This window comes from Vicinamibacterales bacterium, from assembly GCA_035699745.1.
GTDB lineage: Bacteria > Acidobacteriota > Vicinamibacteria > Vicinamibacterales > 2-12-FULL-66-21 > JAICSD01.
Genome location: DASSPH010000013.1, coordinates 1 through 57,671, shown reverse-complemented (window position 1 = coordinate 57,671; position 57,671 = coordinate 1). Strand labels below are relative to the sequence as shown.

The window sequence follows — 57,671 nt, the reverse complement described above, 5'->3', positions numbered from 1 at the left end:
CGTCGAAGGGGAGTCGCTGGTCGCGGTGCTGGCGCTCTACCGCACGCAGCGCCTCGGTTTCTCGGACGACGAGCTGCGCCTGGTGGAGCTGCTCGGGCCGCGGCTCGCCACCGCGCTGGCGACGGCCGCTCTCGCCGAACAGAACGCCGAACAGCCGTCGAAGGCGCCGGCGCTGATGCTGGTCAGGAGCCCGGCGCCGGCGGTTCGATAGCGGCTACGCCCGGAGCGCTATGACCGGGTCGACACGCAGGGCACGTCGCGCCGGAATCCAGCTGGCGAGCAGCGCGACGCCGAGCAGCGTTCCTGCCGACGCGATCCAGGCGAGCGGATCCCACGGGCTGATCTCGTAGAGCACCGACTGCAGGCCCCGCGCCGCCGCGATCGCGGCCGCCAGACCGATGGCCACCCCGCTGAACGCCAGCACCGCTCCCTGGCGGAGCACCAGCCGCAGCACGTCCTCGGGCGACGCGCCGAGCGCCATTCGCACGCCGAACTCGTTGGCGCGCTGCGCGACGCCGTGCGAGAGCAGACCGTAGATGCCGATCGCCGCCAGGGTCAGCGCCACGACCGCGAAGAACGCGAGCAGCAGCGTGCGGAAGCGCGGCTGCGCGACCGACGTCGAGATGACGTCGGACAGCGTGCGGATGTTGGCCACCGGCTGATCGGGATCCGCCTCGCGGACGATCTCGCGGATCGACGGCCCGAGCCGCGACGGCTCGCCGTCGGCGCGCACGACCACGGTGACGTTGCTGAACATCCGCCGCAACAACGGATCCGGATACTGCGCGTACGGCACGAACATCTCCGACTTCGCTTCCACGTCGGGCTGCTGCAGGACGTCGCCGACCACGCCGACCACTTCCATGTAGGGATTGGCCGGATCGGGGTCGGGCTCGGTCCCGAGCTGGATGCGCTGGCCGAGCGGGCTGCCGCGCAAGTGGGTCCGCGCCATCGTCTCGTTCACCACGATCACGCGCGCCGATCCCTGGCGATCCCGATCGTCGAGCAGCCGTCCCTGCCGCAGCGGAATCCCCATCGTCTGGAAGTAGCCGGCGCTGACCGCGCGGTAGCCCGCCATCGTGTACTGCTCGGGACCGGACGGTGGGAATCCCTTGACGTTGAAATGGATCGTCGGTCCGCCGCCGCTCATCGGCAGCGTCGTCGTCACCGCGGCGCCGCGCACACCGGCGACGCCGCTGAGCCGCTCGAGGAGCCGCTGCACGACCCCGGTGCGCAGCTCGTCGTTCGCGTATTTCGCCGAGGCCAGCGGAACGTCGGCCGCGAGCGTGTGCTCCGCGTCGAATCCCGGCGGAACGTTCTGCAGCCGCGCGAAGCTGCGAATCAGCAGCGCGGCGCCAATCGTCAGCACCACGGTGACGGCGATTTCGACGACGACGAGCGTCGCGCGGGCGCGCCGCTGCCAGACGCCGCCGCCCATCCCGGAGCGTCCCGCCTCGTTGAGCGCGTCCCTGACGTCCACGCGCGTCGACTGCAGCGCCGGAATCAGGCCGAAGACGATCCCGGTCAGCAGCGCCAGGCCGAACGTGAAGGCGACGACGCGCTCGTCGACGGCGATGGTGTCGGCGCGGGGGAGCGTGGGGCCGACGAGCGCGAGCAGGACCGGTACTGAAAACGACGCCAGCAGCAGCCCGGCGGCCCCGCCCGCGAGCGACATCAGCACGCTCTCGGCGAGCAGGTGCACGACGATGCGGCGGCGGCTGGCGCCGAGCGCGATCCGCACCGCGATGTCGCGCCGCCGCGTCAGTCCGCGCGCGAGCAGCAGGCCGGCGACGTTGATGCACGCGATCAGCAGCACGCCGGCGACGGCGCCGAGCAGGACCAGGAGCGCCGTGCGCACCCCCTGCACCATCAGGTCGCGCGCCGGTGTGACGAGCATCGCGACCCTGGTGTTGGTCTCGGGGTAGGCCCGCTCGAGCCGCGCCGCGATGCCGGCGATCTCCGTCCGCGCCTGATCCAGCGACACGCCGGTCTTCAACCGCGCGACCGGGAGAATGCCGGGATGCCAGCCGCGATCGGCCGGCTGCGCGGCGATGAAGGGCGCAATCGGAAGGTAGACCTCCGCCTTCTGAAACAGGCGGAAAGCCGGCGGCAGCACGCCGACGATCGAATACGGCGTCCCGTCCAGCAGGATCCGCTCGTCGAGCACGGTGCCGCGTCCGCCGAACCGCGACATCCACAAGCCGTGGCTGAGCATCGCCACCGGCGGGCCGCCCGGCCGATCCTCGTCGGCGGAGAAGCCGCGCCCGAGAATCGGCGATACCCCGAGGAGTTCGAGCATGTGGCCGGAGAGCATCTTCGCCGGCACGCGCTCCGGCTCGCCGCCGCCGCTCAGGTTCGCGGTGAAGTTGCGAAACGCGCCGCACGCCTGCAGGGTGGCCGCCTCGCGGCACACGTCCCGATAGTTCTCGGCAGAGAGGGACAGCGTGGGGAATTGCGGCGTGCGCTCGTTGATCACGACGACCCGCCCGGCGTCGTGAAACGGCAGCGGCCGCAGCAGCACCGCGTCGACGACGGTGAAGATGGCGGAATTGGCCCCGACGCCGAGGGCGATCGTGAGCACCGCGATGGTGGTGAACCCGGGTTGCTTGCGCAGGGCGCGGAAGGCGAAGCGGAACTCTCGCAGCATTGGAACGAGTCTAATCCGTAGAACCAGCGTCCCAAAATAGATCAATGCAGATAAAGCCTTTATTTTGTTTGTATTAGTTGCAGTTTATGGTCTTTTGACGTCCTGAACTGTTCCATTATGCGAATTGGAACACTCGTCATGGCATGACGGGCAAGGGATGTTGCAGATAGTTAAACAACACGTTTGTAGCAATTTACGAGAGCTCGCGAGTTTCCCCTGCAGCTGGTCCGTGCCTTGCCTATGGATGTGCAGCGTGACTGATAACTGCACAATCTCCCGCGGGCCCTTACGGAGTGGACCTACGAGTGCAACGGTCACGGCGGGAATCCCCTCGCCGGCCGTATCGCCCGCGGTTTCTCTTTCTGTCGAGAGGCTGTCGTGAAGACCAATGACGTGATGCTGGACGACGGGCTGCTGGCGGTCAGCAGCCTTTCCCGCGCGCTCGACGGCACGGCCAGGCTCTCGGATGTGGGAGCGCTGATCTGGGTGCTGCTGCGGCAGATCGTCCCGTGCGACGCGCTGGCGATCTTTCTCCTGGACGACAGCCACGATCACGTCGTCGTGCGCTATGCGGCAGGGGCCCATGCGCACGCGCTTCGCGGCGTGACGCGGCCGACGTCGAGCGGGGTGGCCGGCTGGGTGGCGGTCAATCGCACCCCCGTGGTCAACGCGGAGCCGGTTCTCGACCTCGGGTTCAGGGCCGGTTCGGTGCCGGCGCTGCGGTCCTCGGTGGTGGTGCCGCTCGTCGAGAGCGATGCCGTGATTGCCGTGCTCTCCCTGTATTCGAAGGAGCTGCTCGCGTTCACGGACGATCACGTCCGCGTGCTCGAGCTGCTCGCGCCGCGGCTCGCGGCGTCGCTCGTGGACGCGGTGATCGCGGAGGAAGACGCCTCGGCCGCGCCGATGCCGAAGGCGCCGGGGCTGCGTCTCGTGAAGTCGTCCGCGGTCACGGCTTGATGACCGCTTTCGCCATCATCGGCACGCGGCTTCCCACCGCCGGACCGGAAATGCCGAATTCGCCCGTTGGACGCGACCAGCGTGATCACGACTGTTCCGGATCGCGCACGTTGTCGACGGTGGACGGGGCGTGCACGGTGACGGTCGCGCGCGGCCGTCCCTGAGTGTCGACGATCGCCAGCGCGCGGCCGCGCAGCACCGGCGCGGCATTCTGCGCGGTCACCCGGCCGCCGCGGCGCGAGCAGCGCCAGTCTCATGATTCACCTCACGAGAAGAACGCCGCGCGGCCTTCGGCGTTGCCGTCCCGGCAGGGGTTATTGTGTGCCATGGCAATCCGAGTGGTGCGGCTGGGTTCGCCGCGCCAGGAGGGCGAGGGGATCCGGATCGGCACGGTGCGGCGCCCCCCGCGCGGCGTGCGCAAGGACCGCTACGCCGCCGAGAACTGGTACGACGTCTGGCTGCCGAACCTCGCGCCCAGCGCCGCGCTGGTGACCACCGGACGCGCCGCCGACGACGACCGCGCGTGGAAGGGGTTCGTCCGCGCCTACGAGCGCGAAATGGCGCGCCCCGAGAACGCGCGTGTCCTCGACACCCTCGCGGCGCTCTCCCACCGCACGAATTTCTCCGTCGGCTGTTACTGCGAGAACGAATCGCGCTGCCATCGCAGCGTCCTGCGGCGGCTGCTCGCAATCCACGGCGCCGACCTCGCTCCGCCCGTGTCGCCCGCGGAGGACAAAAGGGGTCAGACCCGGGTCTGACCCCTTTCGGCCTCTCGCGTAGCCCGGGAAGGCTGTAGCCCGGGGAGGACAAAAGGGGTCAGACCCGGGTCTGACCCCTTTCGCCTTCTCGCGTAGCCCGGGAAGGCTGTAGCCCGAGGAGGACAGAAGGGGTCAGACCCGGGTCTGACCCCTTTTTACAGGCCGGCGGAGCGGAGGGCGGCGGTCCACCATCGTCTGAAAGCCGCCAGGACACCTGCATCGGGTGCGGACGGGGGCGCGGACGGCGTGTCGGTGACGGTGTAGACCCGTCCGCCGCGCAGGAACAGCCGCTCCGACTCGGCGCGCGTGAACGGCCGGGCGCCGCGACGGCCGAACACGGCGATCTGATTGCCCGACTCGTCCACCGCGCGGTCCCGATCGATCCCCTCGGAGACCGTCCGCGCATCGTGCATCGGGTACTGCGCGATGCGCACCGGCGTGGGCCTGGGGCTGAACCCCAGGTAGTTCGGGTTGTCCGACGGCGAGAAGAGCTGGACCACCTGCAGCCCGTTGTGCCCGTCGGCGACGTAGGCGAACTGGCTGGCATTGGTCATCCCGACCTTCACGTCGTAGGCGTCGTCGATCCTGCCGCCGTCGGTGAACGTCTGCTCGAGCACCGGCGCTTCCGCCTTTTCGATGTTCACGAACGCCAGGCCGTCCCGCCCCGCCGCGACCAGCGCGTAGGTGCGCGCGAGGTAGAGATTCCGCGCATCCGCGAACGGAACCACCGGCGCCCCCGTCACGATCCGCGGCGCGCCGAGCGCGGTGACGTCGAGCACCTTCAAGCCCTGGCGATCGACCACGAACGCGTAGCGGAACTGGATCTGAATGCCCCGCGGATCGACGATCCCCTCCGTTTCGCCGAGCGTCGCCACGACCGTGGGGCGGGTGGGCGTCTCGAGCGACACCACCGCGAGATGCTTCGGCGTGAGGATGTACGCGTAGGTGCCCGCGATGGTGATGCGCCGCGCTCCGGTGAGGACGCCATCGGGGTTGAACGTCGCGGCGCGCTCCAGGAAGTTGTTCGCCGGATTGCCGTCGAGCAGCGTCGCCGCGCCGATGACGACGAGCCCCTCGTCGCGATCGGCAACATAGAGGTATCCGTACATCGCGTGGATCGGCTGCTCCTCGTTTTCCGGATGCCGCTTGCGCACCGGGTCGACGGCGAGGGTGGACGGGCTCGCGATGGCGGTGGCGAACGACGTCTTCACGTACAGCCTCTGTCCGAGCGGCGAGACCGGCGCCGTGACGATGCGCTCGCTGAAGTCCTTGTTGTCGATGCTGCTGATGTCGTAGGCGCGGAAGCCGCCGGCGCCGAGCGCGGCATACAGATACTCGCCGCGCTGCTGCACGTCGAGCACCTCCTCGCCGCGGCCGGCGGGATGATGGTGCGCGTGCGCGAGCGTCAGGCCGCGCCTGCGGTGCGCCGCGTACTCGTCCGGATAGGCGAGCTTGTGGAGATAGCTGCCGATGATCGCCGGCGGCTCGTCGCGTTCGGCGACCGCGACTCCCTCGAAGCCCCCCTTGCCATCGGCCACCCACACGTTGTGCCCCATGAAGTTCATGAAGTTCGTGCCCTGCAGCAGCACGTTCGCCATCCAGGCGTTGTTCCGCCCGCCGGCGGCGACGTGGCAGTCGGTGCACTGCTTGGTCTCCGTGGCGCGGACCGTGTGCGGCACGAAGGTGCTGAACGCCTGGCCGCTGAAGCCTTCCGCCGAAATCGTCTGCTGCATGTAATAGAGCCACGCGCGCGACTGGCTCTGCGAGCTGACGAGGACGGCACACGCCGATCGCACCGGCGCGACGCGGTTTCCCGTCACCGTTCCGTCACGCCCGAGGAAGAACGCATCGTCGCGGAGCACCTGGAAGTTGTAGCTGGTCCAGTTCCGCGTCGTCAGCCCTTCGTTGTGCAGCATCGGCATCCTGCGGTTGGCCGTCATCGAGAGATGGCAGCCGAAGCAGGTCGGCGCCCACGAGGTGTGGCACGTGTAGCAGGTCATCGCGCTGTTGTCGTGCGCCAGGGACGTTGCCGCGCCGCTGCCCCAGGTGCCGTCCCTGCGGACCGTCTTCGCGTAGCGCGACTGCTCGCTGTAGTGCGGCGCGCCGGGGGTGACCGTATCGACGGTCTGCACCACCTCCCACTTCAGATCCGGATCCATCATCGACCGCTGAAAGAGCCGATCGCCTTCCCAGGCGAACCGGCGTTCGCGCCAGGGGGTGCGCAGCGCGGTCAGCGCGGTGCCGCCGGCCGGCGCCGCGGGGCCGCTGGTCACCAGCGTGGCGCGGCGATCGATCGTGCCGTGGCAGTCGACGCAGTCGATCTCGACCGCGTTGCGCGTCTCGCCATACAGCCGTCCGTTGCCGTGGTTGTCCTGCCCGAAGTGGCAGTCGATGCACTGCATCCCCTTCTCGAGATGGATGTCCTTCAGGTGCACCGCCTTGCCGAACCGCTCCGGATCGTCGTGCGGGACCACGGCGCCGGCGCGATCGAGCAGGTTGCCGCTGCGATCGCGCTTGTAGACGGCGCGATACACCCAGCCGTGGCCGTGAAAGTCCGCGAAGCGCGTGTGTTTCAGGTTGCGGTTGAACTCCGGCGTGCCGATCTCGCCGAGGAACTTCCGATCCCCCCAGTTGCCCTTGAGCGCCGATTGTTCCGGGTTGCGCTGCCGGATCTCCTGCTTCTCGCCGTCGGACCGGTTCAGCGGCCCGGCCGGATACATGACGTCGCCGTCGGTCTCGTTGTCCCACCAGGTGTAGCCGTAGTAGGTCGTCACCATGTTGGTGCCGGGGTGCATGTGGCAGGTCATGCACTGGCTCGACGGAATCGATCGCGTGAAGGTGTGCTTGATCGGATGCCCGGGTTCGACGCGCGCCGGATCGATCGCCGGATCGGCGGTCGCGGTGCGGCCGTCGTTGCCGAACGCCGCGTAGGCGCCGGCGTGCGCCGGATCGCGATCGTTGGCATAGATCACGTGGCAGCCGGTGCAGCCGCTGCCGCGATAATCGCCCGGTTGATCGTTGGTGCCGGGGAACGACAACAGCGGGTCGAGCAGCCGCGTCTTCTGCAGGCCGAGGAATACCGGGTCGGTGCGGAGCCCGGTACCGAAGCCGCGGTCGCTCAGCTTCGCATCCGGCCGGCCGGGCTCCTCGGAGCGCGTCGGATTGCCGATCTCGGCCCTCTTCGCGCCGCCGCGCTCGAACACGCGCAGGACGTTGCCCGGCTGCGAGAGCTCCCATCGCGGCAGCGGTTCCAGGAAGGGGAGCCATCCCCTGGTCCGCGTCTCCTCCGCTGTCGGCGCCGGGAACGCCTGCAGCCGCTGCGGCTGGCCGTCCACGCCGTAGCTCTCGCCGTAGCGCGCGTTCTTGTACGGCGCGGCGCCGTTGTTGTAGAGCGCGGCCTGCCACAGCATCGCGCCGGTCGTCATCATGCTGGTGCGCACGTTGCGCACTTCGGCGGCGTGGCACGGGCCGCAGGTCTTGTCGGCGACGCGCAGATCGCCGGGGTTGACGAACTGGATGTACTCGGGGGACTCCTGCAGCCACGCGGTGTAGGCGCGCTCGGGGTTGGCGGCGCTCTTCCAGAGATCGGACACGCGCGGCTGCGGGTGGGCCTTGCGCTTGGCGTCGCGGTACGCCTTCGACTGCGCGTCCAGCGATGCCGCGACCTTCACCGCCGGGTCGCCTCCATGACACGTCGCGCAGCCCAGCGTCACCGTCCCCGACGGGTGCATCGTCGCTTCGTCCGTCCTGGTGTGGCAGGTGATGCAGCCGGCGCTGGCGGCGTCCGCGTCGGATGCGGTCGCCTGGGGCGCGCCGGCCGTGGAGGCCGGGCTCACTGGCGTGTTCGAGAGCGCAACGGCAGTGATCCAGGCGACCAGCGCGAGTACGATCGCTCTCAAAACTGCAGCCTCGCGTTGACGAAGATCGAGAAGAGATAGCGGCGCTCGTAGATGTCCCGCAGCCCCTGGCCCGTCTTCATCGCCTGCACGCCGCCGACGAGCACGACGTTGTCGCTGAGCGGCGGACGATAGGTCGCGCCGCCGCCCACCTCGATGCCGATCGCCGGCCGTACCTTTTCCTGGAACAACAGCGCCTCCAGCGCAGCGGTCTGCATGAAACGAAGATAGCTGGTCGTGACGAACCCGCGGAGCTTTGGCGTGAGCTCGACGTCCACCGCCCCGTTCACGAGGAAGATGCCGGGATTGACGAAGTTCGGCAGGCCTTCGTCCTTGTTCGTCCGCAGCGTCGGCAGCAGGCTGACCGGCGACTTCAGTCCGGTGCCGGTCTGCGCCAGCCGCAGCCCCTGCCGGTTCCACAGGCTGAAGGGCCCGCCGGCAAAGCTCGGGATGTCGACGATCGCATCGAAGCCGCGGGCGCGATCGTCGAACGGATCGCCGTCGCCCGAGGCGACGAACGCCGCGCCGCGGATCCGCATCCAGTCCTTGTCGACCGACAGCTCCAGCGCGCCCATCTGCGCGTTGACGCCGACGCGCTGCGCCGCGATCGGGTTGGCGGTTTCGTGGCCGAGCGCCTGGTAGAAGGCATGGCTGATGTTGAGCCGCCCGACGTGGCCGTTGCCCGCCATCCCGAGATAGTACGAGCGGACGCGGTTGCGCCCGATCAACCCGATCGGCGAGGGGCGGACGAGAAAGCCGTTGGTGTCGTAGTGCAGCTCGCCGGCGTCCCGGTTCACGTGCACGCTGAATGCCTGCGTGTAGCCGGGATGCACGAAGTCCTGGATGTAGACGTTGCCGACGTACACCTGCGCCCGGCGCCGGTGCAGCTCGTTGAGGCCGCTGTTGGTGTCCTTCTCGAGCAGGTCGAAGGCCGCGGCGTTGAATTCGATCCGGCTGGACTTCAGCGTGCCGAACACGCGCACGCCCGGCGCTTCGAGCACCGACAGGAAGCCGCGGAAGTCGGACGTGAACTCCTGGATGCCGGCGCGCACCGACACGAAGTCGTAGTGCGTGCTGGTGTCGAACAGCTTCTTCTCGGCGAACGCCTCCTGGATGCCGAGGTGCTCGTTCAGCCGCGTGTCCCTGCGGCGCACGTCCGCGTTGACGCCGCCGAATTCGGAGAGATTGACGAAGTTGACCGAGAAGGCCGGCGCGACGCGCACCCGCCAGTCGATCGGGCGGAAGGCGGTGTCGCCGTGGAACAGATCGAACGACGTGCGGATGGACGTCAGCGGGACGTAGATCCCGCCACGCCCGAAGAAGCGTTCGCTGCCGGGGCGGGCGGTGCTGACGCCGCTCGGCACCGGAAGGTTGCGCCCTTCGAGCAGCGACTCGCTGATCCCGGTGAAGGTGAAGAACGTCCGCTCGCCGAGAACGGGGAAGTCACCCTTCAGGCGGTTCTGGTTGTAGGGATCCCACCAGTGTCCGCTGACGTACGGGTAATCGCCTCGCGCGCCATAGCGCTCCCACTCCGGCAGGTTCAGGTTCCAGCGATCGGGCACCGGCACGAACACCTTGTCCCCCGGCGGCAGCGGGAGCGACGCCGCCTCCGGATCGGGCCCGGGCCGCACCACCGTCCCGTACGGCGTTGGCGGTCCCGGATCGATCGGCCTGGCTGCGGGCTGCGCGGCGGTCGCCGTCAGCGTGAGGTCGGCGCTGACGAGCTCCGAGGCAGACACGCGCAGTCCCCCGCGCGTCACCGGCGCATACCCCTCGCGGGTGAGCGCGATGGCGTACTCGCCGGGGCTGACGTCCAGGAACCGGAACACACCGTCGCCGCTGGTCACCGTCCGCGCAACCTCGCGGGTGCCCTGCCGCAGAACGACGTCGACCGCGGGAACGGGACGGCCGCTCTGGTCCGTGACCATCCCCTGGATCGACGCGCGGCCCGCCTGCCGCTGTGGAGGCTGGTTCGACCCGGCGGGGCCGCCAGCGGCGGCGTCGCCCGTTGCGGCGGGATGGTTGACCGCGCCGTGTGCGAGAACCGGCGCTTCAACGCCCCGGCTCTCTCTGTGCGTCTCTGTGAACTCTGTGCCTCTATGGTGAAGCAGACCTGGCGATAACCCGAGGGCAACTGAAAGCAGCAGGCCGGTCACGCGCTCAGCGTCTCCACTCGTCGATCAGGTTGGCGACGAGGCCCGTCCATCCGGTCTGGTGGTTGGCGCCGAGGCCGGCGCCGTTGTCGCCGTGGAAGTACTCGTTGAACAGCAGCAGGTCGCGCCAGTGCGGGTCCTGCTGGAACTTCGCGGTGCCGCCGTAGATCGGACGCCGCCCGTCGGCGTTTCGCGTGAAGATGCCGATCATCCGGTTCGCCACCTCGCGCGCCATCGCGTCGGGGGTGATCGCGGCGCCGCCGGTCGCCGGCGTGCGGACCTTGAACTCGGGTCCGAATGCGTGCGTGAACTTGGTGAAGGCTTCGATCAGCAGGTACGAGGTCGGAAACCAGACCGGGCCGCGCCAGTTCGAGTTGCCTCCCTTGATCTTCACGTCCGCCTCCGCGGGCTCGTAGCGGACGGTGCCGCTGCCGAAGCTGAAGGGATGCGCCTCGTGGTACTTCGACAAGCTGCGCAGCCCCGCGGGCGAGAGGAACTCGCTCTCGTCCCACACCCGCTGCAGCAGGCGCTCGAGCTGGTGGCGATCGACGATCGACAGCACGTCGCGCCGCCGCCCGTCGCGCGCCTCACCGTAGCACGCCTGCCCGACGAGATCCGGGCGATTGCGGATGAACCAGTGCACGTCCCTGATGAACATCGGCATGTCGCCCAGTTCCGACTCGTCGAGGACGTCGACCGCATACAACGGGATGAGCCCGACGAGCGATCGCACGCGGAACTTGTGGAACTCGCCGTCGGGATAGCGCAGCACGTCGTAGAAGAACCCGTCCACCTCGTCCCACAGCTGATAGCCGCGGCCGCCCATCCGCTTCATCGCGCCGCCGATGTAGATGAAATGCTCGAAGAACTTCGTCGCCATCGCCTCGTAGACCGGGTTGGTCCTGGCGAGCTCGATCGCGATCCGCATCATGTGCAGGCAGAAGAACCCCATCCACCCGGTCGCGTCCGACTGCTCGAGGATGGCGCCGTTCGGCAGCTTCTCGCTGCGATCGACGACCGTGATGTTGTCGAGGCCGAGGAACCCTCCCTCGAACACGTTCATGCCCTGGCTGTCGACCTTGTTGACCCACCAGGCGAAGTTGATCAGCAGCTTCTGGAAGCACTTCTCGAGGAACGGCGTGTCACCGGCGCCGGTGCGGGTCTTCTCCAGGTTGTAGACCCGCCAGCACGCCCACGCGTGCACCGGCGGATTGAGGTCCGAGAACTCCCACTCGTAGGCCGGGATCTGCCCGTTGGGGTGCTGGAACTGCTCGAACAGGAGCAGCCACAGGTTTTCCTTGGCGAACGCGGCGTCGACCAGCGTGATCGCCACGCAGTGAAAGGCGAGGTCCCACGCCGCGAACCACGGGTACTCCCACTTGTCCGGCATCGACAGGATCCGCATCGAGTTCAGATGCTTCCAGTGATGGTTCCGGATGCGGAGGCGCGAGGCCGGCGGCGGCGCCTCGGGATTGTCCCCCTGCAGCCACTGATGGACGTCGAACAGATAGATCTGCTTCGTCCACAGCATCCCGGCGAGCGCCTGCCGCTGGACGAGCTTCTCGTCGGCCGTCGCCTTCGGCGGGTGAACCGCCTCGTAGAACTCGTCCGCCTCCTGACGACGCTGGCGGACGATCGCGTCGACGCCGCCGAGCGGATCGCGGAGCACCGCGGGCGTCAGCCGCAGATGCCAGACCTGCGATCCGCCGGCGGGAACGTCCGCGGTCAGGTGAAACGCCGCCTTGGTCCCGCGCCCCTCCGGGTTGACGCACTCCTCCCCCTGGACGACGTGCCGGTGGAAGGCGTCCTTGACGAAGCGGCTCGCGCTGCGGGATCCGTAGAGCCGCTCCGCGTTCGTCTCGTTGTCGGTGAACAGCGCGCGCGCGCCGGCCGGCGCGTAGAGATGCCGCGGGCCGAGCCGGTACTCGAACATCAGGTTCGGCAGCGGATCGGCCGCGGAGTCGTCCGCCGTCAGCGACGCGAAGCCGTCCCCCGACGGCCCGCCGGTGATTGCCGGCTCCTGCCGCCGCTCCGATCCCCACCCCCACGTGTTCCTGAACCACAGATGCGGCAGCAGGTGCAGCGCATGCCGCTCGGGACCGCGGTTGAACGCTTCCACGCGAATGCAGATGTCGTCGGGATCCGCCTTCGCGTACTCGATGACGACGTCGAAATAGCGATCGGCATCGAAGATGCCGGTGTCGAGCAGCTCGAACTCCAGCCCGCCGCCGCCGCGGCGGCGGTTCTCGTCGAGCAGCCGCGCGTAGGGGTACGCGGCCTGCGGGTACTTGTAGAGCATCTTCATGTACGCGCCGGAGGGGAGCGCGTCGAGGTAGAAGTAGTACTCCTTGACGTCTTCGCCGCGGTTGCCTTCGCTCGACGTCAGCCCGAAGAACCGCTCCTTCAGGATCGGATCGTGGCCGTTCCACAGCGCGATCGCGAACGTGAGCAGCTGGTAGCGATCGCACAGGCCGGCGATGCCGTCCTCACCCCAGCGGTAGGCCTTGCTGCGCGCCTGATCGTGCGGCAGGAAGCTCCACGCATCGCCGCTGGCGCTGTAGTCCTCCCGCACCGTGCCCCAGGCCCGGTCGCTGACGTAGCAGCCCCAGCGCCGCCACGGCGGCACGATCGCGGTGGCCGGCTGGGCGAGACGATCGTGCTCCGCGGTCGGGCGTGTGTGGCTGGGCATGTGCGTGCGGTATTATCCGCAGGCCGCTGATGCGCCGCAATCTTCCGGCTTATGCCTGCGAATTCGCGGGCACCGCGCTCATGCTGTTCATCGGCATCAGCGCCGTCGCGTTCATGTGGGGCCCGGGCTCGCCGGTGCCGGCCGTGGACAACCCCATGCTGCGCCGGCTGCTGACCGGAATCATGTTCGCCGGCGGCGCCACGGCCGTCGTCTACTCGCCGCTCGGCCAGGTGAGCGGCGGCCACATCAACCCGGCGATGACGCTCGCGTTCTGGTGGCTCGGCAAGGTGCCGGCGCGCGACGCGCTCGCCTACGCCGCCGCCCAGTTTGCCGGCGCGTTCGCCGGCGCGTACGCGGCAGGGCTCGCGTGGGGCCGGCTGACCAGCGGCATTCAATATGCCGCGACCGTCCCCGGCGCCGGCTACACGCAGGCGGGCGCCTTCGCGGCGGAGACGTTCATCACCTTCCTCCTGGTGTTCACCATCTTCGTCTGCGTCAACAAGCCGCGCCTGGCGGCCCGGACCGGACTGATCGCGGGTGCGCTCGTCGCGGTGCTGGTCATGATCGAAGGCCCGGTGACCGGCACGAGCCTGAACCCGGCGCGCTCGCTCGCCCCCGCGGTGTTGTCGTCCACCTACGACGGTCTATGGGTGTATTTCGCCGGGCCGATCGCGGGGGGGCTGCTCGCGGCGGCCGCGTATCGCGGCCAGTGGGGGCAGCAGACGGTCTGCGCCAAGCTCTATCACACCGAGAAGTACCCCTGTCCGTTCGAGACCTGCAGCTATCGCCTGGTCTCGCGGGGCGAGACGGTGATGACGCAGGGAGACCCCGGCAGCGAAGCGTACGTCGTCGAGCGCGGCGCCCTCGACGTGCGGCGCGACGCCGGTGTGGCGCTCGCCCGCCTCGGTCCGGGCGACTGGGTCGGCGAGATGAGCCTGCTGCTCGACGAGCCGCGGTCGGCGACGGTCGTGGCCGCCACCGATGCGCAGTTGCGGCGGGTCACGAAGCACGACATGGCGCACGTGCTGGCGGAGGATCCACGGCGGACGGAGGAGCTGCTGCGGCAGCTCGCGCGGCGGGTGAAAGCGGTCAGCGAGCGGCTGGCGGGAAGGGTGTGAGCGGATGCGCGTGACCTTCCGCGGCGTCCGCGGATCCGTGCCGTGGGCGGTGCCGGACGGCATCGTGCACGGCTGCAACACGCCGTGTCTCGAGCTGTACGACGCCGCCAGCGGCGCGATTCTGATCCTCGACGCCGGATCGGGGATCGCCGGCGTGCAGCCCTCGCAGCTCGCCGGCGAGGGCGCGCGGGTGTCGCTGCTGCTCACGCATTACCACTGGGATCACCTGCTCGGCCTGCCGTTCTTCGCGACGCTCTACGATCCGCGGCAGAGTCTGACGATCCACACGCCGACGCTCGAGTCGCACGATCCGTCGTGGCTGGATACGATCTTTCGATCGCCGTTCTTCCCCGTGCCGTACCACGGGCTGCCCAACAAGCCGCAGGTCGAAATGGTGAGCACCGGCGCCGTCTCCCTGCCGGGGTTCGCGATCAGCGCGATCGGCCTCAATCATCCCGACGGCTGCCTCGCGTATCGCATCAAAGGGGCGTCAGGCGATCTGGTGTACGCGACCGACCACGAGTTCGGCGACCCTGCGTTCGACGAGCCGCTGGCCGCCTTCGCCAAAGGCGCCTCCGCCATCGTCCTCGACGCCCACTTCACACCCGAGGAGCGCCCGCATCACCAAGGCTGGGGGCACAGCGACTGGCGCCAGTGCGCCGAGTTTGCGGCGGCGAACGGCATCGCACGCCTCTGGCTCTTCCACCACAAGCCCGGACGCCCCGATCGCGCGCTGGAAGAGATTCGCGACCACGCGCGGAAGATCTTCGCGGCAACCGAGACGGCGAGCGAAGAGACGTCGTTCGAAGTCTGAGGTCAGTAACCGGTAACCGGTAACCGGTAACCGGTCACCGGTCACCGGTAACCGGTCACCGGCAACCGGCAACTGGTAACCGGCAACTGGTAACCGGCAACCGGCAACCGGCAACTGGCAACCGGCAACTGGCAACTGGCAACTGGCAACTGGCAACTGGCAACTGGCAACCGGCAACCGGCAACTGGCAACGGTCACGGCCACCGCCTACTTCTGAATCTCGGGGTTTCTCGGCAGCTTCAGATATGGGAGCCGGACCGCGCGTCCCTTGGCGTCCGTCATGACGCTGTTGTCCACGCGCAGCGCATCCGGCGGGTGGAAGCCTTCGCTGCCGAGGAGCGCGACGTAATCGTCCTGCTCGACGCCGTCGCCGCTGATGCCGAGGCCGCCGATCGGGCGGTCGCCGCGATAGAGCGGAGCGCTGCCGGGGAACCAGACGATGCCGCTCTGATTGAGGTAGCGGCGATTGCCGCCGCGCGACGCGCCGGGTCCTTCCGTGCACGGATTCTTCGAGTCGTAGACGAACAGGTCGAACCACGGGCCGTGCTGCGGTTCGCTGTCCTGCTTCTCGAGCTGTTCCTCGAGGTCGATGCCCGGCGGGAAGAGCGGCTGGCCGGCGAAGCTGAGGGTTCGCGCGGTGATCGCCCAGCCGCGGCCTGCCGGAGGTTCCGGCGTCCACGTGTAGCGATCACGGCCGGCGTTCGCCGCGATGTCCCTGAGCACCTCGTAGCCCTCGCGCGTGCTGAAGTAGTAGGCGTTGCGCGCCTTGGTCATCGCGACGTCGGACGAGAACACGGTGCCGTCGGGCATGCGGAACAGCGCGAGGATGGCGCCGGTCTCGTCCGAGACGCCGATCGTCATTCTCGACGGCTGATTGATCGGCAGCCGGATCATCGCCCGCGTGCGCAGGGCGACGGCGGCCGATTGATCGACGAGACGGCGCACCTCGTCGATCGAGAGCCCGCCCGGCACGCTGCTGGCGCGCGGGCCGAGGACGTAGTTCTCGGGCGCCTGCAGGCCGTCGCGCGGCTGGATCTGGAAGGTGCCGCTCGCCAGCGAACCGGGAGCCGACCCCGCCGGACGCGTGCGCAGCGTGCGGCGGATGCACGCGATGCTGGTGCAGCCGCCGAAGAACGGCAGACGCACGCCGTCGATGAAGACCGCCCCCGGCGTTCCGAGCGGTTCGGAGAAGTCGAGGCCGCGGCCGCTGCCCGCCGCGGCAAGCGTCGCGGCGAACTCCGCGAAGTCGGGCCGCACGCCGGCGACGCCGATGCCGCCGACCACTTTGCCGCCGCGATAGATCGGGATGCCGCCCGGATCGACCGGCACGTCGTTCAGGCGGTCCTGTCCGGTGTCGAACACGTCGGTCTTGCCGGTGGTGATGCCGACGGACGAAAGCGGCTGGCCGTTGTCGTCGAGCATCGGGCCGCCGCGCGCGCAGCCGCGCGTGTCCGAGGGATCGCAGGGCAGCGGCGTGCCGCCGGCGCCGGCGCCGAACACGCCGGCGATCGACTTCGGCCGCGGGAACGGCGCGTTGAACACCGCGTCCCCCTGCGCATCGACGGCGCAGCCGCGATTGATGTTCTCGACGCCGTAGAGCGCGGCGCTCGGCGTGTTCTTCACGCCGGCAGGGAAGTGGATGCCGCTGATGTAGCGAACCGTGCGGGAGGACAGCGGCGCCTGATCGTGCGAGAACATCGCCGCCGTCCGCGCCAGCGAGACCGCCGCGTCCGGCGTCCCCGCATCCGCGCCGGTCCGGGTGTAGACGCCGAGAATGCTCCCCGTTCGATCGACGACCGCCGCCGCGAGCGTGTCGTCCGCAAGGGCCGTCGCCGCCGTGCTCAGCACCGCGCGGACGTCGTCTGCGGTGAGCACCTGCGCCGGGCCGCCGGCGCGATCGGCCGGCGTGTTCTGAACGAGGAGCAGCAGCGGCGCCAGGAGAATCGGACCGAAACGCACGCGCCGATTCTACCTGCACCGCTGGCTGCTGAAGCTGTCAGCTTCCAGCTTCGGGATCAGGATCCAAATCCTTCGCGATAGCCTCGGCGGAATCCGGCGCGGTAGCCGGCCTGGTAGTCGGCCCGGTTGCCCATGCTGCCCTGGTAGCCGGCGTCGGCCTGTTCGAGCTCGCGCTGGCCCTCGAGGTCCCAGCCGCGCGGCTTGTCTTCGCGGCCGGCCTGGATGCCGTCCTGACGTCCGCGCTCGTAGCCGGCGCGGAACGCCGGCGTCTGCTGCGGCAGCACCGTTGCCGGCGAGTTGTCCCACTCCTGGCGCGACAGGCGGCCGTCGCGGTTGGCGTCGAGGCGATCGAACGCCGCCGCGTTCCAGTGCCACTCGTTGCGGGTGATGGCGCCGTCGCCGTTCACGTCGACGCTGCGGAACTCGTCGCGGGCGTCGCCGCCGGTGCCGATCGCTTCGGCGCGCGTCAGCACGCCGTCGCGGTTGGCGTCGAGCGCGTCGAACACGGCGACGCTGCCGTGCCACTCGTTGCGCGACAGGCGGCCGTCGCGGTTGTCGTCGAGATCGGCGAAGCGATCCTCGCGGTCGTCGTCTTCCCCGCCCTTGAATTCGGCGGCGCTGATGACGTTGTCCCGATTGCGATCGATGCGCGAGAACAGCTCGGCGGCGGCGTGCCACTCGTTGCGCGAGAGCCGGCCGTCGCCGTTGTGATCGAGCGCGCGGAAGCGCTCGTCCGTCCAGTCGTCTTCGCGATCGATGGCGCCTTCGACGTCGCGATCGTCCCACGGCCGCCGGCGCTGCGCGCCGGGCCGGATCTCGTCGCCGGAGAGTATGCCGTCGCCGTTCCAGTCGTGGTTGCGGAACGATCGATCGTTGCCGCGCCACTCCTGCCGGGTGATCACGCCGTCATGGTTGACGTCCATCGCCTGGAACCGGATGGCGACATCTCTGCGGGCCTGCGCCTGCCCCTGCGCGTGCGCGCTGGACGCCGCCGCCAGACAGAGCGCCAGGAGAATAGATGACTTCATGCGTCCTCCTCTACAGGAGGAACAGCAAGGCCCGTACCTCACCCGACCCAACCGCAGGGGCTGTGAGCCGTGAGCCGTGAGCCGTGAGCTGAGAGCTGAAAGCTGAAAGCTGAGAGCTGTGAGCTGAGAGCTGACTCTACTGCGGCTCCAACGGCAGCGCCGTCTGCGCCAGGATCGGCAAGCGCAGCCGTCCGGCGCCATTCGCCGAGAACAGCGGCTCGCGTCCGGTCCGCCGCACCGCGTCGTCAGCGGCGCGATTGAACGCGTCGAGGAGATCGAGCGTCTTGACGCCGGGGCGGCGCGGCCGGCGAAGCTGGCGCAGCAGCGCGCCGGTGAAGAAGCCGTTGATGCTGTTCTCGCGCGACCGCGTGTCGGGGGCGCACGAGGCGAGGACGACGGGACGGCGATCGTCGGGCACGCCCTCGAGCGCCGCCTCGATGCGGTGGAGCCGATCGTCGGCGTGGCAGGTGTCGACGATCAGCACGCGCAGCCGGGCGTCAGCCACGGCGGAGAGCGTTCCGACGACGTCCACGTCGTGGAACAGATGGCCGCTCCAGAAGATCATCACGAGATCGAGATCGGAGAGGGCGGCGCACGACGAGAGGTGCGCGTCGATCGCCTGCGGCGTCGACTGCGCGCCGGTGAGGCAGCGGTTGCGCTCCGCGCGCCAGTATCCGAGCTGCGCGAACGTCCAGGAGACGCCGAACGCATCGCGCTCTGCCGCGCGCACGGAGGCGCCGTTGGCTTCGCGGTTCACGCCGATCGAGAGCAGGTGATAGCGAAAGTCCCGGCTGTGCATCGTGCGCGCGCCGTGTATCTGGTGAGGACGGCGGCGTCCTACGTTTCGGCCGATGCCCGGCTGAGCTTTACGCTACCGCTTCAGCGCCGCGTCGCTGAGCCCCGGCCGTCGATCGTCGCGATCGCTCGCGGCTGTCATGCGCCGCATGATACGCCGGGGGCAATCACAGGTTCGTATGCCGGCTGTTCCTTATGCGCACGCGCGGCCGCCCGCGCCCCGTGTTTGCCGGGACTTACAGGCGGCACGGAAGGTGAACCCCACCGGACGTGACTTTCCGCAGCGGACTGGTCGCGGCGGCGCTGCTCACGGCGGCGACCGTGCTGGTGTCGGCGGCAGTGCCCCCGGCGCTGCTCGGCTCGCTCGACGGCCGGCAGGTGTTTCCGGCGTCGAACTGGTGGAACCTCGACGTCAGCCGCGCGCCGGTGGATCCCTCGTCGGCCGCCTACGTCAATTTCATCAGCGGCCGCGTCGGGTCGAACACGACGGCGACGCGGCGCGTGCATCCCGATTTCGGACCGCCCCCGTACGGAATTCCTTATGTCGTCGTCTCCGGCGATCAGCCGCTCGTCCGTCCGGTGTGGACCGCGTACGGCGACGAGAGCGACGACGGCGCGGCGGGACGGCCGGCGGGCTATCCGATTCCGGTCGAAGCGCAGACGCAGCCGAACTACATCGAAGGAGCCGTGCCCGGCGGCGGCACCGACGGCGATCGGCATCTGCTGATCGTCGATCGCGACAACTGGCTGTTGTACGAGACGGCGGCGACCCGCTGGAACGCGGCGCTGAGCCGCTGGGAGGCGGACTGCGGCGCCATCTTCAGCCTGGCGCGCAGCGATCGGCGGCCGGAGACGTGGACGTCCGCCGACGCCGCAGGCCTCGCCATCTTTCCGGGGCTCGTGCGCTACGACGAGGCGTACGGCACCGCCGAGATCGCGCACGCGTTCCGCGTGACGGTGCGCGCGACCAACGGCTACGTCTGGCCGGCGTCGCATCGCGCCGGCTCCACCGCCGGAGCGCTGCCGATGGGCGCGCGCCTGCGCCTCAAGGCGTCGAAGGATCTCTCCGGCTATCCCGCGCCGGTCCAGCGGATCTTCCGCGCGATGCAGCGCTACGGCCTGATCGTCGCCGACAACGGTTCGGACATGTACGTGTCGGGGACCATGGACGCGCGGTGGAACAATGCCGTGTTGAACCCTGCATTCCACGGTTTGACCGCGGACGACTTCGACGTGCTGCAGCTGGGCTGGCGCGGCAACCTCCCCTCCGCCCCGCTGAACCTGCGCGTGATCCGCTAGCTAAACTCGGCCGCGGGTGATCGCGGTAGCATCCGGCACATGGATCCGCGCAGCCGCATGGTCGCCGAGCAGATCAGGGCCCGCGGCGTCCGCGACGAGCGGGTGCTCGATGCGATGATGCGCGTGCCGCGCGAGCAGTTCGTCCCCCCCGCGCTTCAACCGGCGGCGTACGAGGATCATCCGCTCGAGATCGGCCACGGCCAGACCATCTCCCAGCCGTACATCGTCGCGTACATGACGGAAGCGCTGCGGCTCGAGCCGTCGCATCGCGTGCTGGAGATCGGGGCGGGGTGCGGCTATCAGACCGCGGTGCTGGCGGAACTGGTGCGCGAGGTCTTCTCGGTCGAACTGCTGCCCGATCTCGCCGACCGCGCGCGGTCGACGCTCGCGGCCCTCGGCTACACGAACGTGCAGCTCCGCACCGGCGACGGGTACGAAGGCTGGCCCGAGCACGCGCCGTACGACCGGATCCTCGCCGCCGCCGCTCCCGTGTCCGTGCCGCCGGCGCTGCTCGAGCAGCTGGTCGACGGCGGCATCATCGCCCTGCCGATCGGCACCGCGTACCAGGAACTGCGGGTGCTGCAGACGCGCGGCGCCTCGCTCGAGACGCTGGCGACATTGCCGGTCCGCTTCGTGCCGATGATCAAGGGCGGGAACACCGTGACGCCGTGAAAGCGGATTACCGCGACGGCACGTGCGCGACGGCGTGCAGCGGCGCGGGGGCGGGATCGCCGCTGTAATACACGGCTTCGAGGAAGAGCCCGGACGCGGGGGCGGTGAGCGCGGCGGGCAGATCGGATCGCTCCTCCAGCAAGCCGCTCACCTCCGCGGAGGTCAGCTCGCCCCGGCCGACGGCGGCCAGCACGCCGACCATCCGCCGCACCATCCGCCAGAGGAAGTGCGAGCCGACGACGCGGATCAGGAGCAGGTCGCCGTCTTCGGCGATCTCCAGTCGATCCACCAGCACCCTCGAGGACTTCTCTCCAGACTCGTCGGCGCTGAAGGACGCGAAATTCCGCATCCCGACGAATACCGCCGCCCCCGCACGCATGCGGTCCGGGTCGAGTGCCTCCTTCACCCACCACAGGTAGGGCTTGAAGAACGCGCTCTTCCTCCGGGAGATCTGATAGAGGTAGCTGCGCGCCACGGCGTCGTGCCGCGCGTGGAACCGGTGCGGCACCTTGTCGATCGAGCGGATGTGAATGTCGGTCGGGAGCGCATCGTTGATGCGCTGCCGCAGCGCGCCGGGCGGCAAATCCGTGTACAGCTCGAGATGCGCCACCTGCGCGAGCGCATGGACGCCGGCGTCGGTCCGTCCCGCTCCGTACAGCTCGAACTCGCGCCGTCGCGTCACCTCGCCGACGGCGTGCTCGATCTCCCCGGCGACGGTGCGCGCGTTCTTCTGGATCTGCCACCCGCTGTAACGCGTCCCGGCGTACTCGATGACGAGCTTGAAACGTGGCACCCGATCACCCGATCATCCGATCACCCGATCGCCCGATCACCCGATCAACTCCATCGCCCGGCTGGCGATCGCCGTGTCCTGGAAGCCGACGCCGGTGAGATCGGCGATGGTGATCTGCGCGGCGGACGTGCGTCCCGGCTTCACGCCGGCGACAATCTCACCCAGTTCCGCGTGCACGCGGGTTGCGGGCATCGCGCCCGTGTCCAGCGCATGCCGCAGCTCGCCGAACGCCGCGCACTGCGTCAGCCGATCGACGACGAGGAGATCGGCGCGCGCCAGACACGCCGCGTCCAGTTCCTGCTTGCCGGGAGAATCGGCGCCGAGCGCGGTGACGTGCTGCCCCGGCCGCAGCCACTCGGCGCGGACGAGCGGCTGCCGTGACGGTGTCGCGGTCACGATCAGGTCCGCGGCGCGGCAGACCGCTTCCGGCGTCGCCGCCGCGGATGCCTCGAAGCCGGCCGCCTGCATGTCTGCCACGTAGGCGTCGAGGTGCGCGCGGTTCGGACTCCACGCGACGATGCGGCTGAATCGCCGGACGACGCGAAGGCAGTCGATCTGGTGGCGCGCCTGGAGTCCGGATCCGAGCACGCCGACCGTGTCGAACGTCTCCGGCGCGAGCACCTCCGCGGCGACGGCCCCCGCCGCACCGGTGCGGATGTCGGTCAGGAACCCGTTGTCGAGCAGGAGCGCGGCCGGCAGGCCGGTCGTCGCGTCGAAGACGGCCATCAGTCCGGCGCCGCTCGGCAGCCCCTTCGCGGGATTGTCGTAGAAGCCGCTGGCCACCTTGATCGCGACGTGCGGCACGCCGTCGATCAGCGCGGTCTTGACGTGGAATTCGCCGCGGTGCGCCGGCACCTCGAGGTTGATCACCGCCGGAACGTGCGTGCGCCCTTCGCCGTCGGCGCGGAAGGCGGCGCGGATCGCGTCCACGGCCACCGCGGGCGTGATCACCGCGCGCAGGTCCGGCTCGAGGACGATCGGAATCACGGGATGCAGGCGATGGCGTCGATTTCGACCCGAAGCCCCTCGCCGGGCAGCCCGGCGACCTGCACGGTGGTGCGCGCGGGACGGTGCGTGCCGAACGCGCGGGAGTACACCTCGTTCATCTTCGGGAATTCTTTCATGTCGACGAGGAACACGCCGCAGCGGAGCACGTGCGGCAGTCCCGACCCGGCGGCGCGGAGGATCGCCTCGACGTTGCGCAGCGCCTGCGCGGTCTGCGCCTCGACGTCGGGTGCCAGCGAACCGGTCGCCGGATCGCGGCCGGCCTGGCCGGAGACGAAGACCAGGTTGCCGAAGATCATCCCGGGAGAATACGGGCCGACCGGGGTGGGCAGGGCGGCGCTGATGACGGGTTGCACTCGCTCGGACATCCCGTCATCCTATGCGAAGTGCCGGCATGGTGAGGCAAGCCATCGCGCTCGTGGCGCTGTCGCTGGCGGCGCTGACGCAGCGTCCCGACGCGCGTGAGGCGCTGCGCCTCGGACGATCGCAGGACGAGGCGCTGTACGCCGCCTTCAGCAGGGGCTACACGCTGGCCGCGTCGGATCCGGTCGACAGCGCCGAAGTGATCACCGAGTTCCGCCGCGCCGTCCTGATCGTCCGCGAGCGGGCGAGGCTGGGGGAGTTCGGCTTCACCGAGCGCGACCTCACCGTGGCGATGACGCCGCACCTCGGGCTCGTCACCTTCATCGTGCAGGCGCGGCTGAATCCGCTGCACACCTATGCCACGGCGCCCGCCTACGAGCTGTACATCGAAACCGGGCCGCTCACGCCGCCGCTCGCCGCGCGCGAGGCCAGGCGCGATCCGGTGTATGCGCTCGGCGGCATCGGCGCGCCGCTCATCGGCGTCCGCCTGGAGATCACCATCCCGCGGGCGCAGATCGAAGCGGCGCCGCGCCCGGAACTGATCCTCACCGACGAGCGCGCCAGCGTGTTGTGGCGCAGCCGTATCGATCTGTCCAGGTATCGGTAGGGCGCTGCCGCCGTCCGCCTCTCCGCTCACCGCGTTCCGCTTCTGCTACAGTCCACGTCATGACACACCGACTGCGAGCGGCGTTCGTCACCCTGTTCGTCACCGCCGCGCTTGCGCCGATCGCGGCGCGCCAGGCGCCGGCGCCGCAGCCGTCCACCGGTGCGCTGCCGCTCACCCAGACGATTCCGTTCGACGCGGCGGTCAGGACCGGCACGCTGCCGAACGGCCTGAAGTACTACGTGCGCAAGAACACGCGGCCGGCGAACCGCGTCCTGCTGCGCCTCGCCGTCAAGACCGGCTCGCTCGACGAAGCCGACGATCAGCAGGGGCTCGCCCACGTGCTCGAGCACATGGCGTTCAACGGCAGCGAGCACTTCAAGCCCGGCGAGCTGGTCTCGTACTTCGAATCCACCGGCGCGCGGCTGGGGCCGCACGTCAACGCCTATACCGGATTCGAGGAAACCGTCTACATGCTCGACCTGCCGTCGGACAAGCCGGAGATCGTCGACAAGGGGATGATCGCCTTCTCCGACTTCGCCGGCGGCCTCTGGCTCGATCCCGCGGAAGTGGACAAGGAGCGCGGCGTCGTCGTCGAGGAGTGGCGTGGCGGGCTGGGCGCCGGATCGCGCATCCGCGACAAGCAGATCCCGGTGCTGTTCTACCAGTCGCGCTACGCGGAGCGGCTGCCGATCGGCAAGCCCGAGATCCTCAAGTCGTTCCCGGTGGCGCGCCTGAAGGCGTTCTACGACACGTTCTATCGCCCCGACCGGATGGCGATGATCGCCGTGGGGGACATGGATCCGCAGAAGCTCGAGGACATGATCAAGGCGTCGTTCTCGGCGCTGAAGAGCCGCGGCGCCGCGCCGCCCGAGCGCAAGGTCGACGTGCCGCTGCACAAGGACACGCTGGTCAGCATCGTCACCGACAACGAGATCACGCAGTCGTCGGTGTCGCTCGTCCGCAAGCGGCCGCGCGCCGGATCGGAGACGGTCGGCGATTACCGCCGTTCGCTGCTGCAGCGGTTCTTCGAGCAGATGCTGAACGACCGGTTCGACGAGCTGTCGCGGCGTCCGGACGCGAGGTTCCTGGGCGCCGGGATGTTCGGCGAAGGGCTGAGCAAGACCGTGGAAACCGTGTCGCTCGCCGCCAACGTGCAGAGCGGCCGGATCGCCGACGGGCTGGCGGCGGTCGCGATCGAGGCGAAGCGCGCGCGCGAGTTCGGGTTCAACGCCGGCGAGCTCGATCGCGCGAAGAAGTGGATGGCGGCGTTCTACGAGCGGGCGTATACCGAACGCGACAAGACCGAGAGCGGCTCGTTCGCGCAGGAGTACCTGAACCACTTCCTCGAGGGTGAGCCGTCCCCCGGGATCGAGTACGAGTACAAGCTCGTGCAGCAGCTGCTGCCCTCGATCTCCGCCGCGGAAGTGACGGCGCTCGGCAAGACGCTGCTGGCCGACGAGAGCCGCGTCATTCTGGCGACCTCGCCGCAGAAGGCCGACATCGCGGTGCCGTCGGAAGAAGAGCTGAAGAAGGCGCTCGCCGCCGCGGAGGCGGCCGCCGTCACCCCCTGGCACGACACCACCGCGACGCGCGAGCTGCTCGAACGCAAGCCGGAGCCGGCGGCGGTCGTCTCGACACGGACCGTCGACGAGGTCGGCCTCACGATCGCCCGGCTGGCGAACGGCGTCGAGGTCTGGCTGAAGCCGACCGATTTCAAGAACGATCAGGTGCTGTTCGCGATGCAGGCCAAGGGGGGCGCGTCGCTCGCGCCTCCCGAGGACTTCGTCGAGGCGACGCTCGCGACGACCTACGTGTCCCTCTCGGGCGCCGCCGGCCTGAAGGCGCTCGACGTGCAGAAGCTGCTGGCGGGCAAGCTCGCCAACGCGTCCCCGTCGATCACCCTGTCGAGCCACGGCTTCAACGGATCGGCGGCGCCGGCGCAGCTCGAGACCGCCTTGCAGCTGCTCTACGCGCGCTTCACGCAGCCCGGGGACGATCCGGAAGCGTTCGAGATGATGAAGCGCCAGCTCACCGCGTTCCTCGCCAATCGACTCGATTCGCCGGCCGCGGTATTCGGCGACAAGGTGGAGGAGATCAACAGCTCCGGCCATTACACCTCGAAGCCGCTCACGGTCGAGCGCGTCAACACCCTGGACCGCGCCAAGATGCTGTCGTTCTACAAGGCGCGGTTCTCGAATGCCGCCGACTTCACCTTCTTCATGGTCGGCGCCTTCAGGACGGAGGAAGCGCTGCCGCTGATCGCGCGCTACGTGGGCGGTCTGCCGTCGACCGGGACGGCGGCGTCGACGTTCAAGGATCTCGGCCTCAGGTTTCCCGCTGCCAGCGCCGATGCCAGGGTGGAGAAGGGGCGCGAGCCGAAGAGCGAGACCGTCATCAGCTTCGCGGCCGATCCGCCGGGAGACGATCCCATGGAGCAGGAGCGCGTGCTCGCCGCGACCGACGTGCTCGAGATCGCGCTGCGCGACATTCTGCGCGAAGAGCTCGGCCAGACCTATACGGTGTCCGCCGGCGTGAGCCAGAGCCCGCCGCAGCGCGGCGGCGGCTACGTGCAGGTCAGCTTCGGCGCGTCGCCGGAGAACATCGACAAGATGGCCGCGCGCGTCCTGCAGGAAGTCGCGAAGATGCAGAAGGACGGCCCGTCCGAGGACCTGGTCAATCGCGCCAAGGAAACCGCCAGGCGCAACTACGAGACGCAGCTGCGCACGAACAACTACTGGCTCGGCCGGTTTCAGGCGGTGAACCTGTGGAAGCAGGATCCGCGGATCATCGCGACGCGCGTCGAGCGCATCAACGCGCTCACGCCCGCCACGGTTCAGGAGGCGTTCAAGAAGTACTTCCCGATGAACCGCCGCACGATCATCACGCTGATGCCCGGAAAGTAAGCCTCAGCGCTCGGCGTAATACCGCATCACGATCTCGACGACGAGGAAGGCGGCGGCGACGGACGCGATGAAGGCCGCGGCGAGCCAGAGCATCATCTTCCTGTATTCGGGATCCATTCAGGTGAGGTTCAGCACCCGGCGGATCTCCGCCGTGAGCTGATCGGGCAGCACGGGTTTGGCGAGGAACCCGTCTGCGCCCGCGTCGGCGGCGCGCTGCCGATGCTCCTGAAACGCGTGGGCGGTCAGCATGATCACCGGAATGTCGCGCGTCGCGGCGTCCTGTTTCAGCAGCTTCGCCGCCTCCCAGCCATCCATCCCCGGCATCGTCGCATCCATGAGGATCAGCGACGGCCGGTCGAGCCGCGTCTTGACGATGGCGTCGGCGCCGTTGGCCGCCTCGGCCGAGCGGAAGCCCTCGTGCTCCAGATACATCGAATACATCTCGCGGGCGTCCAGGTTGTCGTCCACGATGAGAATGAGGGGCCCGGCCATCGATAGAGCTAGTCTAGCCGATAGTGCCGCCGCGAGTGACGGTGCAAGGGGGTTCCGGGGTGACTGATGTCGAGTTCGCGCGCGCGTTCGAGCGCGGCGACGTGGCGCCCGCCGATTTCGATCATCGCGCGCACGTGCGCGTCGCATGGGTGTACGTGCGCGAGGGGCCGTCGCTCGACGCGGCGACGGATCGCATGCGCGCGGCGATCCAGCGCTTCGCGGCGGCGGCGAACGCGTCGCAGAAATACCACGAGACGATCACGGTCCTGTGGATGCGGCTGCTGGCGGACGCGGCGGCGCGGATGCGCGCGCCATGCGAGCTGGACGCCTTGCTGGCGCAGTGTCCGGAGCTGGCCGACAAGAACCTGCCGCTGCAGTACTACTCGCGGGAACGGCTGTTCAGTGACGAGGCGCGGACGCGCTGGGTCCCGCCCGATCTGGCGTCGGAGTCATCAGGCGCGTGACGCCGCGGCGGACGCTACCTGCGCCGCCTCCTGCGGCGACCGCCGGCCGGCGCGCCTGCCGGGCGTCCAGCTGACGACGGCGGGTGGGACGGCCGGGGGGCGTGCGGCGCCGCGGGACGCTGCGCATGCGCGGCGCGGCGCTCCGCGTTGGCATGGGCCCGCCGGCGTTCCTCGGCCTTCCGGGCCCGGATCTCGGCGATGCGCTGCGCGTGCGGGACTTCGAGGCGCTCCGCCGCCCTGACCGTGTAATCGAAATCCGGTACGGTCACGCGCGGCAGGCGGCGATTGATCGCCTTCTCGATGGCGCGGACGTCGGCTTCCTCGTCCGGCGACACCAGCGTGTAGGCGGAGCCGGTCATCTCCGCGCGCGCCGTCCGGCCCACGCGATGGATGTAATCCTCGGGCTGCGCCGGCACGTCGAAGTTGACGACATGCCCGAGCGCCGTGACGTCGATGCCGCGCGCGGCGATGTCGGTGGCGACGAGGACGCGATAGCGGCCGCTCTTGAAGCCGTCCAGCGCCTGCGTGCGCTGCGCCTGCGAGCGATTGCCGTGGATCCGCTCCACCGCCACCTGGTGCCCCGCCAGATACTTTGCCAGTCGATCGGCGCGGTGCTTCGTCCGCGTGAAGACCAGGGCGTCCCGCACGTCCACGCCGTTGAGCAGGGTCAGCAGCAGCGCCGGCTTGAGCGCCTGGGGCACCGGGTAGATCGCCTGCGTGATGCCGGTGGCCGGCGCGGCGCGGCGTTCGAGGTTGATCGTCACCGGGTCGTGCAGCATCTCGCGCGTCAGCTCGGCGATCGGCGGCGGCATCGTCGCGCTGAAGAACAGCGTCTGCCGCTGGCGCGGCAGGTGCCGCAGCACCCGCCGGATGTCGGGCAGGAATCCCATGTCGAGCATCCGGTCCGCTTCGTCGAGGACCAGGAACTCGATCCCCGACAGCCGCGCGTACGGGGCGCGAAAGTGATCGAGCAGGCGGCCGGGCGTGCCGACGATGATGTCGACGCCGCTGCGGAAGGCATGCTCCTGCGGGCCCATGCCGACGCCGCCGTAGACCGCCGCCGCGGTCACCGGCGTGTGGACGGCGACGTCGTTCACGTCGCTGAGAATCTGCGCGGCCAGTTCACGGGTCGGGGTGATGACCAGGGCGCGCGTGGTGCCGCGCGGCTTCGCGATCAGGTGATGGAGGATCGGCAGGAGGAACGCGACCGTCTTGCCGCTGCCCGTCATGGCGCAGGCGAGGACGTCGCGGCCCGCCAGCGCGGGGGGAATCGCGTCGGCCTGGATCGGCGTCGGACGCTGGAATCCGAGGTCTTTGAGGCCGCGCAGGAGGTCGGGATGCAGCTTGAACTGGCTGAAGGGCATCCACTATCCTAGTAGCAAGGAGACAATCCATGGGCATGGCCAAACCCGCCGCGGCGTTCCGCAACTACGCGGACGAGCCCACCGGGTACGTCGAGCAGTTCTACCGCAAGAACCATCAGCACCAGACGCTCGATTTCGTACTCGCCAGGAAGGCGGAGTACCTGCCGCTGAATCGCGAGACGATGACGGTGTGGGAGATGCTGGAGCATCTCAACGACGTCGTCGACGAGAGCGATCCCGACACCAATTTCACGCAGATGGATCACGCGCTGCAGACCGCGGAAGCGGCGCGGCGCGCGAACCAGCCGCGCTGGATGATCGCCACCGGGTTCATCCACGATCTGGGCAAGGTGCTGTGCAAGTTCGGCGAGCCGCAATGGGCGGTGGTCGGCGACACCAACCCGGTCGGCTGCCGGTTCTCGCCGAAGATCGTGCACTCCGGCTTCTTCGCGCTGAATCCCGACGCGACGCATCCGGTGTATTCGACCGAGCTGGGGATCTACGAGCGCGGCTGCGGTCTCCAGAACATCCATATGTCCTGGGGGCACGACGAGTATCTGTACCACGTCATGAAGGATCGCCTCCCGATCGAGGCGCTCTACATGATCCGCTATCACTCGTTCTACGCCTGGCACCGCGAAGGGGAATACGACTACCTGTGCGACGACCAGGACCGCGCGATGCTCAAGTGGGTGCGCGCCTTCAACCGGTACGATCTGTATTCCAAGGGGGACGATCGGCCGAAACTGGACGAGCTGCGTCCCTATTACGAAGATCTGACCCGCGAGTTCTTCCCCGATCCGCTGAACTGGTAAGAAACGGCACACTTTCCGGTGCCGGGACGCCGAAAGCCAGCGCCCCAGCTGGCTTTCGCGCCGTACCATACATTTTTCGTCCCCTAATTGTTCGGTTCCGCCCCCGGCGACGTTGTATTCAGGCGGGTGGAATATGATCGCCTCTCCCTTCCATGGACGAGTCCCCCGGACAGGCCGGTCCGCAGCCACGTGCGGTCGCGACGACCGCCGATCTCCTGCACCGGGCACGGCTTGGCGATGCTGACGCCCTCAACGAGCTCTTCGCCCGCTATCTCCCGTCGCTCCGGCGGTGGGCGCGAGGCCGCCTGCCGCGCTGGACGCGCGATCTGCGCGACACCGATGACGTCGTGCAGGAGACGCTGGTGCAGACGCTGAAACACATCGGCGACTTCCAGCCGCGGCACGAAGGGGCGCTGCAGGCATATCTGCGGCAGGCGCTGGTGAACCGGGTCCGCGACGAAGTCCGGCGCGTGAACCGGCACGGTGTGACGGCGGAAATCGAGGACGAGCACGCGGCGCGGCAGGCGTCGCCGCTCGAAGAGGCGATCGGACGCGAAGCCCTGGAGCGCTACGAGCGGGGGCTGGCGCGGCTGCGCCCGGAAGAGAGAGAAGTGATCATCGCGCGCGTGGAGCTTGGGCAGAGTTATCAGCAGATTGCCGCCGGCCACAACAAGGCGAGCGCGGATGCCGCGCGGATGGCGGTCTCGCGTGCCCTGGTGCGTCTGGCCGAGGAGATGGACGCGTGAAGCAGGACAGCGCGCGCGCCATCGAGCATCTGGCCGCCTCCATCGCCGACGGGACGACCGTCGACTGGGGCGCCGCCGAGAGCAGCATCAGCCCCGGCGAGCAGCGCCTCCTCCGGCACCTGCACCTGATCGGCACGCTGGCGGAGGTCTATCGATCCCTGCCGGTCGATCCGGCGTCGCCGGAAGACGATCCGCTCGCCGATCCCCACCCGGCCGGGCCGCGGTGGGGACGGTTGATCCTGCTCGATCGCATCGGGCAGGGGACGTCGGCGGACGTGTTCCGCGCGTGGGACGTCGACCTGCAGCGCGAGGTCGCCCTCAAGCTGCTGCGGCTCGACGGCGTCACGGCGGACGCGGCGGCGAACACGCGGATGCTGCAGGAGGCGCGGCGCATCGCCCGCGTCCGCCATCCCCACGTGGTCCACGTCTACGGCGCCGAGCGGCACGAAGAGCGGATCGGGCTGTGGATGGAGCTGGTGCGCGGACGATCGCTCGACGACATTGTCCGCGACGACGGCCCGCTGGCCGCCGATGCGGCCGCGCGGATCGGCGCGGATCTGGCCGGGGCGGTGGCGGCGGTGCACGCCGCGGGCCTGCTGCACCGGGACGTCAAGGCGCAGAACGTCATCCAGGACGAGTCGGGCCGGATCGTGCTGATGGACTTCGGCGCCGGCGAGGAGATCGGCGCGCGCCCGCGGGTCGCCGGCACGCCGCTCTACATCGCGCCCGAGGTGCTGGCCGGCGGGCCGGCGTCGGCGGCGAGCGACGTCTACTCACTCGGCGTCCTGCTGTTCTACCTCACCACCGGGAGGTTCCCGGTGCAGGCCGCGTCCCTGGAGGAACTGCAGCGCGCGCACCGCGCCGGCGGCCGGCGTCCGCTGCGCCAGGTGAATCCGAAGCTGCCGGCAACGTTCGCAGGCATCGTCGATCGCGCGCTGTCGGCGGATCCGGCGGCGCGCTTCGCGACGGCGGCCGCCATGGAAGCGGAACTCCGGCGCGCGGCGAGCGGCGGGACCGTGACGGACGATCGCCCCGCGCGCTGGCGCGGCTGGGCCGTCGGCGCCGCGACCGCCGCGGCGGTGATCGCGCTGCTCGCGACGATCGCCTCGGTCCGTCCGTTCTCCCCCCGGCCGAATCCCGAGCCGACCTCCATTGCCGTGCTGCCCCTGGCGTTCGCGGCGGATCAGTCCGACGCCGCGCTCCTGGCGGACGGTCTCACCGACGAGTTGATCACGACGCTGGGGCAGGTGCAGGCGCTGCGGGTGACCGCGCACACCTCGGTGCGGCGGTTCCGCGGCTCGACCGAGCCGGTGTCCGCCATCGCCGCGCAGCTTGGGGTCGCGTCGGTGCTCGAGGGATCGATTGCCGTCGATCGAGGCGGCGCCGATCCGCGCGTCCGCGTCAATCTCCGGCTGATCAAGGCCGGCACGGACGCGCAGATCTGGTCGGACAGGTTCGAGCGGGGGCTCGGCGATCTGCTGGCGCTGGAGCGTGAGATCGCGCGGGCGGTGACGGGCAGCATCAGCGCGCGACTGACCGACGGCGAAGCGGCGCGGTTCGCCCGCGCGTCTGCGACCAGTCCGCCGGCGCAGCGGGCCTATCTGCAGGGGATCGCGTACCTGTCGCAGAACCGCCACGGCGCTGAAGTGCGTCCGGCGCTCGAGGCGCTGCAGCAGGCGATCGCCATCGACCCGTCGTTCGCGCCGGCGCACGCCGCGGCGGCGCGGACCTATGTGCTCCTCGGGTTCGACCGCGAGATACCGCAGTCCGAGGCGTACGCCGCGGCGAAGGCCGCGGCGCAGCGCGCACTGGCGCTGGATCCCGATCTGGCCGAAGCACGCATCGCGCTCGCCGACGTGAGCTTCTATTACGAGTGGGACTTCGCCGGCGCCGAAGCCGAGTACCAGCGGGCGATCCGCCTGGCGCCGAGCGGCGCGTATGCGCGCACGCAGTATGCCCGCCTGCTTGCGGCGCTCGGGCGCACCGACGAGGCGCGGCAGCACGCGGACGGAGCCGTGGCGGTCGATCCGCTCACCGCCGAGGTCACGCTGACGCAAGGGCTGATGGCGTACTACCAGCGCCGCTACGACGAGGCCGCGGACATTCTGCACGCGACGTCGCGGATGGATCCGCGATTCCCCGGGGCGTATTTCACGCTGGGCCGGATCGAGGAAGCGCGCGGCCGGCTGGCCAACGCGATGGACTTCACCGACCGCGCCATTCGACTGTCGGAGACTCCCGCATGGCGCGCGCAGGCCTTGAGGCTGCGGGCGCTGGCAGGCCAGACGGCGGCGGCACGCAGCGCGCTCGCGCGGCTGCAGGACCGCCTGGCGGCGGACGGCCGGACGCTCGCCGACCCGCATGAAGCCTACGTCCGGCTCGCGCTCGGCGAGCGTGACGCGGCGCTCGATCTGCTGACCGCCGCCGTGGACGCGCGCGACCCGGCGGTGCTCTGGATCGGCGTGGATCCGCGGCTGGATTCGATCCGCGGCGATCCCCGCTTCCGGCAGCTGATCGCGCGTCTGGGGCGCCCGTAGCGGGCCCTTGCTTGACGCTCACGGGACGGGCCGATAGACTCTCGCCAAAACTCGCGTCATCTCCGAGGAGCATCGAGTGGCCAAGTCCCGCCGTCCGTCCCCGCGCAAGCGCGCCAAGTCCTCGTCGCGCCGAAAGACCGCGACGTCGCGGTCCAAGCGCGGTACATCCAAGACCAAGAGCCGAACCAGCACGCGTGCCGCCTTCGGCATGGCGACCAGCGGGTCGATCGAGCTCAAGCCGATTCGCGCCGAGATCGGGCGCGTCATCGAGGCGCTGCGAGGGTTGCCGCAGACCGATCGCACGAAGAACACGCTCGAACGGCTGCAGCGCATGTCGGCCGACTTCGACGACATCTGCGATCCCGAGAACCCGTTCGGCTGCGGGCCCGACATGGCGTTTCCCACTCCGTAATTCCGCTCCGTGCCCGTTCGCTTTCGCCGATCGCCCTTCCTGGTCGGCTACTGGAAGGACGCGCGGCTGCTGGTGCACAACTACGCCAGCGGCCGCGCCGCCGCGATCGGGCCGGACGTCTGGCGCACCCTCGACGCCTGCGCCGAGTGGCAGACCGTCCAGCAACTCAGCGGCCGCCTGGGCGTCGACCCGCAGCGGCTCCGCCGCCTCGTCCGCGCCCTGACCGCCTGTTCGCTGCTGCAGCGCTCCGACCGCCCGCCTGACCCGCGAGACGCCGCGATGAGCGCGCTGGAAACCTGGAACCCCGCGGCCGGGTTCTTCCATGCGGCCACCAAACAGGTACGGTTCCTCGCCCCGGCGGCCGCGACCGCGATGGCCAACCGGCGTGCGCGGGAGCGGCGGATGCCGCCGCCGACGAAGAGGATTCGCGGCGCGGCCACGGTTCCCCTGCCATCGCCCGATTACGCGGGCGCGTTCCCCCAGGTCGTGCTGGCCCGCCGGACCTGGCGGCGGTTCGGACGCGCTCCGATCTCGCTCGAAGACGTGGCGACCACACTGGCGCTGGCGGTCGGCGTGCAGCACTGGGTGCCCACGAGATTCGGTCGTCTCCCCCTCAAGACCTCGCCGTCCGGCGGCGCCCGCCACCCGATCGAAGCCTATCTGTGCGCGCGGCGGGTGCGAGGCCTCAGGCCGGGGCTGTACCACTATGCGTCGGACGCGCATCGGCTGGAGCGGATCCGCGGGGGGGACATGACGGCGCGGCTGAAGGCGTGGATGCCTCGGAGCCGCTACTTCGCCCAGGCGGCGTTCGTCGTCGTGCTGACCGCCGTCCTCGAGCGGCAGGTCTGGCGCTATCCCTATGCGCGGGCGTACCGGGCCGCGCTGGCGGAGGCGGGCCACGTCTGCCAGACCTTCTGCCTGGCCGCCACCTGGCGCGGTCTGGCGCCGTTCTGCCTCATGGGGCTGAACGACCCTCTGATCGAGCAGGACCTTGGGATCGACGGGGTCAGCGAGACCGTGTTGTACGTGGCCGGGGCCGGGACGCGGCCGCGCGGCGCCACCTGGGCGCCGAGGGTCCGTGGAACCCTGGAACGCCGGCGAAACCCCGCCTTCGGCTAGATCTGTTCGTTTCCCCGGACTGCGGCGTTATAGGAGGCATGAACGCACCGTACCTCCTGGGGGACACCGTGACCGGACTGCCGCGCCGTACCCACGCTTTCGGGGGAGCCATTCCGCGCCTGGGGGACCAGCACCGCGCCTGCGGCCGGGAAATCCTGCGCCTGAACGCCGAGATTGCGACCCTCCGCGACGAATTGACGCGCGAGCGGACGCTGAACGAAGATCTGAGCCGGTCCGCGGCGATGTGGATCCGGCTCTACGAAGAGCAACTGAGCCGAGCCAACGCGCTCGCCGAGCGCGTACGGTTGGAGGTGACCGAGCCGTGAACGACGAGACCATCCGTCTGCGGCGCTCGCGATCCGCGCGCGTCGTCCAGCACCGGCACGGCGTGACCGCGTATCCCGAGCCGTACCGGACGCCGGTGCTCCCTCCCGGCTGGCCGCCGCTGGATCCGGCGGACCAGTCCTCCGTGCTGCTGGCCTGCGACGAGTTCCCCGAGGCCTGCCGCCTGCGGCTGCGATCGTTGTGGGATGCCGCCAGCGAGTTCCGCGTGTACTGCCTCGATTCCGAGGCGTGGCGCGGCGTGTGCGCGGCGACGATCTTCACCGTCGAGACCGCCGACGGCGACGAACGGGACGAAGCCCGCGGGCGCAACGCGCGCCTGCTCGCCATCGCCCACACGCCTGACGACGCGGCGCGCGTCGCGCTCGATTTCCTCAACTGGGATCTCGAAGCCGACGGCAGCGAGTGGCGCCTGACGCTCACCAATACGCGCTGAGCGCGTCAGCCGATCGCGGTTCGCCGACCGCGCGGAATTCTGCCTCTCGGCAGACTTCCGCGCCTCGCCGCGCGACCGCCTTCCAGCGGCCTGCGGATGTGCTACAAGGATGGGCCAGGAGATCCCAACCATGGTTCGTCTGTCCGCCGCATGCCTGTTCGCCGCCCTGTTGCTGACCGCCGCGCCGGCGCGCGCGCAATCCACCTGCGATCCCGACGCGCTGCAGACCAGCGGCTCGATCTACCGCATCTGCATGCCGCCGCCCGATCAGTACAACGGCATGCTGGTGGTCTGGGCGCACGGCTTCCAGGACGCCGGCACGCCGGTCAGCATTCCGGAAGATCAACTGTGCATCGGCGACTTCTGCATCCCGGAAGTGATCAACGGCCTCGGCTTCGGGTTCGCCACCAACAGCTACCGCAAGACCGGGATGGCGATCGCGCAGGGGAAAGAGGACATCATCGACCTGGTGAGCGTCTTCGCGGCGCAGAAGGGCCAGCCGCAGAAGGTCTTCCTCGTCGGCGCGTCGGAAGGCGGGGTCATCACGGCGCTCGCGCTCGAGCAGCGGCCCGACATCTTCTCCGCCGGTCTCGCGGCGTGCGGCCCGGTCGGCAACTTCCCGGCGCAGATCAACTACTTCGGCGACGCGCGCGCGACCTTCGAGGTGTTCTTCCCCGGCGTGATCCCCGGCGATCCGTTCAACCCGGATCCGGACCTGCTCGCGATCTGGCCCGACTACTACGAGTTCGTCGTCAAGCCGATCGTGATGGCGCCGGCGAATCGCAGCCGGCTCGATCAGTGGGTCCGCGTCGCGCGGCTGCCGTACGACGCCGACGACTATCTCTTCACGGTGGAGCAGTCGGTCGAGGACGCGCTCCGCTACAGCGTCGTCAATCTGCTCGACGCCGTGGCGACCATCGGCGGATTTCCGTTCGACAACTCGAAGCGCTACTACACCGGGTCGAGCAGCGACGTGCTGCTGAACCTGCTGGTGCCGCGCCGCGCGGCGAGTCCGGCGGCGCTGGCGGCGATGAACTCGCCGGCGTATTCGACCAGCGGCGTGCTGCAGCGGCCGCTGATCACGCTGCACACGCTGCGCGACCAGCAGGTGCCGTACTGGCACGAACAGATTTACGCGCTGAAGACGCTGGCATCGGGCTCGTACCTGACGCGCCACCTGAACATCCCGATCGATCGCTTCGAGCACTGCAACTTCACCACCGACGAGGTGCTCGCCAGCTTTGCGATCATGCTGTTCTACGACGGACTGATCGCGGAGGTGTCAGGCACGGGCTCGTTCCTGACGCCGTCGCAGCTCGCCGCATTCGAGGCGCGCACGCGCGCGGTGGGCCTGCTGACCCGGCGGGCCGGGACGTCGCTGCAGTTGAAGCTCAAGTAGCGCCGGCGGCGCTCAGCGAACCGATCTTCTGGAACGCCTCCAGCGCCGAGCGCTCGGTGCGTTCCGCTTCGCGGAGCATGCCGAGGTTCGAGCGGAGCAGCGCGTCGGCGCGCCGCCGCCACGACTGCTCGCGCAGCTTCAGGTAGGCGTCCGCAGCGTCGACCAGCGGCTGCTGCTCGCGCGGCACGCCGCGCACTTCGCTCAGCCGCTTCTTCACGCCCTGCAGGTCAGGCAGGATGGTGCGATCGATCAACTGCGCCAGCCGCTTCGCCGACAGCCGTCCCAGCCGGAACTCGCTCACCGCCTGATCGTAGGTGGTCGTGGTCCGCTCTTCGAGCGACGCGATCTGCGCGATGTGCGGGCGGAAGTCGGTGATGCCGCGGAGCGGCAATGCCGCCGCGATCGCCACCGCCGCGGTGGCCGCGGCGAGCACGGCGGTGCGCGTCAGCGGCGGCTTCTCGCGCGTCAGGCCGCGGACCGTCAGCAGGCCGCCGATCAGCCCGGTCGCACAACCGGCCAGTTCCGCCGTGCTGCTCAAATGATCCGTCAGCCCGTTGTAGAGGAAGAACGGCACCGCCGCGGCCGCGCAGGCCTTCACCACCGGCAGCGGAATCGGCACCGGCGGCCGTTCGACGATCGTCCAGACGAGCGACGCGAGCAGCAGCCCATAGACGCCGAAGATCGCGCCCGACGGCCCGAGCGTGATGGCCGTCGGCGTCGTCGTCCACAGGCTGACGACGCTCGCCGCCAGGCCGGAGGCCGCGTAGATCGCCGCAAAGGTCACCCGGCCGACGATGCGCTCGAGGACGAACCCGAGGAGGAGCAATCCGGCAATCGTGGCGAGCAGGTGCAGCAGGCCGGCGTGAAGGAACGTCGAGACGATCAGCCGCTGCCACTCGTTGTTGGTGGTGCGCGGCGCGAAGTTCGCCCCCCACTCGATCGCCGTCTGCGGGTCGGAGATCGCGCCCGGTGCGGACGCCATCTGCATGAAGACCAGCACGTGCACGACGACGAGCAGCGGCGTCACGACCACCCAGCGCGTTCGCGTGCGCAGCAGGTCGATGAACGGGTCGTCAGGCTTGGCGGGATGCGTCGCGGCATGCGCCGCGTTCTTCAGCGCCGCGATGCAGGCCCGGAGCAGACGCGTCCGTTCCTCGGGGGTCATGAAGTAAATCGCCGCTGCGGCGAGGACGAACAGCGCAAAGAGCGGCGTAGGCATGCCTGCCGCAGGCTCAAGTGCTGTGCCAGCACGGTCGCGGATTATCCGGCAATTTCATGCCGTACATCAGTCCAACCGGCTGCGGGATCGCAATATCGCCAGTCCGATGCCAGCTTTGTAAGCCGGCGCCGATTCCCGCCCGTCAGCCGCCGGGCGTGATCGTCACGTTGTCGAAGGTCGCGGTCGCGCTGACGCCGCTGACGTGGCTCGACACGCCCAGGCCGATCAGCACGGTCGGGCCCATGGCGAACGTATCGCTGCCGACCATCGTCCACGTGAGGCCGTCGGGGGACTCGTAGCCGGTGATGACGTTGCCGGCGCGCACCAGCTTCACCCAGCGCGGCACGGTGGACTGGCTGCCGGCGGTGCTGACGGTGATGTTGCCGTCCGACGTGCGCCGCTGGAACGGCACGCCTTTGGTCGCCGACGCGGCGACCAGCATGAACGCCTGGGCCGCCGACGGCGAGTTGGAATTGCGGATCATGACCCCCGCCTTGGTCCACGCGTGCACGTTCTGGATCGTCGCGACGCGCGCGACGATGGTGCCGTCGCCGGTGAGCGTGCGGTAGGCGTACTGGAGGGCATCGGCCGTGCCCCACACGTCGGCGCCGCCGCCGGTCACGGTGAAGGTGCCGTTCGCCGCGGTCGCGTCGCCGGTGACGCCGGTGTATCCGACGTCGGCGTGCGTCCATCCGTCGGGAAGCGCGGGTGCAGGCGGCGGGGGAGCGCTCGCCGCCGCGACCGTCACGTTGTCGAACGTCGCCGTCGCGTTGACGCCGGTCACGTGGCTCGAGACGGCAAGGCCGATCAGCACCGTCTGCCCCATCGCGAAGGTGTCGCTGCTCACCGCCGTCCACGCGACGCCGTCGGGCGATTCGTAGCCGGTGATGACGTTGCCGGTGCGCACCAGCTTCACCCAGCGCGGCGCGGTCGACTGGCTGCCCGCCGTACTCGTGCTGCCGCCGCCGTCCGCCGTGCGGCGCTGGAACGGCACCCCCTTGAGCGGCGACGCGGCGACGACCATGAACGCGTGCGCCGCCGACGGCGAGGTGGAATTGCGGATCATGACGCCGGCTTTCGTCCAGGCGTTCACGTTCTCGATCGTCGCCACCCGCGCGACGATCGAGCCGTCCCCGGTCAGCGTGCGATAGGCGTACTGGAACGCGTCCGCGGTGCCCCACACGTCGGCGCCGGCCCCCTTCACCGTGAACGTGCCGCCCGCGGCGCCGGCGTCGCCGGCGGCGCCGGTGTTGCCGATATCCGCGTGGCTCCAGCCGCTCGGCAGCGTCGAGGCCGGCGGCGCCGCATCGACCGTAATGGTGACCGCGCTCGACGTCGTCTGCGCCGACGCGTTGTCCGTGGCGATCGCGGTGATCGTGTAGGTGCCCGCAGGAACGCCGGACCAGGTCACCGAGTACGGTGCGGTGGTGGCGGTCCCGATCGCCGTGCTGCCGGCGAAGAAATCCACCCTGGCGACCGTGCCGTCGCTGTCGGACGCGGCAGCCGTCACCGTCACCGCGGCCGGTGCGGTGAAGCGCGCGCCTGACGCCGGCGCGGTAATCGACACCGCCGGCGGAACGTTCGGCGGCGGCGGCGCTGTTGCCGTCACCGTCACGTTGTCGAACGTGGCGGTCGCGTTGACGCCGGTCACGTGGCTCGAGACGGCGAGTCCGACCAGGACCGTCGAGCCCATCGCGAACGTGTCGCTGCCGACCGTGGTCCACGTCACGCCGTCCGCCGATTCGTAGCCGGTGATCAGATTGCCGGCGCGGACCAGCTTCACCCAGCGCGGCGCGGTGCTCTGGCTGCCGGACGTGCTGACGCTGGCGCCGCCGTCGACGGGCCGCCGCTGGAACGGCACGCCCTTCAGCGGCGACGCCGCCACCACCATGAACGCCTGCGCCGCGGACGGCGACAGCGAGTTGCGGATCATGACGCCGGCCTTGGTCCAGGCGTTGACGTTCTGAATCGTGCTCACGCGCGCGACGATCGAGCCGTCGCCGTCGAGCGTGCGGTACGCGTAGTGGAAGGCGTCCGCGGTGCCCCAGACGTCCGCCCCCGCGCCGGTGACGGTGAAGGTTCCGCCGCTCGCCGTCGCCGAACCGGCCGCGCCGGTGTTGCCGACGTCGGCGTGGCTCCAGCCCGCCGGCAGCGTGCCTGGCTGGCCGCCGCAGCGATCGATGCTGGCCGAATCGGCCGCGGCGCCGCTCAGCCCCACCGCGTTGAGGGTGAGCGTGCACGCGTCCGCGGCGATCTTCATGTACTGGTGGATCGAGGCGCTGAAGGCCGTCCAGCTGCTGGTGCCGGCCGGATAGAGCGGCGCGCCCCCGCCGCCGGTCACGATGTAGGTGACGAACGCGTCGGCGGTGTTGGTGCTCTCGCGGATCGGCACGGTGCGCTCGTAGGTGTGCTCGTGCGCCGACAGGACGACGTCGACGCCGTAGCGCTCGAACAGCGGCCCGAACGCCGCGCGCACGTCGAGTGACGATCCGTGCTCCCCGCCGGAGCTGTACGGCGCGCGGTGCAGCACGGCGACGATCCATGGCTGGGTGGTCGATCGCAGGTCGGCGTCGAGCCAGCGCAGCTGCTCGGCTCGCCGGGTCGTGTCCTGGAAGGCGAACTCGGTGTCGAGCGCCACGAAGTGCACCGGCCCGTAGTCGAAGCTGTAATACCGCTCGGCGTGATCGGGGAACGCGCTGGACGCGCCGTTGCGCGGCAGCTCGAAGATGTCGAGATACGCCTTGCCGTCGCCGTTGCTCGGGCGGCTGTCGTGGTTCCCCTCCACCGGCACGAACGGCTTCGCCGGCAGCCAGTTGTAGACGTCGAAGAAGTACGACTGGTAGGTGGCATAGGTCGCGTCGCCGGTGCCGCCGCTGTTGCCGTAGGCGATGTCGCCGGCGTGGACGGCGAGGTCGAACGCGTCGCGCGACATCACGTCCGCGAGCTGCCGCTGTTCGGCGGACCCGGTGCCGCTGTCGGCGAACGCGATGAACGAGATCGATCCGCCGCCGCTCGGCGGGGCGGTCTTGAAGGTCGTTTCCGGCCCCGCGGCGGCGGTGCCCACCATCGGCTGGTACGCGTAGGTGGTGCTGGCCGACAGCCCGGTGAGCGTCGCGCTGTGCTGGTAGTAATCGAACGACAGGCCGCTGGCGGCCGCGGTCACCAGGCGCGACGTCGCGGACGCGGACGTGCGCGTCGAGCCGGCCGCCGCGCCGTAGCGGACGGATGCGGCGCCGGACTCGCGCGTCGCCCACACGATCACCATCGAGCTGGCCGTGGGCTGCTGCAGGTAGGGCCGCCGCACCACGGTGATCGTCACGCTCGGCGTCACCGCGTCCGTCGCCGCCCCGGCGGTCGTGAAGGCGTGCACCGGACCCGCGGCGGTCACGTTCGCCATCGTCTTCGAGACGACCTTCCAGTAGTAGGTCGTGCCGGGATCGAGCGCCGGCAGCGCGACGGTGCGGTGATCGCCGCCGGACTGGCTGGGGCCGAGCGGCAGGTTCGCGTGCAGCAGCGGCGGGTCGGGCGAGGTGCCGAAGTAGATGTCGTATTTATGGGCCCAGACGCCTGCGTACCACGAGAGCGCGGCGCCGGTGACCGGCACGGCGGCGGCGCCCTGCGCCGGAGCCTGCGGCACCGGCGCGTCCGGCGGCAGCGGGACGAACGGCTTGGTCTCGGCGAACCCGCTGCCGTTGGTCCACTTGCGCTCGAACTGCGCCGTCAGCCACTCGAAGATCCACGGCTTCACCGTGAAGTAGTTGTGCTCGCGCTGGCTCCGATCGGACGCGTCGGTCCAGTTGGACGAGCCGATGATCGAGGTCCCCGTGCCGTGCAGCACGACCGACTTCTGGTGGTTGATCCCGAGATGCGCGTCGACCCGGATCGGAATGCCGCCGGCGTACAGCAGATCGACGTAGTAGGCGTCCATCAGCCGGGCGCGGTTGCGGTATTCGGTCTCGTCGGTGATCAGCCGGACGTCGACGCCCCGCTGCCGGGCGCGCAGCATCGCCTCCGGATGCGCGCCGTCCGTGATCCGGAACATCACCGCGTCGATCCGGCGGTCTTCGGCGTCGTAGGCGGCGACGGAGCGGCTGCGGAAGCTCTCGTCGGGCGGAAAGTTCAGCTCCGGGTCGATCGGCGAGACCGGGAAGCTGCGCGTCAGCGGCCGGGCGACGTTCGCGTGATCGGCGAACTCGTCGTCGCTGATCCACATGTCGTCGAACTTCGTCATGAAGCTCTGCACCAGCGACGGCTCTTTGGTGAAGGCGACGATCTCGTCGGTGTAGTTGACGAACGGGATCTCCGGCGACATCTCGAACGGCGCGTAGTTGGTGCCGGCGAACTCGACCTGCCCCTGGCCGACGAAGATGATCGCCTTCCAGTGCAGGATGCCGCTCGCCTGGCGCTGCCGCATCGGGATGCCGGCGAGGCGGAGCTGATCGTTCTGCGCCACGCAGGCCGGGTGCGCCGGGGCGCAGCGCGGATCCATCAGCAGCCGGATCCTGACGCCGCGGTTCCATGCCGCGACCAGCGCGTTGGCGTAGCGCGCGTCGGTCATCATCCAGTAGGCCATGTCGATGGCGACGGTTTCCTGCTGGATGTAGGTGAGGATGTCGGCGCGGCAGTCCTCGAACGCGGGATCGCAGAGGCGCTCCTGCGCGGGGAGGACGGGCGCCTGCGCTTCGACGGGATGGACGGCGCTCAGCGCGAGCAGCGACGCAGCAAGGACGAGAACCAGACGGGGGAGCCGGAGTTCGAACATGTTTGAGAATTCGGTACAGCCGTGGGGCCGGATCGGCCCGGGGACCGGCGTCAGATCAGTGTTGAATTGCGGATCCCTTCAAGGGTACCGAAGCGTGTGCGGATGCGCACGCGGTAATTGCGGATGAGGTGAGGAAAAAGTGCGGCTGAGGTCGTTACGGTTGACGTGAGAGCGCGATCCGACGCGTCGGCGGCGCTCTCGCCGGCGCGGCCGCGCGCATCACAGACCGCCGACGGCGCGATACAGGCCGACGAATGCGGTGAAGAGGTCCGCTTCCGCTGCGGCGGCGCTGCTCTCCGCCTGCAGCTGCGTGCGCTCCGCGTCGAGGAGCGAGAGGAACTCCGACACGCCTTCGCGATAGCGCGCCCGGGCGATGTCGGCGGCGCGCGCGCTGGCACGCACTTCGTCGGTCAGCTTCACCAGCCGCTCCTGCCGCTCGCGATAGGTCACGAGCGCGTTCTCGGTTTCCTCCAGCGCCAGCAGCATCGCCTGTTCGTACTCCGCCAGCGCCTCGCCGACCGCCGCCCGGGCGCCGCGCAGCCGCGCGCGGGCGCTGCCCAGATCGAACGCCGCCCACTGCAGCGCCGGCGTCACCGCCCACACCCGCGAGTCGCCCGTGCCGAAGATGTTGCCGCGGCCGGCGAGCAGTCCCAGCACGCCGGTGACGGTGATCCGCGGGTAGAGGTCCGCGGCCGCGACGCCTTCGCGCGCCGCCGCCGCCGCCAGCCGCCGTTCCGCGGCGCGGACGTCCGGGCGCCGGTCGAGCAGCGCGCCCGGGGCGCCGAGCGCGATCGTCTTCGCCAGCACCGGGTACGGCCGCGGCGCGAGATCGACGGCGAGCTGTCCCGGCGCCCGTCCGGTCAACACGGCGAGGCGATGCTCGCGGATTGCGAGCGCGGTCCGCAACGGCGGGACGGCGGCTTCAATCGCCGCCACGCGCGCCGCGGCGCTGGCCACGTCCTGCTCGCCGCCGATGCCGGCGTTGCGCCGCGCCTCGGTCAGCCGCAGCGTTTCGCGCTGGTTCGCCAGGCTGCGATCGAGTACGGACAGCTGGCGCTGGATGCCGCGCAGCTCGAAGTAGTTGAGCGCCACGTCCGCCGCCACGCTCACCCGGACGGCGGAGAGCGCCGCCTCGAAGCTCTGGGCGCTCGCCGAGGCCGCCGCGATGGCGGCGCGCACGCGGCCGAACAGGTCGATCTCCCAGGAGGCGCCGAGCCCGGCCTGGTAGGTGGTGATCTGCGCCGGCTCGTCGCGGAATCCCGGGAAGCCCTGCTCGCGGACGTCGATGGACGCACCCGCCGTGACCGTGGGAAATCGCCGGCGCCGATCCTCGTCGAACACGGCGCGCGACTGATCGAAGCGCGCGAGCGCCGAGCGCACGTCGCGGTTCGCCTCCAGCGCCGCCTGCTCGAGCGCTTCGAGCACCGGATCGTCGAGCTGCCGCCACCAGCGCGGATCGTACTGGTCGCCCGAGAACGCCGCGGCATCCCACCGCGCCAGCGGCGCCGGCGCGATCGTGTGCGACGGGGGAGTCGTGCGCGCCGCGCACGCGGTGAAGGCTGCCGAAACACCCAGCACGAGGAGCAGCTTGCGACCCATCAGTGTCCCTCCGCCGCGGCCGGCACCTGCGGCGCGAGCGCCGCGCGCCGCTGCCGCAGACGATCCGCCAGCCCTTCGATCGCCACGTAGAAGACCGGCGTCAGGAACAGTCCGAACAGCGTGACGCCGACCATGCCCGAGAACACCGCGATGCCCATCGCCTGCCGGACCTCCGCGCCCGGACCCGAGGCGAGGACCAGCGGCACCACGCCCATGATGAACGCCACCGACGTCATCAGCACCGGCCGCAGCCGGATCCGGCAGGCGTCGAGGATCGCCGTCCGCCGCGGCGCCCCTTCCGCTTCCCGCTGCCGCGCGAACTCGACGATCAGGATCGCGTTCTTGCAGGCCAGGCCCGCCAGCACCAGGAAGCTGATCTGCGTGAAGACGTTGTTGTCGCCGCCGGTGAGCCACACGCCGGCAATCGCCGAGAGCAGCGTCATCGGCACGATCAGGATGACCGTCAGCGGCAGCGACCAGCTCTCGTACTGCGCCGCCAGCACGCCGTAGACCAGCAGCACGCACAGCGGAAAGATCAGGAACATCGTGTTGCCGGAGACCGAGTCCTGATATGCCAGCTCCGTCCATTCGAACGTCATGCCGTTGGGCAGCGTCCGGCCGAGCAGTCCGGCGATCGCCGCCTGCGCCTGCCCCGAGCTGTGCCCCGGCGACGGCCCTCCGTTGATCTCGGCCGCCGGGTAGCCGTTGTAATGCATCACCTGGTCGGGGCCGTAGGTGCGGTTCACCTTCAGCACCGATCCGAGCGGCACCATGTCGCCGCGGGCGTTGCGCGTCTTCAGCCGTACGATCTGCTCGGGCTGCACGCGGAACGACGACTCCGCCTGGACGTTCACCTGGTAGGTGCGTCCGAACCGGTTGAAGTCGTTCGCATACAGCGACCCGAGGTAGACCTGCAGCGTGTCGAAGACGTCGGTCAGCGGGATTCCATAGGTCTTGACCCGGTCGCGGTCGACGTCGATGTCGATCTGCGGCACGCTCACCTGGAAGCTGGAGAACAGGCCCGCCAGCGACGGCTCCCGGTACCCCGCAGCGACGGCCCCCTGCACCTGCCGGTACAACTCCTCGAACCCGAGGCCGGCGCGGTCCTCGACGTAGAGCTTGAAGCCGCCGACTTGTCCGAGACCCTGCACCGGCGGCGGCGGGAAGATCGCCACGAACGCGTCCTGGATGGACGCGAACCGCTGGTTCAGATCGGCCACGATCCGGTTGGCGTCCAGGCCGTCGCGCTGCCGCTCGTGCGACGGCTTCAGCGTGACGAACGCGATGCCGGTGTTCGGCGCATTCACGAAGCCGTTGATCGACAGCCCGGGGAACGCCACCGAGTTCGACACGCCGGGATGCGCCAGCGCGAGCGCCGTCATCTCGCGGATCACCCGCTCCGACCGATCCAGCGTCGCGCCGTCCGGCAGCTGCGCGAAGGCGACGAGGTAGTCCTTGTCCTGCGGCGGAATGAATCCCTGCGGCACCTTCGCGAATCCGGCGGCGGTCAGGCCGACCAGGCCGACATACGCCGCGAGCGCCACCGCCGACACGCGCAGCACGCGCCCGACGCCGCCGGCATACATGGACGAGCCGCGCGCGAACACCCGGTTGAACCGCCGGAAGAACCATCCGAACGCGCGGTCGATGCCGCGCTGCACCCGATCGCGCGGCGACCCGTGCGCCCGCAGCAGCCGCGACGCCAGCGCCGGGCTCAGCGTCAGCGAGTTGAACGCCGAGATCAGCGTCGAGATCGCGATGGTCAGCGCGAACTGCCGGTAGAACTGGCCGGTCAGCCCGCTGATGAACGCCGTCGGCACGAACACCGCGACCAGCACCAGCGCGATCGCGATGATCGGGCCCGACACTTCCGCCATCGCCCGGCGGGTCGCCTCCAGCGGCGGCTGCCCCAGCTCGATGTGCCGCTCCACGTTCTCCACCACCACGATCGCGTCGTCCACCACGATGCCGATCGACAGCACCAGGCCGAACAGCGACAGCGTGTTGAGCGAGAAGCCCAGCCCGAGCATCACCGCGAACGTGCCGACCAGCGAGACCGGCACCGCGACGAGCGGAATGATCGACGCGCGCCAGGTCTGGAGGAACACCACCACGACGATCACCACCAGCAGGATCGCTTCGAACAGCGTGTGGGCGACCGCGTCGATCGAATCGCGGACGAACACCGTCGGGTCGTAGACGATGCGGTAGTCCATGCCCGGCGGGAAGTTCTGCTTCAGCCGCTCCATGGTCGCGTGGACGTCTTCCGACGCCTGCAGCGCGTTGGTGCCGGGACGCTGGAACACGCCGATCGCGACCGCCGGCTTGTTGTCGAGCAGGCTGCGGAGCGAATAGCGGTTGGCGCCGAGCTCCAGCCGCGCGACGTCGGAAAGGCGCGTGATCTCGCCGCCGTCAGTGGCGCGGACGATGATGTTGCCGAACTCCTCCTCGGAGGTGAGCCGGCCGCGCGTGTTGATCGACAGCTGGAAGGCGGCGGTCGAGGGGGCCGGCGGCGCGCCGAGCACGCCGGCGGCGACCTGGACGTTCTGCTCGCGGATCGCGCGGACGACGTCGCTGGTGGTGAGCTGGCGTGAGGCGAGCCGATCCGGATCGAGCCACACCCGCATGCTGTACTCGCCGGCGCCGAAGACCTGCGCCGCGCCGACGCCGGGGAGCCGCGTGATCTCGTCCCTCACCTGGAGGTGCGCGTAATTCGACAGGTAGAGCATGTCGTAGCGCTCGTCCGGCGAGACCAGGTGGACCACCAGGATGAAGTCGGGCGACGCCTTTTCGGTCGTGACGCCGATGCGCTGCACGTCCTGCGGCAGCCGCGGCAGCGTCTGCGCCACGCGGTTCTGCACCTGCACCTGCGCGTTGTCCAGATCGGTGCCGAGCGCGAACGTGATCGTCAGCGTCAGCGCGCCGTCGGCGGTCGCCTGGCTGAACATGTAGAGCATGCCGTCGACGCCGTTCATCTGCTGCTCGAGCGGCGAGGCGACGGTCTCGGCGATCACCTTGGGGTTCGCGCCGGGGAAGACGGTGCGCACGACGACCGTCGGCGGGACGACGCCGGGATATTCGGAGATCGGCAGCTTCAGCAGCGCCAGCGCGCCGCCGATCACGATCAGCAGCGACAGCACGGCGGCGAAGATCGGCCGCGTGATGAAGAACGACGAGAACCTCATCGGCCACCCGCCATCGTCACGATCGAGGGATTCACCTTCGCTCCGGGACGCACGCGCTGGAGGCCGTTGACGACCACGAGCTCGCCGGCGCCGAGCCCTTTCTTCACGACGCGCAGCCCGTCGACGATCGGGCCGAGCGTGACGGTCCGCGATTCGACGGTCTGATCGTTCTTGACGACGAGGACGAAGCGGCGATCGAGGTCGGTGCCGACGGCGCGATCCTCCACCAGCACGCCGGGGTACGACGCGAGTCCCGGCAGCCGCAGCCGCACGAAGAGCCCGGGCGTCAGCCGGCGATCGGGATTGCGGAAGATGGCGCGGCCGTTGATGGTGCCGGTGAGCGGATCGAGCTGATTGTCGAGGAACCGCAGCGTGCCCTGGTGCGGGAACGAGTCCTCGTCGGCGAGCGCCATCCGGATCGGCAGCTCGCGCGAGGCGCCGCTGCCGGGGTGCCGCACGCGATCGCCGTAGCGCAGGAAAGTCTGCTCGTCGGCGGCGAAGGCGGCGTAGATCGGGTCGACCGACACGACCGTGGTCAGCAGCGTGGCTTCCCCCTGGCCGCCGGAAACGAGGTTGCCGCGGGTGACGAGCGCGCGCGAGACCCGCCCGTCGATCGGCGAGACGACGCGGGTGAACTCCAGCTCCAGTTCGGCGGCGCGGAGCGCGGCGGAGACGGCGTCGACCCGCGCCGCCGCTTCGGTCGCCGCGCCGGCGCGGCGCTCGCGCTCCTCGAGCGACATGGCGTTGTCGGCGGCGAGGCGATCGGCGCGCCGCAGCTCGGATGCGGCGCGATCGCGCGCGCTGGCCGCCTCGGCGAGCTCGGCGCGCAGCCGTTCGACCTGCGTCAGGAACGGCCGGTCGTCCAACTGGAACAGCAGTTGACCCTGACGGACCAGCGTGCCTTCCTCGAAGGTGACCCTGGAGATCAGTCCCGAGACGCGCGGCCGCACGCCGACGGACTGGACCGGCTCGAGCCGGCCGGTGAATTCATCCCATTCGGTGATGTCGCGCGCGATCGCGGCGGCGGCGGTGACCTGCGGCGCGGCGGGAGGCGCATCGGCGGTCTGGACGCGGGTGCAGCCCGCCACCACGCTGAGTGAGAGCAACAGTGACAACGAAACACGAGTGAACATGCCCGTCAGAATCGCGCCTGCGGCGCCGGTAAACAATCCGGCAGATAGCCGACGGCGGCGTCAGCCATAGGCTGCAGGCGCGGATGGTGCCTGAGGCCCAGACGCGGATCGTCCAAAAGGACGATTCCGGCCTCGTCCCGACGAACGGTGGCCAGGCGGCCCGGAGTCGGGCATACTCGACACCATGACCGCCTCCGCAGAATCCCGCGAAGACGAGATCGCCCGGCTGCACGCCGCGATTCAGAACATCCGCGAGGATCGGCAGCGCGCCGAGTGCATGGCCTCGATCCAGAGCGACGCCGTGCAGCTCGCGCTCGACCTGCTGGTCACGCATCCCGACCTGCGCGGCTTCTTCCGCATGTTCATCAAGCGGCTGGTCGAGGATTCGGAGTCGTACGCCTGCGGCGTGTGGCTCCGCGACGAGGCGGCCGGCACGTGCGATCTGTGGATGGCGAACATCCGGGGGGAAACCTACACTTCCGACAGTCCGGGCTGGGGCACGCTCGATCTGCCGCGCGAGGCGATGAGCCGGCATCTCGCGTCGACGGCCGAGGCGCTGACCGAAATGCTGCAGTTCGGCGGCGACGACGAGCGGCTGCCGGAGGAGGTGCGGGCCTTCCATCGCGCGTCCGGTGTGGAGTCGCTGCTGGTGGCGCCGCTGCGGCTCGCGCCGCGGACGCTCGGCTGGATCGCGCTGTCGAGCGCCGGCGATTCCGACTGCGAGCGCGGCTGGCGCCGCGCGCTGCTCGACGCCACCGCTCGGCAGGCGACGCTCGCGCTGTATTACAGCCGCGTCGTCGAACAGAGCCTGCTCGAGGCGCGGCGGCAGGCGGTGCTCGAGGAGCGGAACCGGATCGCCCGCGACATCCACGACACGCTGGCGCAGGGATTCGGGGCGATCCTGATGCAGCTGCAGGCCGCGCAGCGTGCGGCGGCGGGCAGTCTGCCGCCCGCGGCGACGCGCAGCCTCGAGACGGCGATCGATCTGGCGCGGACCCACCTCGTCGAGGCGCGGCGATCCGTCGCGGCGCTGCGTCCCTCGGCGCCGAGCGGCGCGGCGGGGCCGGCGAGCCATCGTGAAGACCTGCCGACCGCGCTGCGGCGCATGGTCGACATGGCGGAGCGCACCGCCGACGTGCCGATCGAGCTGGTGATCGACGAGCTGCCGGAGTTCGAGGCCGGCGTCGAGCGCGAGATCATCGGCATCGCGCAGGAAGCGCTGACCAACGCGGCGCGCCACGCGCAGGCGCGCCGCATCAAGGTGCACGCCGGCGGCGTGCGCGGCGTCGGCTTCCGCCTGTCGATCGCCGACGACGGCCGCGGCATCAGCGGCGACCGCGCGTCTGCCGGGTTCGGGATGACGAGCATGCGGGAGCGCGCGGACCGGATCGGCGCCTCGCTGACCTTCGTCACCGCCGCGCGTTCCGGCACCGAAGTCGTGCTGGCCTGGCAGCCGGCCGCCTTCTCGATCCCGCAGGCGGTCAATGCCGACCGCTGACGTCGGCACCCGTCCGGCGCGCGTGCTGGTCGTCGACGACCACTCGCTGCTCAGGACCGGCGTCGCCAACATCATCAACCAGGAGGCGGACCTCGAGGTCGTCGCCGAAGCGGCGAACGGCCGCGACGCCATCGACGCCTTCCTCGCCCAGCGTCCCGACGTCGTCCTGATGGACCTGCGGATGCCGGAGATGGAGGGGGTCGAAGCGGTGCGGCGCATCCGCGACATCGACCCGCAGGCGCGGGTCGTCGTGCTCACGACCTACGACGCCGACGAAGACATCGCGCGGGCGCTGCAGGCGGGGGCCAAGGCCTACATCCTGAAAGACATCGCCGCCGAAGCGCTGGTCGGGTGCGTCCGCGACGTGCTCGCCGGCAAGACCTACCTCGCGCCCGCGGCGGCGGCCAAGCTCGCCGAGCGCGTCACCCAGGTGCAATTGACGCCGCGCGAGCTCGCAGCGCTCCGCCTTCTCGCCAACGGCCACAGCAACAAGGAGATCGCGACCGCGCTCGCCATTTCCGAACGCACCGTCAAGAGCCATCTGGCGCACCTGTTCGACAAGCTGCAGGTGACGAGCCGGACTGAAGCCATCCGCGTCGCGACGCGCCGCGGTCTGGTGCGTTTCGACTGATTCCCGCCGGTCCCGGGCATCCGCCTACCTATGAGATAGTGAGGTAGCGATGTTCTATTTCTTCAGGAAAGGGGATCAGTTCCTGCGGTGTGAGCTGCGCCCGCGCGACAACGGATCCTGCGATCTGTTCATCCAGGAACCGGGCGCCGACGAGCGCGTCGAGCGGTTTCCCAACTCCGAGACAGCCGAGCAGCGGTGGGAAGAACTGCGGATCCGCTTCAACGTGGACGGGTGGGCCGGCCCGTTCGGCCGCGAGTGACGCGGAGCCAGCATGTCCGATGAGCGGCGCCACGGACAGGAACGGCGGCACGTGCAGCGCGGCGGACGCCGCACGACCGACTTGCGCGCGCTGACGCCGGCGCTGCGCGCCGAGGCGGCGGAGTACTCCGCGGAAATCGAACGCTGCGTCAGCGTCTTGAACGAGGCGCTGGAGGAAAACGACCTGGTGTCGGCGCGCGGCGCGGGCAAGGCGCTGAAGCGCGCCGCCGACGCGCTGCACCTGCTGCTGGCGACGGGCAAGTCGATGCGCCAGCCCTGACGGCGATCAGCTCGGACGCGCGCCGTATTCCGGCGGCCAGTGCGCCACGCGCGCGCCGGCGATGAGCGCGCGGATGTCCCGCTCCATCTCGTCGGGCAGATACGGCTTCAGTCGCACGGCCGTGCAGCCCAGCTTCAGCGCGTGCTCCAGATCGCGCGGCTGCGATGATGCGGTCACTATGAGCGTGGGAATGGCCGAGGTCCGGCGGTTGCGCTTCAAACGGCTGCAGAGGTCCGCGCCCGACCCGCCGCGCAGGCGGTAATCGGTGACGACGATCGACGGACGCAGCGACGTGGCGAGCTCGTAGCCGGCGTCCACGTCGACGGCCGTCGACACCTCGAACCCGGCGTGAGTCAGCGCATGGGAATACATTTCCCGTGTGTCGGCGTGATCCTCCACGAGCAGAATTCTGGGTCGCGTAGACACGTGTGACACCCTTTCCGGAAGACGCCCGGCGCCACCGAAGAGCAACAGTAGGGTTTTGCTGGAAACGGCATCCAGTATAACAGGGACGCGTAACTTTTTCGATGCCTTCTTCGTCAGATTCCGTTCGACTGCAGATGCTGGTCCGCACCGGCGCGAGGAACCCGCGCGGCATCGCGGATCTCACCGCGGCGCTCCGCACCCTCGGCTTCGAAGTGACCGGCACCGGCCAGGCGTCGGTGTCGGCGCGCGCTACTCGGCGGACGTTCGCCGCCGCGTTCGGCGACGCCGCGCCGCCGCCCGATGCGGCGTCCGCGCTCGCGTCGCGCGCGCTCGCGGTGCCGCCGCCGCTCGCCGAGTACGTCGAGAGCATCAGCGTCGCGCCGGCTCACATCGTGATCTCCAGGCGAGGATCGAAATGAAGGCACTCGAGAACGCGCAGCGCACGCTGCGCGGCGCGGCGACGTCGCGCCCTTCCGATGCGCTGCGCGTCGCCGTCACGTTCCGCCGTCCCAAGGACGGCCTCGGGCCGACCAAGCTGGATGCGCGCATCTCGACGCGCAGCGTGCTGTCGCTCGCGCCGGATCCGATCGACATGGATCGCGCGCTGCTCGAACTGCACCGGCGCGGCCTCGAGACCAGCATCCGCGGCCGGCTCACCGCCTCCGTCCGCTGCACGCGCCGGGAGTACGAGACGCTGTTCGGCACCGCGCTCGCGCCGTTCCGCCTGCCGGCCGCGGCGCCGGCGCAGTTCCAGGCGTTCTACTTTCCGCCGGACGGCGCGCCGTGGAACCCCGATCCCGCCGTAGCGGCGATGATCGACGACGCCTACATTCAGTGGCCGCACATTCATTTCGCGAAGCGTCAGCCGCGCTCGTCGCCGTCCCGGGCGGCCGGCGTGCCGTCGGCCACGCCGCCGGCGCGGAACCGCTATCACCTGAACGTCCCCGCGGACGTCGCGCGGCTGATCAACGCCGCGCCGATCCATCAGGAGGGACGCACCGGCCGGGGCGTGCGGATCGCGATGGTCGACAGCGGCTTCGCGCACAGCCATCCGTTCTTCGCCACGCACAGCTACACCTCCACCGTCACGCTGGCGCCCGGCGCGACCAATCGCGCCACCGATGCCAACGGGCACGGCACCGGCGAGTCGGCCAACATCTTCGCCATCGCGCCCGGCGCCACGTTCATCGGCATCAAGGTGGACAACGACGAGAATCCCTACGCCGGGGCGACGCTGCTGGAAGGCTTCCAGGAAGCGCTGCGGCACGATCCGCACGTCATCTCGGTGAGTCTCGGCTACGACCTGCGCGACCCGGGCACCGGCGCGCCGATGACGTCGCTGCCGAACAGCCTCGTCGCGCTCGAAGCCGAGATCCAGGCCGCCGTCGCCTCAGGCATCGTCGTCGTCTTCGCCGCGGGCAACGGGCACTACTCGTTCCCCGGACAGATGGCGGAAGTGATCTCGGCCGGCGGCGTGTTCGTCGATCAGGGCGGGCGGATGCGCGCGTCCGACTACGCGTCCGGGTTCAAGAGCCGCATCTACTCCGGGCGCAACGTGCCGGATTTCTGCGGCCTCGTCGGGCTGCTGCCGTATGCGGACTACATCATGCTGCCGATCCCGCCCGGGTGCGACATCGACCGGGAGGAGGGGGCGCACGACGGCACGACCAGGACCGATGGGTGGGGGGTGTTCAGCGGCACCTCGGCGGCGGCGCCGCAGCTCGCCGCGGTCTGCGCGCTGCTGCTGGAGAAGAACCCGGGGCTCACCCCCGGCGACGTGAAGGCGGTGCTGAAGCGCACCGCGCGCGACGTCGCGACGGGCAACGCGAATCCCGCGAGCGATCCCAGGGGCGCAGGATTGAAGGCCAGCCGCGGTCTCGACGGCGCCACCGGCGCCGGCCTGGTGGATGCGTTCGCCGCCTTTCAGCAGGTGTGACGTCGTTCGCGCGTCGGCGGCGGTGAGCGATGCGGCGCTTGACGTATGATCGCGCAGCGCATGATGCGTTTGCCGATCCGGCCGCACAGGCTCGCCATCCTTCTGTTCGCCGCCGCCCTGCCGGGCGCGGCCGGCGCCCAGCCAACCCTCACCGCGGTGCGCGTCCAGCAGCCGCCGACGATCGACGGCGAGGTCGCCGGCGATCCGGCATGGAGCGCCGCGGCGCCGGCGAGCGGCTTCGCGCAGGAACAGCCCGATGAGGGACGTCCCTCCACCGAACGGACCGACGTCCGCATCGTCTACACGGCGTCGACGATCTACGTCGGCGTGATCTGCTACGACCGCGAGCCGGGCGGCATCATCGTCTCGGACGCCAGGCGCGACGCCGCGCTCGATCAGACCGACAGCTTTCAGATCATCTTCGATACCTATCGCGATCGGCTGAACGGCTTCGTGTTCGGGACCAATCCCGCCGGCATCGAGTACGACGGACAGGTCACGAACGAAGGGCAGGGAGGCGCCGGGCTTGCCGGCGGCCAGCGGCAGCAGGGAGGCGCCGGGAGCGGGTTCAACGTCAACTGGGACGGCGCGTGGGAGGTCCGCTCGCGCATCTCCGAGATCGGCTGGTCGGCGGAGTTCGCGATCCCGTTCCGGACGCTGCGCTTTCCCTCCGGGGCGCCGCAGACGTGGGGCGTCAATTTCCAGCGCAACATCCGCCGCCGCAATGAGCGCAGCTACTGGGCGCCGGTGCCGCGCCAGTACAACCTCTATCGGCTCTCGCTGGCCGGCGTGCTGACCGGGCTGGAAGCGCCGGCGCTGCGCAACCTCAAGCTCACGCCGTTCGTGCTCGGTCAGGCGCTCGCGTCGGGCGTCCGGCCGGTGGACGCGACGTTCGATCCCGACGCCGGGATGGACCTGAAGTACAGCGTCACGCCGAGCCTGGTGCTCGATCTCACGGTCAACACCGACTTCGCCCAGGTCGAGATCGACGATCAGCAGGTGAACCTCGATCGGTTCGACCTGTTCTTCCCCGAGAAGCGCCCGTTCTTCCTCGAGAACGCCGGGTTCTTCACCGTCGGCAACCCCGGCGAGATCGATCTGTTCTTCAGCCGGCGCATCGGCATCGGCCCCTCCGGCGAGCAAATCGCCATCAACGGCGGCGGCCGGCTGTCGGGCAAAGCCGGCAAGTACAACGTCGGCCTCCTCACCATGCAGACCGACGACGTGGCGCTGCTGAACGTCCCGCCCGGCGCGCCGCACGACCGCTTGTCCGGCAGCAATTTCACCGTGGCGCGGGTCAGCCGCGATCTGCCCAACCGATCGTCCATCGGCGCGCTGGTGACGAGCCGCGTCGGCGTCGGCCGGTTCGCGCGCGACCACGACTACAACCGCACGTATGCGGTCGACGGCAAAGCCGGCCTGCGGCAGCACACGGTCGTCTCCAGCTTCGTCGCGAAGTCGTCGACCTACGGCGTCGACGCCGGCGACACCGCCTTCAACGTCCGCTCGCGGACCAGCGTGCCGCGCTTCGATCTCGAGCTCGGCTACCAGGAGATCGGCGCACGGTTCAACCCGGAGGTCGGGTTCTACACGCGGCGCGGCTACCGCAAGCCCGACGCGCGCATCCTCACCCGCTGGCGCCCGCGCATCTGGAAGCTGCAGGAGCTGCGCCCGCACAGCAGCTATCGCGCGTTCTATGGCATCGACGACGGGCTGCTCGAGAGCATGCAGATCCACATCGACAACCACTGGCAGTTCAGGAACAGCTACGAAGTGCACACCGGCATGAACGTCGTCGAAGAGGGGCTGCGGCGGCCGTTCGAGATCTATCCGGGCATCTTCGTGCCGGCCGGCTCGTACAAGAGCAAGGAAGCGCAGCTGGTGTTCATGACCAACCAGGGAGCGCCGGTCAGCCTCCACGCCGAGTCGCGGATCGGCGGCTTTTTCGGCGGCGACCGCGTGACGTTCGTGCCGACGCTGCGCGTCCGCGCCGGCGAGGCGCTCACCGCGGAAGTGGCCTATCAGCGCAACGACGTCAATCTGCCGTGGGGCTCGTTCGACACCAACCTGCTGCGGACCCGCATCTCGTATTCGTTCACGACGCACACCTTCCTGCAGGGACTGGTTCAGTACAACGATCGCGCGGATCAGTGGTCGATGAACCTGCGCTTCGGCTGGCTCCAGGCCGCGAACACCGGGCTCTTCGTCGTCTACACCGACACGCGGGGGCTCTACGACCTGTTCGATCGTCCGCAGCGGACGGATCGCTCGCTGGTGGTGAAGTTCTCGCGGCTGTTCGATCTGTTACGGTAACGGCGCATGCCGGCGAGCCGGTCGTCCAGGCCGATCGCGATTACCACGCCAACCGCTCGCGCACGCGATGACGAACGGCATCCGCGGCGTCGATCCGGCGATGCACGCCCGAGGGTCTCGCGGCCTGCGACCCGCGGCTGCACGACCTGATCGGGCGGGTCTGCACGACCGACCGCATTCCGATGGACGTGTTCCACCGGCGCCGTCACTCGCTGCCCCCCGCCATCTCCAGCCAGTCCAGCTCCTCCTCCACCTGATGGAACGCGTCGTCGCCGATCTCGTCGCTCTCGCGCATCGCGAGGACGGCGCGGCGGGCGGCGGCGATCGCGCCGCGATGGATGCCGGTGTGCGCCGATCGTCTGGCGGCGCCAGGCGCGGCGTCGGCGGCGAGGTGGGTGACGAATTCCTCCCGCACCGCGTCGGCGACGGTCGACTGCTGGTCCGCGAAGCTGTCGAGCCCCGCGCGCAGCGCGCGCTCGCGCGCCAGGTTCACCTCGCGCGCGACGGGATCGCCGTCCCGCAGCTCGAGCGCGCGCAGCAGCGGCTTCAGCGTCAACCCCTGGATCGTCAGCGTGCCGAGCACGACGACGAACCCGGTGAAGACGATCAGATCGCGATAGGGGAACTGCGCCGGCAGCGCCAGCGCGGCGGCAAGCGTCACGATGCCGCGCATGCCGGCCCACGAGATCACCAGGCCGCTGCCGACCGTCGCCCGCAGCATCGGCCGCGGCGGGTTGAAGCCGACGCGCCGATCGCGCCAGCGGATCACCGCGTTGAAGCACATGTGCCAGGCGACGCGGACGAGGATCACCGTGATCAGCACCGCAGCGCCGACGGCGAAATAGCCGCCGCGGGCCCCGGGCTCGATGCGATCGAAGATGGGCCTGATCTGCAGGCCGATGAAGATGAAGGCGAGGATGTTCAGGACGAAGACCGCGGTCTCCCACACCGCGTACGACGGGATCCGGATCCGCGCCGGCGTCTGCTCCGGCGCCGTCCGCGCCACCGTGATCGCGTAGCACACCATCGTCAGCACGCCCGAGAGCCCGACGCGGTCGGCGAGAATCCACACGCCGAACGTCGTGGCGAATTGCAGGATGATCGCCGTCGGCACGTGCTGCACGCGATGGATCACCTTCAGGAACATCCACGCCAGCGCTGGGCCGACGGCGATGCTGCCGACGACGGCGAGCAGGAAGGCGGGCGCGACGGCGGTGACGGAGAAGTCGTTGGCGATCGCCGCGCCCACCGCGAGGCGGTAGATCAGCAGCGCGCTGGCGTCGTTCAGCAGGCTCTCGCCCTCGAGGATGGTGAGGATGCGACGCGGCGGATGGAGTTGCCGCAGCACGGCGGTCGCCGCGGCGGCATCGGGGGGCGCCACCACCGCGCCGAGCACGATGGCCGGCGCCCAGCCGACCTCGGGCATCAGCGCCCGCACCACCCAGGCGACAGCCGCCGTCGTCAGGCCGACGGCGAAGACGACCAGGCTGGTCAGCGGCAGCCAGTTGTCGCGCAGGTCGCGCGGCGACGCGTCGTAGGCGGCGTCGAGCAGGATCGGGGCGATGAACAGCGCCAGGGCCAGCTCGGGCGGAACCGAGAACGCCGGGACGCCGGGCACGAAGGCCAGCAGCGCGCCGCCGACCGCGAGGAAGACCGGGTAGGGCGCGCCGACCCGACGCGCCCCGGCGGCCAGGAGCACCGCGGCGAGGAAGAGCGCGAGCAGCTGTTCGAGTTCGCCCATGGTGCGGCGCCGCCCGGCGCCGAGACGCTACTCGGCCGGGTCGTCGCCGCCGTCGCCGGACGCCGGTGTCTCGTCCGACGAGGACTCCGGAGTCGCCGCGGACGCGCC

Annotated in this window: 45 protein-coding genes (1 of these 45 running past the window's edge); 25 read left to right on the top strand and 20 right to left on the bottom strand. The window is 69.9% G+C overall.

Going from position 1 to position 57,671, the window contains the following annotated elements; genetic code table 11:
* Window positions 1–211, top strand: the 3' portion of a protein-coding gene (locus tag VFK57_01930) for an HD domain-containing phosphohydrolase (protein HET7694440.1). Its footprint begins 1,772 nt before the window's first position; the window shows 211 of its 1,983 coding nt (coding positions 1,773–1,983); its start codon lies beyond the left edge, outside the window; it ends in the stop codon at window positions 209–211.
* A 3-nt stretch (window positions 212–214) separates the two neighbouring features.
* Here VFK57_01930 and VFK57_01925 read toward each other — a convergent pair whose 3' ends face one another.
* Entirely contained in the window at window positions 215–2,647 is a 2,433-nt protein-coding gene (locus VFK57_01925) for an ABC transporter permease (GenBank protein ID HET7694439.1), read from the bottom strand.
* Between the two features lie 378 nt (window positions 2,648–3,025).
* On the opposite strand from VFK57_01925, the gene VFK57_01920 reads away from it, so the two are divergent.
* Window positions 3,026–3,604, top strand: a complete 579-nt coding sequence (locus VFK57_01920) for a GAF domain-containing protein (GenBank protein HET7694438.1) — start codon at window positions 3,026–3,028, stop codon at window positions 3,602–3,604.
* An 85-nt stretch (window positions 3,605–3,689) separates the two neighbouring features.
* Here the strand turns inward: VFK57_01920 and VFK57_01915 are convergent, their stop codons facing one another.
* Window positions 3,690–3,827 carry a hypothetical protein gene (locus tag VFK57_01915; protein HET7694437.1) on the bottom strand — a complete coding sequence of 46 codons (138 nt, stop codon included), beginning with the start codon at window positions 3,825–3,827 and terminating at the stop codon, window positions 3,690–3,692.
* A gap of 103 nt (window positions 3,828–3,930) precedes the next feature.
* On the opposite strand from VFK57_01915, the gene VFK57_01910 reads away from it, so the two are divergent.
* Window positions 3,931–4,362 carry a DUF488 family protein gene (locus tag VFK57_01910; protein HET7694436.1) on the top strand — a complete coding sequence of 144 codons (432 nt, stop codon included), beginning with the start codon at window positions 3,931–3,933 and terminating at the stop codon, window positions 4,360–4,362.
* A gap of 155 nt (window positions 4,363–4,517) precedes the next feature.
* Here the strand turns inward: VFK57_01910 and VFK57_01905 are convergent, their stop codons facing one another.
* The 3 genes from VFK57_01905 to VFK57_01895 form a co-directional block, all read right to left on the bottom strand.
* Window positions 4,518–8,261, bottom strand: a complete 3,744-nt coding sequence (locus tag VFK57_01905; protein ID HET7694435.1) for a hypothetical protein — start codon at window positions 8,259–8,261, stop codon at window positions 4,518–4,520.
* On the bottom strand, window positions 8,258–10,186 hold the full coding sequence (locus tag VFK57_01900; GenBank protein HET7694434.1) for a carboxypeptidase-like regulatory domain-containing protein: 1,929 nt from the start codon (window positions 10,184–10,186) through the stop codon (window positions 8,258–8,260). The genes VFK57_01905 and VFK57_01900 overlap by 4 nt, the downstream gene beginning before the upstream one ends.
* A gap of 232 nt (window positions 10,187–10,418) precedes the next feature.
* On the bottom strand, window positions 10,419–13,100 hold the full coding sequence (locus VFK57_01895) for a hypothetical protein (GenBank protein HET7694433.1): 2,682 nt from the start codon (window positions 13,098–13,100) through the stop codon (window positions 10,419–10,421).
* A gap of 29 nt (window positions 13,101–13,129) precedes the next feature.
* On the opposite strand from VFK57_01895, the gene VFK57_01890 reads away from it, so the two are divergent.
* Together VFK57_01890 and VFK57_01885 are read left to right on the top strand one after the other, a co-directional pair.
* Window positions 13,130–14,218, top strand: a complete 1,089-nt coding sequence (locus VFK57_01890; protein HET7694432.1) for an aquaporin — start codon at window positions 13,130–13,132, stop codon at window positions 14,216–14,218.
* A gap of 4 nt (window positions 14,219–14,222) precedes the next feature.
* Window positions 14,223–15,032, top strand: a complete 810-nt coding sequence (locus VFK57_01885; GenBank protein ID HET7694431.1) for an MBL fold metallo-hydrolase — start codon at window positions 14,223–14,225, stop codon at window positions 15,030–15,032.
* 207 nt (window positions 15,033–15,239) lie between these two features.
* Here VFK57_01885 and VFK57_01880 read toward each other — a convergent pair whose 3' ends face one another.
* The 3 genes from VFK57_01880 to VFK57_01870 form a co-directional block, all read right to left on the bottom strand.
* The gene (locus tag VFK57_01880) at window positions 15,240–16,991 is read right to left on the bottom strand and encodes a heme-binding protein (GenBank protein HET7694430.1); all 1,752 of its coding nucleotides are present in this window, start codon (window positions 16,989–16,991) and stop codon (window positions 15,240–15,242) included.
* 56 nt (window positions 16,992–17,047) lie between these two features.
* The gene (locus VFK57_01875; GenBank protein HET7694429.1) at window positions 17,048–18,019 is read right to left on the bottom strand and encodes a hypothetical protein; all 972 of its coding nucleotides are present in this window, start codon (window positions 18,017–18,019) and stop codon (window positions 17,048–17,050) included.
* A gap of 136 nt (window positions 18,020–18,155) precedes the next feature.
* On the bottom strand, window positions 18,156–18,818 hold the full coding sequence (locus tag VFK57_01870) for a caspase family protein (GenBank protein ID HET7694428.1): 663 nt from the start codon (window positions 18,816–18,818) through the stop codon (window positions 18,156–18,158).
* Window positions 18,819–19,084: 266 nt separating this feature from the next.
* Between VFK57_01870 and VFK57_01865 the strand changes: the two genes are divergently transcribed.
* Both VFK57_01865 and VFK57_01860 read left to right on the top strand, forming a co-directional pair.
* Window positions 19,085–20,113, top strand: a complete 1,029-nt coding sequence (locus VFK57_01865; GenBank protein ID HET7694427.1) for a hypothetical protein — start codon at window positions 19,085–19,087, stop codon at window positions 20,111–20,113.
* A 39-nt stretch (window positions 20,114–20,152) separates the two neighbouring features.
* Window positions 20,153–20,785, top strand: a complete 633-nt coding sequence (locus VFK57_01860) for a protein-L-isoaspartate(D-aspartate) O-methyltransferase (protein ID HET7694426.1) — start codon at window positions 20,153–20,155, stop codon at window positions 20,783–20,785.
* A 7-nt stretch (window positions 20,786–20,792) separates the two neighbouring features.
* Here the strand turns inward: VFK57_01860 and truA are convergent, their stop codons facing one another.
* From truA to VFK57_01845, 3 genes are read right to left on the bottom strand one after another with little or no spacing between them, the layout of a single operon-like run.
* Window positions 20,793–21,578: a tRNA pseudouridine(38-40) synthase TruA gene (truA, locus tag VFK57_01855; GenBank protein HET7694425.1), complete on the bottom strand. Its 786-nt coding sequence runs from the start codon at window positions 21,576–21,578 to the stop codon at window positions 20,793–20,795.
* A 36-nt stretch (window positions 21,579–21,614) separates the two neighbouring features.
* Window positions 21,615–22,565, bottom strand: coding sequence for a hypothetical protein (locus VFK57_01850; GenBank protein HET7694424.1), 951 nt, complete (start codon window positions 22,563–22,565; stop codon window positions 21,615–21,617).
* Window positions 22,562–22,951 carry a Rid family detoxifying hydrolase gene (locus VFK57_01845; protein HET7694423.1) on the bottom strand — a complete coding sequence of 130 codons (390 nt, stop codon included), beginning with the start codon at window positions 22,949–22,951 and terminating at the stop codon, window positions 22,562–22,564. The genes VFK57_01850 and VFK57_01845 overlap by 4 nt, the downstream gene beginning before the upstream one ends.
* Window positions 22,952–22,977: 26 nt before the next feature.
* On the opposite strand from VFK57_01845, the gene VFK57_01840 reads away from it, so the two are divergent.
* A complete protein-coding gene (locus tag VFK57_01840; GenBank protein ID HET7694422.1) occupies window positions 22,978–23,553 on the top strand; it encodes a hypothetical protein in 576 nt (191 codons plus the stop codon).
* 59 nt (window positions 23,554–23,612) lie between these two features.
* The gene (locus VFK57_01835; GenBank protein ID HET7694421.1) at window positions 23,613–26,456 is read left to right on the top strand and encodes an insulinase family protein; all 2,844 of its coding nucleotides are present in this window, start codon (window positions 23,613–23,615) and stop codon (window positions 26,454–26,456) included.
* Window positions 26,457–26,573: 117 nt separating this feature from the next.
* Here VFK57_01835 and VFK57_01830 read toward each other — a convergent pair whose 3' ends face one another.
* Window positions 26,574–26,948 carry a response regulator gene (locus tag VFK57_01830; protein HET7694420.1) on the bottom strand — a complete coding sequence of 125 codons (375 nt, stop codon included), beginning with the start codon at window positions 26,946–26,948 and terminating at the stop codon, window positions 26,574–26,576.
* A gap of 59 nt (window positions 26,949–27,007) precedes the next feature.
* Between VFK57_01830 and VFK57_01825 the strand changes: the two genes are divergently transcribed.
* A complete protein-coding gene (locus tag VFK57_01825; protein ID HET7694419.1) occupies window positions 27,008–27,412 on the top strand; it encodes a hypothetical protein in 405 nt (134 codons plus the stop codon).
* Between the two features lie 14 nt (window positions 27,413–27,426).
* Here the strand turns inward: VFK57_01825 and VFK57_01820 are convergent, their stop codons facing one another.
* The gene (locus VFK57_01820) at window positions 27,427–28,776 is read right to left on the bottom strand and encodes a DEAD/DEAH box helicase (GenBank protein ID HET7694418.1); all 1,350 of its coding nucleotides are present in this window, start codon (window positions 28,774–28,776) and stop codon (window positions 27,427–27,429) included.
* Between the two features lie 35 nt (window positions 28,777–28,811).
* Here VFK57_01820 and VFK57_01815 point away from each other — a divergent pair, with 35 nt between their 5' ends.
* The 8 genes from VFK57_01815 to VFK57_01780 all read left to right on the top strand — a co-directional run bounded on the left by VFK57_01815 (window position 28,812) and on the right by VFK57_01780 (window position 36,582).
* Complete coding sequence (locus VFK57_01815; protein HET7694417.1) at window positions 28,812–29,591, top strand: inositol oxygenase family protein; 780 nt, start codon at window positions 28,812–28,814, stop codon at window positions 29,589–29,591.
* A 152-nt stretch (window positions 29,592–29,743) separates the two neighbouring features.
* On the top strand, window positions 29,744–30,337 hold the full coding sequence (locus VFK57_01810; GenBank protein HET7694416.1) for a sigma-70 family RNA polymerase sigma factor: 594 nt from the start codon (window positions 29,744–29,746) through the stop codon (window positions 30,335–30,337).
* Entirely contained in the window at window positions 30,334–32,874 is a 2,541-nt protein-coding gene (locus VFK57_01805) for a protein kinase (GenBank protein ID HET7694415.1), read from the top strand. Before VFK57_01810 ends, VFK57_01805 begins: the two co-directional genes overlap by 4 nt.
* 76 nt (window positions 32,875–32,950) lie before the next feature.
* Window positions 32,951–33,286, top strand: a complete 336-nt coding sequence (locus VFK57_01800) for a hypothetical protein (GenBank protein ID HET7694414.1) — start codon at window positions 32,951–32,953, stop codon at window positions 33,284–33,286.
* 9 nt (window positions 33,287–33,295) lie between these two features.
* Window positions 33,296–34,405, top strand: coding sequence for a SagB family peptide dehydrogenase (locus tag VFK57_01795; protein HET7694413.1), 1,110 nt, complete (start codon window positions 33,296–33,298; stop codon window positions 34,403–34,405).
* Window positions 34,406–34,473: 68 nt separating this feature from the next.
* Window positions 34,474–34,731, top strand: a complete 258-nt coding sequence (locus VFK57_01790) for a hypothetical protein (GenBank protein ID HET7694412.1) — start codon at window positions 34,474–34,476, stop codon at window positions 34,729–34,731.
* Window positions 34,728–35,183 carry a hypothetical protein gene (locus VFK57_01785; GenBank protein HET7694411.1) on the top strand — a complete coding sequence of 152 codons (456 nt, stop codon included), beginning with the start codon at window positions 34,728–34,730 and terminating at the stop codon, window positions 35,181–35,183. The genes VFK57_01790 and VFK57_01785 overlap by 4 nt, the downstream gene beginning before the upstream one ends.
* 130 nt (window positions 35,184–35,313) lie before the next feature.
* Window positions 35,314–36,582: a prolyl oligopeptidase family serine peptidase gene (locus VFK57_01780; protein HET7694410.1), complete on the top strand. Its 1,269-nt coding sequence runs from the start codon at window positions 35,314–35,316 to the stop codon at window positions 36,580–36,582.
* Here VFK57_01780 and VFK57_01775 read toward each other — a convergent pair.
* The 5 genes from VFK57_01775 to VFK57_01755 form a co-directional block, all read right to left on the bottom strand.
* Window positions 36,575–37,801 (bottom strand): rhomboid family intramembrane serine protease, encoded by a 1,227-nt coding sequence (locus VFK57_01775; GenBank protein ID HET7694409.1) that lies wholly within the window; start codon window positions 37,799–37,801, stop codon window positions 36,575–36,577. The two genes, VFK57_01780 and VFK57_01775, sit on opposite strands and share 8 nt — an antisense overlap.
* A 142-nt stretch (window positions 37,802–37,943) precedes the next feature.
* Complete coding sequence (locus VFK57_01770) at window positions 37,944–42,563, bottom strand: phospholipase D-like domain-containing protein (GenBank protein ID HET7694408.1); 4,620 nt, start codon at window positions 42,561–42,563, stop codon at window positions 37,944–37,946.
* A gap of 219 nt (window positions 42,564–42,782) precedes the next feature.
* Window positions 42,783–44,162, bottom strand: coding sequence for an efflux transporter outer membrane subunit (locus VFK57_01765; protein ID HET7694407.1), 1,380 nt, complete (start codon window positions 44,160–44,162; stop codon window positions 42,783–42,785).
* Window positions 44,162–47,347, bottom strand: coding sequence for a multidrug efflux RND transporter permease subunit (locus VFK57_01760; protein HET7694406.1), 3,186 nt, complete (start codon window positions 47,345–47,347; stop codon window positions 44,162–44,164). Before VFK57_01760 ends, VFK57_01765 begins: the two co-directional genes overlap by 1 nt.
* On the bottom strand, window positions 47,344–48,462 hold the full coding sequence (locus VFK57_01755; GenBank protein ID HET7694405.1) for an efflux RND transporter periplasmic adaptor subunit: 1,119 nt from the start codon (window positions 48,460–48,462) through the stop codon (window positions 47,344–47,346). The genes VFK57_01760 and VFK57_01755 overlap by 4 nt, the downstream gene beginning before the upstream one ends.
* A 202-nt stretch (window positions 48,463–48,664) precedes the next feature.
* Between VFK57_01755 and VFK57_01750 the strand changes: the two genes are divergently transcribed.
* From VFK57_01750 to VFK57_01735, 4 genes are read left to right on the top strand one after another with little or no spacing between them, the layout of a single operon-like run.
* Window positions 48,665–49,978: a sensor histidine kinase gene (locus tag VFK57_01750; GenBank protein ID HET7694404.1), complete on the top strand. Its 1,314-nt coding sequence runs from the start codon at window positions 48,665–48,667 to the stop codon at window positions 49,976–49,978.
* Window positions 49,965–50,609, top strand: coding sequence for a response regulator transcription factor (locus tag VFK57_01745; GenBank protein HET7694403.1), 645 nt, complete (start codon window positions 49,965–49,967; stop codon window positions 50,607–50,609). The genes VFK57_01750 and VFK57_01745 overlap by 14 nt, the downstream gene beginning before the upstream one ends.
* 49 nt (window positions 50,610–50,658) lie before the next feature.
* Window positions 50,659–50,868 carry a hypothetical protein gene (locus VFK57_01740; protein ID HET7694402.1) on the top strand — a complete coding sequence of 70 codons (210 nt, stop codon included), beginning with the start codon at window positions 50,659–50,661 and terminating at the stop codon, window positions 50,866–50,868.
* A 12-nt stretch (window positions 50,869–50,880) separates the two neighbouring features.
* Window positions 50,881–51,147: a hypothetical protein gene (locus tag VFK57_01735; protein HET7694401.1), complete on the top strand. Its 267-nt coding sequence runs from the start codon at window positions 50,881–50,883 to the stop codon at window positions 51,145–51,147.
* Between the two features lie 6 nt (window positions 51,148–51,153).
* Here VFK57_01735 and VFK57_01730 read toward each other — a convergent pair whose 3' ends face one another.
* Window positions 51,154–51,573, bottom strand: a complete 420-nt coding sequence (locus tag VFK57_01730; protein HET7694400.1) for a response regulator — start codon at window positions 51,571–51,573, stop codon at window positions 51,154–51,156.
* 101 nt (window positions 51,574–51,674) lie between these two features.
* On the opposite strand from VFK57_01730, the gene VFK57_01725 reads away from it, so the two are divergent.
* The 3 genes from VFK57_01725 (at window position 51,675) to VFK57_01715 (ending at window position 55,822) form a co-directional block, all read left to right on the top strand.
* Window positions 51,675–51,992, top strand: a complete 318-nt coding sequence (locus VFK57_01725) for a hypothetical protein (protein HET7694399.1) — start codon at window positions 51,675–51,677, stop codon at window positions 51,990–51,992.
* Entirely contained in the window at window positions 51,989–53,509 is a 1,521-nt protein-coding gene (locus tag VFK57_01720) for a S8 family serine peptidase (GenBank protein HET7694398.1), read from the top strand. The genes VFK57_01725 and VFK57_01720 overlap by 4 nt, the downstream gene beginning before the upstream one ends.
* 63 nt (window positions 53,510–53,572) lie before the next feature.
* On the top strand, window positions 53,573–55,822 hold the full coding sequence (locus VFK57_01715; protein ID HET7694397.1) for a DUF5916 domain-containing protein: 2,250 nt from the start codon (window positions 53,573–53,575) through the stop codon (window positions 55,820–55,822).
* A 205-nt stretch (window positions 55,823–56,027) separates the two neighbouring features.
* Here the strand turns inward: VFK57_01715 and VFK57_01710 are convergent, their stop codons facing one another.
* Complete coding sequence (locus VFK57_01710; protein HET7694396.1) at window positions 56,028–57,563, bottom strand: sodium:proton antiporter; 1,536 nt, start codon at window positions 57,561–57,563, stop codon at window positions 56,028–56,030.
* Window positions 57,564–57,671: the final 108 nt, after the last annotated feature.

Coding starts and splice junctions, on each gene's coding strand:
- VFK57_01925 (HET7694439.1), bottom strand. CDS start 2,647: ATGCTGCGAGAGTTCCGCTTCGCCTTCCGCGCCCTGCGCAAGCAACCC.
- VFK57_01910 (HET7694436.1), top strand. CDS start 3,931: ATGGCAATCCGAGTGGTGCGGCTGGGTTCGCCGCGCCAGGAGGGCGAG.
- VFK57_01900 (HET7694434.1), bottom strand. CDS start 10,186: ATGGTCACGGACCAGAGCGGCCGTCCCGTTCCCGCGGTCGACGTCGTT.
- VFK57_01895 (HET7694433.1), bottom strand. CDS start 13,100: ATGCCCAGCCACACACGCCCGACCGCGGAGCACGATCGTCTCGCCCAG.
- VFK57_01890 (HET7694432.1), top strand. CDS start 13,130: ATGCGCCGCAATCTTCCGGCTTATGCCTGCGAATTCGCGGGCACCGCG.
- VFK57_01885 (HET7694431.1), top strand. CDS start 14,223: ATGCGCGTGACCTTCCGCGGCGTCCGCGGATCCGTGCCGTGGGCGGTG.
- VFK57_01875 (HET7694429.1), bottom strand. CDS start 18,019: ATGAAGTCATCTATTCTCCTGGCGCTCTGTCTGGCGGCGGCGTCCAGC.
- VFK57_01870 (HET7694428.1), bottom strand. CDS start 18,818: ATGCACAGCCGGGACTTTCGCTATCACCTGCTCTCGATCGGCGTGAAC.
- VFK57_01860 (HET7694426.1), top strand. CDS start 20,153: ATGGATCCGCGCAGCCGCATGGTCGCCGAGCAGATCAGGGCCCGCGGC.
- VFK57_01845 (HET7694423.1), bottom strand. CDS start 22,951: ATGTCCGAGCGAGTGCAACCCGTCATCAGCGCCGCCCTGCCCACCCCG.
- VFK57_01840 (HET7694422.1), top strand. CDS start 22,978: ATGGTGAGGCAAGCCATCGCGCTCGTGGCGCTGTCGCTGGCGGCGCTG.
- VFK57_01835 (HET7694421.1), top strand. CDS start 23,613: ATGACACACCGACTGCGAGCGGCGTTCGTCACCCTGTTCGTCACCGCC.
- VFK57_01830 (HET7694420.1), bottom strand. CDS start 26,948: ATGGCCGGGCCCCTCATTCTCATCGTGGACGACAACCTGGACGCCCGC.
- VFK57_01820 (HET7694418.1), bottom strand. CDS start 28,776: ATGCCCTTCAGCCAGTTCAAGCTGCATCCCGACCTCCTGCGCGGCCTC.
- VFK57_01815 (HET7694417.1), top strand. CDS start 28,812: ATGGCCAAACCCGCCGCGGCGTTCCGCAACTACGCGGACGAGCCCACC.
- VFK57_01810 (HET7694416.1), top strand. CDS start 29,744: ATGGACGAGTCCCCCGGACAGGCCGGTCCGCAGCCACGTGCGGTCGCG.
- VFK57_01780 (HET7694410.1), top strand. CDS start 35,314: ATGGTTCGTCTGTCCGCCGCATGCCTGTTCGCCGCCCTGTTGCTGACC.
- VFK57_01775 (HET7694409.1), bottom strand. CDS start 37,801: ATGCCTACGCCGCTCTTTGCGCTGTTCGTCCTCGCCGCAGCGGCGATT.
- VFK57_01770 (HET7694408.1), bottom strand. CDS start 42,563: ATGTTCGAACTCCGGCTCCCCCGTCTGGTTCTCGTCCTTGCTGCGTCG.
- VFK57_01765 (HET7694407.1), bottom strand. CDS start 44,162: ATGGGTCGCAAGCTGCTCCTCGTGCTGGGTGTTTCGGCAGCCTTCACC.
- VFK57_01760 (HET7694406.1), bottom strand. CDS start 47,347: ATGAGGTTCTCGTCGTTCTTCATCACGCGGCCGATCTTCGCCGCCGTG.
- VFK57_01750 (HET7694404.1), top strand. CDS start 48,665: ATGACCGCCTCCGCAGAATCCCGCGAAGACGAGATCGCCCGGCTGCAC.
- VFK57_01745 (HET7694403.1), top strand. CDS start 49,965: ATGCCGACCGCTGACGTCGGCACCCGTCCGGCGCGCGTGCTGGTCGTC.
- VFK57_01740 (HET7694402.1), top strand. CDS start 50,659: ATGTTCTATTTCTTCAGGAAAGGGGATCAGTTCCTGCGGTGTGAGCTG.
- VFK57_01735 (HET7694401.1), top strand. CDS start 50,881: ATGTCCGATGAGCGGCGCCACGGACAGGAACGGCGGCACGTGCAGCGC.
- VFK57_01725 (HET7694399.1), top strand. CDS start 51,675: ATGCCTTCTTCGTCAGATTCCGTTCGACTGCAGATGCTGGTCCGCACC.
- VFK57_01720 (HET7694398.1), top strand. CDS start 51,989: ATGAAGGCACTCGAGAACGCGCAGCGCACGCTGCGCGGCGCGGCGACG.
- VFK57_01715 (HET7694397.1), top strand. CDS start 53,573: ATGCGTTTGCCGATCCGGCCGCACAGGCTCGCCATCCTTCTGTTCGCC.
- VFK57_01710 (HET7694396.1), bottom strand. CDS start 57,563: ATGGGCGAACTCGAACAGCTGCTCGCGCTCTTCCTCGCCGCGGTGCTC.